Below are 50,548 nucleotides of genomic sequence, written 5' to 3' on the forward strand. Positions count from 1 at the left end.
CCAGTCTTCCTCGGTGAAGTCGACGCTGTCGGCTCTACGGATGATGCCGGCATTGTTGATCAGGATGTCGAGGCCGCCGAGCTTCTCAAGCGTCTCGTCGATGACGCGCTGGACCGGCTCGATGCTGCTGAGGTCGGCGGAGACGATCTCCGCCTTGCGGCCCAGCGCGCGGACCTGATCGACGGTGTCCTGTGCAGGCGTGCGGCCCACCGCGGCGATGTCGGCGCCGGCGGCGGCCAGCGACAGCGCGATCGCCTGGCCGATGCCGGTGTTGGCGCCGGTGACGATGGCAACCTTGCCGGTCAAATCGAAGGGGGTGGTCATGCAATCATCCGTTCGTTTCGAGCCCTGCGACTGCCTGCAAGGCAGTCGCTCAGGACAGACTGAAGTCGAGAAACCTGTTGAGGTGCCGCTGGCCGTGTCTCGACTTCGCTCGACACGAACGGGATTTGTGCCGAAATTACCGCAGCTGGCAGATGTCCAGCACGTTCATGTCGGTATAATCGAGATTCTCGCCGCCCATCGCCCAGATGAAGGCATAGCTCTTGGTGCCCGACCCCATATGCACCGACCAGGGCGGGGAGATGACCGCTTCCTCATTCTCGATGACGATGTGACGCATCGCGTCCGGCTCACCCATATAGTGGAACACGCGGTCGCCGCCCTGAAGGTCGAAATAGAGATAGATTTCGCTGCGGCGGTCATGAAGATGCGGCGGCATGGTGTTCCACACGCTGCCGGTTTCGAGGACCGTGAGGCCCAGCAGCAGCTGCGCGCTTTCGCACACGCCGGGGATCACCAGCTGGTAGATGGTGCGGTGGTTGGAGTTGGCGAGGTCGCCGCGTTTCAGCGGGTTCGCCTCGGCCAGCGTGACCTTCTTGATCGGGCAGGCTTTGTGCGCGGGCAGCGAGGCGATGTAGAAGCGCGCCTCGGCGCCTTCGAAGATCACGTCCTTCGATCCCATGGGGACGTAAAGGCATTCCTTGTTGCCGATCTCGTAGCGCGTGCCGTCGACGGTGATCGCGCCGGGACCACCGATATTGACGATGCCGGCTTCACGCCGTTCCAGGAAGGGATGGCCCGCCGCCGAGGCCGGCTCACTCTGGTCGGGCAGCTTCAGGGAGCCACCGGCCGGCACCGCGCCGCCGATCACGAACCGCTCATTATGGCTGTAGTTGAGGACGACCTCACCCTCGACGAACATGCCGCCCACCAGATGGCGGTCGCGCAGGCTCTCATTGTCCACGCACTCCATCATATCCGGGTGCGTCGCGTGATAGGTCTTCTCGAACACAGGAATCTCCTTTGGGGATTTTTCCTGCTTATAGCGCCCGGCGAGGCGAAAGTAAGCCTTTATTCCCGTAATGTGGAATGAAGTTCTACCATGCGGTGATTAATCGCGAAGCAGGATAATGTGCAGGAAGCGCGGACCATGCGCGCCGCGGACATAGGTGCCCTCGATATCGGTCGTGCCCGATACGCCGGTGATCCAGTAATGCGCACGCGGCTGGGCGCCCGGCAAGGGGGCATCTTCCAGATAGGGGGCGATATCCTTCACCGCCAGCAGCACGATATGATGCAGGGTCAGGAAATTGGGGAGCATCGGCGCATGCGGCGCGGTTTCGAACACCAGCGAGCCGGTTTCGGCGATCCCCCTGCGCGCGATGGCGAGGGCGGCGGCTTCGTCGGGCGCGGCGGAATCGTGGAGGGTGAAGCCGGTCCAGTCGCATGTCGCAAGGCGCGGGTCGGGCGGCAGGCAGAGGGTGAGGGTTTCGCCCTGTCCCTCCAGATAGCGGGCGATCGCGGCGGGCAGGTCCGCCATGGTGGCGATGGCGTCATGACTGGCGTTGACGCTGGGGAGCGCGAGCCGGGCGAGAAATTCCGCCTCCAGCACGGTTTCGTCCACGGCCGGGCGTTCGGGGGCGATCAGCAGGGCGGCGGCTTCGGCCTCGATCGGGCCGGGTGCGGTGCTTTTGAGGCGGGAGAGGATGGCGTCACGGGCGCTCATTTGCGGCGCTCCTTCTTATATTGGGCCATGAAGGTCTGCGCGGCGGGCTTGGGCATGTCTCGATAGCGGGTCCAGCCGCCCGCTAGCGGGAGTTTGTCGATCCAGCCCTTGCGACCCAGCAGCCGCATCGCGCGCACGGCGATGCCGGTGCCGAAGCGATAGAAAGCGGGACGGCGGGCGACCCAGGCCCAGAGGCCAAGGCCAAAGCGCATCGAGGTCGGCTCCAGCCCCTCGCGCCAGCTTTTCTCGCGCCAGCCCTTGAGCAGGGTGGGGAGCGGGATGCGGACGGGGCAGACTTCCTGGCACTTGCCGTTAAGGGTGCAGGCATGGGCGAGGTCGCGGCTCTGTGGCAGGCCGTCGAACACCGGGGTCAGCACCGATCCCATCGGGCCGGGATAGGTGCCGCCATAGGCATGGCCGCCGATCTGGCGGAAGACGACGCAATGATTCATGCACGCGCCGCAACGGATGCAGCGGAGCATTTCGGCGAGGCCTTCCTCGCGCATCTTCGTGCGGCCATTGTCGACCAGCACGATGTGCATCTCCTCCGGCCCGTCGCGATCGCCGGGGCGTTTGGGGCCGGTGTAGAAGGTCGTATATTGCGTGAGCGCGGCACCGGTGGCGGAGCGCGCCAGCATCCGCAGCATGTGGATGGCGTGCGGCATGCTTGGCACGATCTTCTCGATCCCCGCCGTCACGATATGGACGCGCGGCGGGACGAGCGAGAGTTCGGCATTGCCTTCATTGGTGACGGTGCAGATGGCGCCCGTATCCGCGATCAGGAAGTTCGCGCCCGATATGCCGACATCCGCGCCCAGCATTTCGCCACGCAACTGGCGCCGGGCGCTTTCGGCCATGGCGGCGATCGTCTCTTCCTCATGCGGCGTGCGGTGCTTCGCCTTGAACAGGGCGGACACCTGCTCGCGCGTCTTGTGCATGGCGGGCCAGATGATGTGCGAGGGACGCTCGTCGGCCAGCTGGATGATATGTTCGGCCAGATCGGTTTCGACCCGGCCGATCCCGGCTTCGGCCAGCGCATGGGGCAGGCCGATTTCCTCGCCCAGCATCGATTTGGAGCGGGCGACGGTCTTCGCGTTGGCGGCCTTACAGATATCGATGACGATCTTGCAGGCTTCGTCGGCGGTGCTGGCCCAGTGGACCTTCGCGCCCGCCGCGATGGCGTTTGCCTCGAACATCTCCAGATAGTGGCCAAGATGCGCGACCACATGATCCTTGATCGCGGCGGCGCGGTCGCGCGCGGCGTCGAAGTCGGGGAAGGCGGCGACGGCAAGGCCGCGCTTGGTTTCGGCGGTGCCGGCGGTGCGCTCGACGGCGATCTTGAGGATGCGGTCGGAGAGCGCGGCGTCCGTGCGGTCTTTGAAGGTCGCCGTGCCGGCTTTTGCTGTAAAGGCGTTCACGCTTCTTCCCCGATGGCCGGGCCGTCGCCCATGCCCGCGATCAGTTCGATGGCGTGATAGGCGCGCACCTTGCTGCCTTTGCGGTTGAGCTTGCCCGCCATGTTCATCAGGCAGCCCAGGTCGCCCGCCAGCAGCAGGTCGGCCCCGGTGGCGTCGATGGCGTCGGCCTTTTCGCCGACGATCGCGTTGGAAATGGCGGGATATTTGACGCAGAAGGTACCGCCGAAGCCGCAACATGTCTCCTCGTCCTGCAAGGGCGCGAAGCTGAGGCCGTCGATGCTCTTGAGCAGACGGCGCGGCTGCGCCTTGATGCCGAGTTCGCGAAGTCCTGAGCAGCTGTCATGATAGGTGGCCTTGGCGTCGACCGTGACGCCTTCGGGCTTCCAGCCGCAGACCTGATCGAGATAGGCCATGACTTCCCATGTCTTGCCCGCCACCGCCTGCGCGCGCGGGAGCCATGCCGTGTCGTGTTCGAAGATTTCTGGATAGTGGCAGCGGATCGTGCCCGCGCAGGAGCCAGAGGGGACGACGATCGCCTCATAGGGTTCGAGCGCCTCGATCGTCTGCTTCGCCAGCGCGGCGGCATGGTCGCGGTCGCCGCTGTTGAGCGCGGGCTGGCCGCAGCAGGTCTGGCCCTGCGGCACGACCACGTCGCACCCCGCCGCCTCCAGCGCGCGGATCGCGGCGAAGCCGATGCGCGGGCGCATGACATCGACCAGGCAGGTGACGAAGAGGGCGACGTTTCTGGTCATAGTCCGTGGCGTTTCGCAAAGGAGAGGAAGAGGTCGGGCCAGTGCGCCGGAGCCGCCGGTTCGGGGACGAGGCCGAAGCCATGGCCGCCATTTTCGAACAGATGGCATTCAGCCGGAATAGCCTTCGCCCGCAGCGCCGCCAGCATGGACAGGCTGTTTTCGGGCGGCACCGCCTTGTCGTCCAGCGCATGGGCGAGGAAGACGGGGGGCGTTTGCGCGCTCACATCCTGATCGAGCGAATAGGCGCGCATCCGTTCGGGCGAGGGCGTTGCGCCCAGCAATTGCGTGCGCGATCCGGCATGGGCGAACGGTCCCTCCATCTGGATCACCGGGTAGATATAGGCGGCGAGCGCGGCCTTGATCGGTTCGCGGTCGGCGGCATCGATGGGCTTGTACGTCTCTGCGGCCATGCGGCTGGTGAGCCATGCGGCGAGATGGCCGCCGGCGGAAAAGCCCATCACGCCGATGCGGTTGGCGTCGAACCTTTCCCTGGGCGCGAGCGAGCGGACCAGGCGCAGCGCACGCTGCGCATCCTGCAACGGTGCTTCGGGTCCGGCGGCCCAACCGTCACCGGGCAGGCGGTAGAGCAGGACGAAGCAGACATAGCCCGCCTGTGCGAAGCGGCGGGCGAGGCTATAGCCTTCGTGGCCGATGGCGACGCGCAGATAGCCGCCGCCGGGGATGAACAGCATCGCTGCGCCATTGGGCCTTGCCGGGCGCAGCATGGTGAGGGTGGGAGTGACGATATGGGCGAAGACGCCGTCGTCCGGGCCGCTGTCGGGGCGGCGCAGCGTCTCCACCTCCTGCACATGGACATTCTCGGCGCCCGGCGCCTTGCCGGGCCAGATCGGAAAGCGTTCGAACCCCTGCGGCAACGGGAAACTCTGGGCGAGGGCGGCAGGCGCAAAGGCGCCGGTCAGCAGGGTGCCGGCGCTTGCGACGGCAGTCGTCATCAACTCGCGGCGATCGAGAATCGTCATTGGCAGCTCGTCTTTCCCAGTGGCGTGGTGCGGGCAAGGGCCGGGCGGTCGGCCAGCACCTTCGCGGAGATGGGCAGGTTCAGCGCTTTCAGGCCACCTGCGACCAGATTGGCGACGTTGCGGGCACCCACTTCGCTGAAATGGGTGTTGTCGGCGATGCCCTTGGGGAAGCCGGGGGCATGATCCTCGGGCTTGTAGTGGAGATAATAGGCCTTGGACGCGTCTTGCCCGGCGCGGTCGACCCAGGCGCGCGACAGCGCCTCCAGATCGATCAGCGGCGCGTGCGTGCTTGCGGACAGGTCACGCATTACGGCGGAATAGTCGGCAAAGTCCGCCTTTGCCTTGCCGTCCGCGCCGAAGCTGCGCCGCGCGACCGGCGTGACCAGCACCGGGGTGCCGCCGGCAGTGCGCACGTCCCAGATGAAGCGCAGCAGGTTGTCGCGATAGTCGGTCTGGGCGGGTGCCCAGCGTTCGGGCTTGGCGCGGGTCGCGTCATTATGGCCGAACTGGATCAGCACCGTGTCACCGGGGGTGACTTCGCCGAGCAGCCTCTCCCACCGCCCTTCGCTCAGGAAGGTGCGGGTAGAGCGGCCGCCCATGGCGTGGTTGCTGACCCGCACTTCGGGGGAAAGTCCACAGGACAGCATCTGGCCCCAACCGGTCTGGGGATAGCGATCTCCCTTATAGGTGGAGGCGGTGGAATCGCCCGCGATCAGGATCGTGTCGCCCGGCTGCGTGGCGTGCGCCGGCAGGGTGGCGAACAAAGCGGCGAGGGCGGCGGCGACTTTCGGGACGATCCTCATGGGCGACTTCCTTTTGCACCCCCATCTTCACACCGTTCGGGATGAGCTTGTCGAAGCACTCTTCTTCTTCTTCTTCTGATGAAGAAGGAAATGCCTCCTTCGACTGCCTGCCAGGGCAGGCGCTCAGGACAGGCTTCGACAGGCTCAGGACGAACGGAGGATAGAAGAGCGGCTGAATTACTGCAAATTCACATACATGCCGCCGTCGACCAGCAGCGCGGCGCCGGTGACATAGGCGGCCATGTCGGACGCGAGGAAGACGATCGGGCCGGCCAGATCCTCCGGCGCGCCAAGGCGACCGAGTGGTGTGCGGGCTTCCATATATTGGCGCTTCTCGACATCGGCCAGGTCATCCTTGTTGATCTCGGTCAGGATGGTGCCGGGCAGGACGCTGTTGCAGCGTATGCCATGCTTGCCCAGCGCGATCGACGTCGACTGCATCAGCGAATGTACGCCTGCCTTGGTCGGGGTGTAATGTGTCTGATACTCGCCGCCGACCAGAGCGGAGATGGAGGAGACGGCGACGATCGATCCGCCATGCCCCTGTTTCACCATCTGCTGCGCGGCGGCCTGCACCATGAAATAGGCGCCGTGCAGGTTCACCTTGAAGGTGCGCTCGACCACGTCGACCGGCATGTCGAGGAAGGCGTGGAAGGGGCAGATGCCCGCATTGCTGACCATTACATCGACCTTGCCGAAGGCTTCGACCGCCTTCGCGACAAAGTCCTGCGCGGTCTGCGGGTCGGCGACGTCGCCCTTTACCGCAATGGCGCGCTGGCCGAGCGCCTCGATCTCCGCCACGCAGCTGGCGGCCGGGCCGTCGCTGCTGGCATAGTTGATGACGACGTCGGCGCCATGCTGGGCGGCGCCGATGGCGGCGGCGCGGCCGATGCCGGTCGATGCGCCGGTGACGAGGACGGTCTTGCCTTCAAGCAGCTTCATGGGATCGCTCTTTCCTGTGGAAGTTAGCGCCGCACGGGGCGGCGGGGTGGTTTGACGCCGGGGGTCCAGCCCAGATCGGCGCTGACTTTCTGCGCGGTGGCGCGCACCTCTTCGCTCAGCACCTGCATCCGGTCGTCGTCCATATATTGGGCGGCGCTCGACAGGCTGATGGCGGCGACGATGGCGCCCGAAGCGTCGCGGATCGGCGCGGCGACGCAGCGTATCTGATCTTCATTCTCCTCCAGGTCGAAGGAGCGGCCCGCCGCCGCATAGCCGCGCATCCGCTCCAGCCAAGCTTCATAGGCGATGGGATGAGTGCCGGCGGCCTGATCGGCGTCGAACAGGCGATGCCAGTTGGCTTCGGAATCGTCGAGCAGCAGCGCCTTGCCGAGGCCGGTGGAGGTCAGCGGCTGGCGGTCTCCGATCCGGCTGGAGATTTCGACGCGGCGGCGGCCGGGAATCTTGTCGAGATAGAGCGCCTGGTCGCCGTCGAGCCGGCCCAGATGCACCACATCCTCGCTCGCGGCGGCCAGCGCCTCGATATGCGGGCGGGCGATCTGCACCACGTCGGCCTGGCTCTGCGCCAGGAAGCCGAGCTGGAGCAGCTTGGGCCCCAGTTGATAGCCCTCGCGCGGCAGGAATGTCAGGAAACCGCGCTCCACCAGCGCATTGGCGAGCCGGTGCGTGGTCGACCGGGTCAGCACCATGCGCTCGGACAATTCGGCCAGCTTGATCGGGCCGTCGATCACCTGATCCAGCAGGTCCAGCCCCCGTTGCAGGGTTTGCGACCCCGACGCCTTGGCCGGCCCGGCTTTCTCTGGCGTCATCGACATTTCCTCTCGCTCTCCTGACTTTTGGCCCAATTCAGGGTTTGACGAATTTTGTCTCATCTACTAATACTCTATCCCACAAAATGAGAAAAACAAGGGTGAAGGAGGGGCCGACTTGATTCTTTCCGATCGCGCCAGACCCCTATCTCGCCCGGCATCATGCGAGTTTGACCATATATTGGAAGTAGTTGCCGCTGTTTCCCACGATTTGGACAGCGGACAGGCTCAAGGAGTGAGTGCGATCGTGACCTTGCCGAAGATCAAACATGTCCGTGCCTTCACCGTGCGCGGCGGTGGTGCCGACTATCATGACCAGGGCGAAGGCCACTGGATCGACGATCACATCGCGACGCCGATGTCGAAATATCCCGAATATCGCCAGTCCCGGCAGAGCTTCGGCATCAACGTGCTGGGCACGCTGGTCGTGGAGATCGAGGCGGAGGACGGCACCGTCGGTTTCGCGGTGACGACCGGCGGCGAACCGGCCGCCTATATCGTGGAAAAGCATCTCGCCCGCTTCCTCGAAGGCCGCGCGCCCACGGACTATGAGAAAATCTGGGACCAGATGTATTTTTCGACCCAATATTATGGGCGCAAGGGTCTGGTCATCAACGCGATTTCCGGCGTCGACCTGGCGCTTTGGGATCTGCTCGGCAAGCTGCGGCAGGAACCGGTCTATCATCTGCTGGGCGGAGCGGTGCGCGACGAGCTGCAATTCTACGCCACCGGCGCACGACCGGACAAGGCGAAGGAATTCGGCTTCATCGGCGGCAAGATGGCGCTCCATCATGGCCCGGCCGAAGGCGTCGAGGGTCTGAAGAAGAACATCGCCGAACTGGCCGACATGCGGTCGAAGGTCGGCGACGATTTCTGGCTGATGTGGGACTGCTGGATGGCGCTGGACGTCGACTATGCCACCCGCCTCGCCATCGCGGCGCATGAGCTGGGCCTCAAATGGATCGAGGAAGCGATCAGCCCCGACGATTATTGGGGCTACCAGCAGCTCAAGCGCAACGTGCCCAAGGGCATGCTGGTCACGACCGGCGAGCATGAGGCGACCCGCTGGGGCTTCCGCATGCTGATGGAAATGGATTGCTGCGACATCATCCAGCCCGATGTCGGCTGGTGCGGTGGCGTCACCGAACTGCTGAAGATCAGCGCGCTGGCCGACGCCCATGGCAAGATGGTCGTGCCGCATGGTTCGTCGGTCTACAGCTATCATTTCGTCATCACCCGCCACAATTCGCCCTTCGCCGAATTCCTGATGATGCATCCGGGACCGACGGAGGTGGTACCGATGTTTGCGCCCCAGCTGCTGGGCGAGCCGGTGCCGGAAAATGGCCGCATGAAGGTCAGCGCGCTCGACAAGCCGGGCTTCGGCGTCGAGCTGAACCCCGACATCGCGATGCACCGTCCCTACACCCATTGATTGCCGTAAAGAGAGACTGATCCCATGAAATTCGTTCGTTTCGGCCAGCGTGGCCAGGAAAAGCCCGGTGTCATCGACAGCGAAGGCAAGATTCGCGACCTGTCGGCGGTCGTCCCCGAACTGACCGTCGCGACCCTCGCCAAGGCAAAGGGCGCGGACGTCGATGCGCTTCCCGTCGTCGAGGGCGAGCCGCGCTATGGCGTGCCGGTCAAGGGCATCGGCAAGATCGTCGCCATCGGCCTCAACTATGAGGACCATGCGATCGAATCGAACCTGCCGATCCCGACCGAGCCGATGATGTTCATGAAGGCGCTGTCGTCGCTGAACGGCCCGAACGACGAAGTGATGCTGCCCAAGGGTTCGACCCATGGCGACTGGGAAGTCGAACTGGGCGTGGTGATCGGCGAAACCTGCCGCTTCGTGTCCGAAGAGGAAGCGCTGTCGAAGGTCGCGGGCTACACCCTCGTCAACGACGTGTCGGAACGCTTCAACCAGAAGCAGCGCGGCACCCAGTGGAGCAAGGGCAAGGGCCATGACACATTCTGCCCGGTCGGCCCCTGGCTGGTGACGGCCGACGAGGTCGGCGACCCGCAGAATCTCGACATGTATCTGAACATCAACGGCGATCGGATGCAGACCGGCAATACGAAGACGATGATCTTCAATGTCGCCCAGCTCATCTCCTATGTCAGCGAATATATCACCCTCTATCCGGGTGACCTGATGATCACTGGCACCCCTCCAGGCGTCGGTGAGGGCAAGAAGCCCAATGCCATCTACCTCAAGGCCGGCGACGTCATGGAGCTGGGCATCGAGAAGCTCGGCGTCCAGAAGCAGAATGTGGTGGAATGGCGTCACCTGGGCGACGAGGTGCTGGGATGAGCGTCTTTTCCGGTCGCTATGAGGGACGCTGCGCCATCGTCACCGGCGGCGCGTCGGGCCTTGGCAAGCTGGTCGCCGCGCGCATCGTCGCCGAAGGTGGCAAGGTCGTCCTCTGGGATCTGAACGCGGACGCACTGGCCGCGACGAAAGCGGAGGTCGGCGCGACCCATGTGGTTGCGCTCGACGTCTCCGATCAGGCCGCCGTCGCCGCCGCCGCGAAGGAAAGCGCCGACGCGCTGGGCAAGGTCGATGTGCTGGTCTGCTCGGCGGGCATCACCGGCGCGACCGCCACGGCGTGGGACTATCCGGTCGATAGCTGGCAGCGGGTGATCGACATCAACCTGAATGGCCTCTTCTACTGCAACCGGGAAGTCGTGCCCTTCCTGCTCGCAAACGGCTATGGCCGGATCGTCAACCTCGCCTCGGTCGCGGGCAAGGAAGGCAATCCCAACGCCTCGGCCTATTCCGCGAGCAAGGCGGGGGTGATCGGCTTCACCAAGAGCATCGGCAAGGAACTGGCGGGCAAGGGCGTGATTGCCAATGCCCTCACCCCCGCCACCTTCGAAAGCCCGATCCTGGAGCAGCTGCCCCAGAGCCAGGTCGACTATATGCGATCCAAGATTCCGATGGGCCGGCTTGGCCTGGTCGAGGAATCGGTGGCGATGGTCTGCTTCATGGCCAGCGAGGAGTGCAGCTTCACAACGGCGTCGACCTTCGACACGTCGGGCGGGCGCACGACCTTTTAAAATCCGAAGTTGCGCGGCGCGACCGGCCACCCAAGAGCCGGCGCGTCGCTTTTCACCACGGGAGAGGATTGCATGATCCCCTTTGTCGATGCCCATATCCACCTGTGGGACTTGAACCACATCCGCTACGACTGGTTGACCCCGCCCTTCACGGACGAGGGGCCGAACGGCAGTGTCGAGGCGATCGCCCATGATTATGGCGTGGCCCAATATCGCGCCGACCTTGCGCGCTGGAACGTTGTGGGCGCCGTCCACGTCGATGCCGGGGCCGCCGCCGCGAGCGCGGTGCGGGAAACGCAATGGCTCGATGGCCTTGCCGAAGCGGAGGGCCTGCCCACCGCTTTCGTCGCCTTCGCCGCGCTGAATGATCCCGATCTCGACGCCCTGCTGGCCGCGCAGGCCGCGCATCCCCGCGTCAAGGGCATCCGTCATATCGTCAACTGGCATCCCAGCCCCAAGCGCACCTATGGGCCGGTCGACCTGACCGTCGATCCGATATGGCAGACAGGCTATGCGCTGCTGGCCAAGCATGGCCTGTCCTTCGACCTGCAATGCTATCCGGGGCAGATGCCGGGCCTTGCCGCGCTGATCGAGCGGCATCCAGACATCCCCGTCATCATCAACCATATCGGCATGCCGGTGCTGACCGATCCTGACGGTCTGGAGGATTGGCGGCGCGGCATGAAGGCGCTCGCCGCGCTGCCCCATGTCGCGGTCAAGCTGTCGGGCATGGGGTTCATCCGTCCCGACTGGACCCGCGAAAGCGTGGAGCCGTTCATCCGCGAGGCGATCGATATGTTTGGCATTGCGCGCTGCGCCTTCGCCAGCGACACGCCGACCGACAAACTGTTCGCGCCCGTCGATCGCTCGATGGAAGCCTATCACGCCATCGTCGCGGACTTCCCCGAAGCCGACCGCCGCGCCCTCTTCGCCGGCAATGCCAATCGCCTCTATCGACTGGGCCTTGATCTATGACCCCAAATCCGCTGCTCGGCGTTCTCTTCCACTGGCTGGGCGGCTTCGCCTCGGCCAGCTTCTACGTCCCCTATCGCGGCGTCAAACGCTGGAACTGGGAGATTTTCTGGCTCACCGGCGGCATCTTTTCCTGGGTGATCGCGCCCTGGTTCTTCGCGTCGATCCAGACCAACGACCTGATGGGGGTGATGCGCCAGGTACCATCCTCCGTGATGGGCTGGTGCGTCTTCTTCGGTTTCCTCTGGGGCTTTGGCGGGCTGACCTATGGTCTCACCATGCGCTATCTCGGCCTGTCGCTGGGCATGGCGGTGGTGCTGGGGCTGTGCACCGTGTTCGGCACCCTGATCCCGCCGATCTTCGACGGGACGTTCATGACGCAGATCGCAGGCACCCTGCACGGCCAGATCGTGCTGCTGGGGCTGGCCGTCACGATCGCCGGGATCATCGTCGTCGCCCGCGCCGGCGCGCGCAAGGATGAGGCGCTGTCGGCGGAGCAGAAGGCTGCCGCCGTCGCCGAGTTCGATTTCAGGAAGGGCATCGCCGTCGCCATCTTCTCCGGCATCATGTCGAGCTGCTTTGCCTTCGGCCTCGCGGCGGGTGAGCCGGTCAAAGCGCTTTCCGCCGCCGCCGGCACCGGCCCGCTATGGACAGGCCTGCCGACGCTCTGCCTCGTCATGTTCGGCGGCCTCATCACCAACGCGCTCTGGTGCGGCTGGCTGATCGCGAAGAACAGGTCGGCAGGCCAGTGGACCGGCGCGGCGGATGCGAGCGGCCATCGCCCCAGGCTGCTGCCCAATTTCCTGCTCTGCGCGGTGGCGGGTACGGCCTGGTATTTCCAGTTCTTCTTCTACACGATGGGCGAAAGCCAGATGGGCCGCTTCGGCTTTTCCAGCTGGACGTTGCACATGGCCTCGATCATCATCTTCGGCACCTGCTGGGGCTTCGCCTTCCGCGAGTGGAAGGACGCCGCGCCGGCCGTGCGCCGCATGGTGTGGAGCGGGGTCGGCCTGCTGATCTTCGCCACGCTCATCATCGGCTACGGCAACCGGCTGGCCAGCTGATGCGGATGCTGCTGGCCGCCCTGCTGCTGGGCCTGTCGGTTCCGGTCGGGGCGGCCGACGCGCCGCTGCTGACATCGCATCTGCGCATCCATGATCCGTGGGTGGTCGCAGAGGATGGGAGCAAGACCTACTGGCTCTTCTCGAAGAACGACCCGGCGGTGACGGGCGACAGGCGGGTGGGCATCATGGCCTATGCCAGCGGCGACCTCGCCCACTGGCAGAAACCAAAGCTGGTGTTCGCCCTGCCCGAAAACAGCTGGGCCAATGAGGGCGGCTGGGCGCCCGAAGTCCATATGTGGAAGGGGCGCTGGCATCTGTTCGCGACCTTCCACAATGACAAGGCGGTGATCGCTTCGACGGGCAAGCGCCCCCTCTATCGGCGCGCCACCCTGCTGGCCGTGGCGGACCGGGTTGATGGTCCCTACACACTTATCCACAGGGGCGAACCGCCGACGGCGGCGAGCGACATGACCCTCGACGGCACGCTGCATGTCGATGCGGCGGGCAAGCCGTGGATGGTCTATGCCCATGAATGGTTGCAGATGGGCGTCGGCATGATCGAGGCGCTGCCGCTGAAGGACGAGCTCTCGCCCGCCGGCAAGCCGCGCCTGCTGTTCCGCGCCAGTGACGCCGACTGGGTGGTCGGCCAGAAGCAGCCCGAGGGCGACACCGGCTATGTCACCGACGGGCCGGAGCTGTTCCGCACGAAGACCGGCACCCTGCTGATGCTCTGGTCGAGCTGGGGCAGGGATGGCTATGTCCAGGCGCAGGCGCGGTCGAAGAGTGGGACGATCGCCGGGCCGTGGGAACAGCTTGGCCCGCTGGTCGAGCGCGACAGCGGTCATGGCATGATCTTCCGCGCGTTCGACGGGCGGCTGATGATGGTGCTGCATCGCCCGTTCAAGCGGGCGCTGGCGAAATTCTACGAAATGCGCGACGCGGGCGACCGTGTCGAGGTTGTGCGCGAGGCGGTCGAGCTGGATGGCGAGGCGTATCCGACCCACGGATGCCCGATGGAGACACAAGATGCTGGCTGCTGATCTGGTCTGGCCGCTGCGTGGCGCGGCGAGCGGCGCTTTCACGCTGGAGGATGAAGCGGCTGTGCCAGAAGCGGCAGTCGTCACCGCCGTCGATCGGCCGGTGCTGCTGGGCTATGCGCCCGAAACGCCCAATGGCCGGGCGATGCTGGTGCTGGGCGGGGGCGGCTACACCGCGCTGATGGCGGGGCGGGAGGGCGTGCAGGTGGCGCGCTGGCTGAATGCGCTCGGCTATCATGCCTTCGTCCTGATCCATAGCTTTCCCCATGCCGGCACCGGCCCGTCCGCGCCGCTGGACGATGCGCTGGAGGCGATGCGGATGATCCGCGCCAGAGGTCTTGAAAATGGTGGTTTCGCGGCTGACGGGCTGGGCGTGGTCGGACTGTCGTCGGGCGGACATCTCGCCTCCTGCCTGATCGCGGACTATCCGGCTGAGTGGGGTTTCGTGGAGCCGCAACGGCCGGACGTGCTGGTGGTGGGCTATGCGCCCATCTCCACCAATGCGAAGGGGCGGACGATCGTCGCCGACAAGCCGCCCCTGCCGCCGGTGGAGAAGCAGGCGCTCTATGACGCGCTCCAGCCCGACGCGCAGTTGCTCCCCGATCCGCCGCCGGTGTTCATCGTCTATGCCGGCAATGATCCGGTGGTGCCGGCGGAAAATGCGCGCCGCCTGCACGGCGCGCTGATCGCGGCGGGGGGAAGCGCGGAACTCCATGTCTTCGCCGACGCCCCGCATGGCTTTGCGCTCGATACGGAGGGCTTGCCGGCGTCCGTCTGGCCGCTGCTGTGCGAGGGGTGGTTGCGGCAGGTCGGGTTCTTGTGACGCCTTAGAGCGCGCTGCGTTAAATCAGACGCAGGTCGCGCGCTCCAATTTTTGTTTTCGCATCGTTTTAAGCGCAAACCGGTTCCTACCTTTGCGCACGATGCTCTAGTGCCGCGCCGGGATCGCATCCGACTGACGGCGGATGAGCTGATAGTCGAGCTTCACCCGTCCGAGTGCCTCATCCGCCGCGCCTTCATCCTCGTTACGGAAATGCGCGCCCAGTAATCCGATCGCCTCGCGCGCCATGTCGCGGATCGGCTGGCGGATCGTGGTCAGCGCCGGCCAGATCGCGCTGGCCAGCGGCGTATCGTCGAAGCCGCAGATGGTGACGTCCGCCGGCACGTTGATCCGGCGCTGGTGCGCCACGGTGATGGCGGCGGCCGCCATGTCGTCATTGCAGGCGAAGATGGCGCTGGGCGGGGTGTCGAGGCCGAGCAGCTGCTCCGCCGCGTCGAGGCCCGAGCGATAGGAAAAGTCGCCCGGCACGATCCAGCGCTCGTCCAGGTCGATGCCGCAATCGGCCAGGCAGTCGCGAAAGCCCTGCAAGCGGCGCGCACTCGCACGGTGGCGGGGATTGCCCTCGATGAAGCCGATCCGGCGATGGCCAAGGTCGATCAGATGACGGGTCAGGTCATAGGCGGCGTGGCGGTCGTCGGTCCCGACCGAGAGCATCCCCGCGCCTTCGCGGTCGGGCGCGATGCCGACCACGGCGATGTCGCGCGCCTGCAACAGTTCCACCAGTTCCGCCCAGTCGCAGAGCGGCGGCGGCAGGATTACGCCCGCGACATGCGCCTTGGCGACCTGCTCGACGATTTCCGGGGCGAAGGCGCCGGGCGCGCATTGCTCCACCACCAGATGGAGATGCCGCTGCGGTGCCTCGCCCAGCGCGCCGAGCAGCAGTTCGCCGAGATAGGCCGATGTGGTGCTGTTGCTGTGCAGCAGCGCGACGCGGCGGTCGGCGCTGCCCGCCAGCGCGCGGGCCGAGGCGTTGGGGACGTAGCCCAGATCCGCCACCGCCTGTTCCACCGCCCGCTGCGCCTTGGCGCTGACCAGCGCCTTGCCGTTGATCGCGCGGGATGCGGTCATGACCGACACGCCGGCGCGGGCGGCGACTTCCTTGATCGTCGGCGGCTTCTTCTTGGGGCTTTTCATCCCCTCGGTCCTAGCCGCTTTTGCAGTGCAGGAAAACGGCCTCAGGGTTTTAGGCGGACATGGGTCGGCGCGTCGCGATCGACGCTGATGACGCCGTCCTTTTCCTTGAGTTCAGCGATCTGGAGCACGGTGCGGCGATAATATTCGGGGTCGGCCTTCGCCTCATCCTCGCCCTCCTGATGGACGAAATAGAGGATATAAGCGCGGTCGCCGGCGACGACGATGTCGGGATGCTGACCCTTGGCGCGGTCGGTCGGCTGGGTGCCGGGCGTCGCGAGGATATGGCCGGGCTGCGTCGTCCACTGTTCGCCATCGTCGGAGCGCATGACCAACAGCCCCTTCCACGCGTCGGAGATCAGCCAGTACCGGCCCTTCCAGCGGAACGCCTTCGGTCCTTCGCCCGGCGTTTGCGTCAGCCGATCTTTGACCGTCCAGTGGATCAGGTCCGGGCTGTCGGCGGTGACGATCGCCTTGTTCTGCTTCTCGTCATTGAAGAACAGGCGATAGCCGCCTTTTCGCAAAGCGAGGACGCTGGCGTCGATCACCCGGTCCGAACCCAGTTCCAGCCGCTCGCCGCAGGTCCATTTTTTGAGGTCCGGGCTGGTCAGGTGAACGATGAAGCGCGGCGCATTCCAGTCGCGGAAGACGCCCGGCACCACCGTCAGCCACATATGCCACTCGCCCTTCAGCCACTGCACTTCGGGCGCCCAGAGCGTGTCGCCGGTGCAGGCTTTGGGAATGTCGGCGATGCCGTCATAGCGCCAATGCGCGCCATCCATCGACCGGGCGACGCCGATGGCGGTGCCATGGACCCAGCTGACATCCTTCGCATCCGCCCGCGCAATGTTGGCACGGCGGTTGGTGTAGAACATCACCCATTCGCCTGTCTTTGCGTCGCGCACGGTCGATGCGTCGGCCGCGCCGTCATGCACCGGATCGCGGAACAGCGGCTTGGGCGCGACAGGACCGCTCGCGGCGGTGGCCAGCATCAGCAGCGATGCGATCATCGGAACAGCTTCAGGTCGAAGGCGGCAGCCATGGCGCGGAACCCTTCATCATTGGGGTGGAGCGCGTCGCCCACATCATAGGGCTTGGCCATGCGAGCGGGTTCGGCGGGGTCGGCGATCGCCTTGTCGAGATCGACGAAGCCGTCGGCTTCCCTGTTGTCGCGGATCCATGCGTTGACGGCCATGCGCGCGGCGTCGCCCTCCGCGCTCCAATAGCCCGCGCCCTTGTAGGGCAGGATGGTGGCGAGGATGACCTTCACGCCCCGGTCATGGGCGCGGGCGATCATCTGGCGATAGGCGCCGATCAGCGCTTCGGCCGGCAGCATCGGCTGCTGGCTGCGCGCGGCGTTGCCAAGGTCGTTCACCCCTTCGAGGATCACGACATGGGTGACGCCGGGCACGGCCAGCACGTCGGCGTCGAACCGGGCGAGGGCGTTATAGCCATCGCCTTCGGACAGCAGCCGGTTTGCGCTGATCCCGGCATTGGCGATGCCGACCGAGGTGCGGCCCGCCTTTTGCAGCCGCTCGGCCAGCAGGTCGGGCCAGCGGCGGTTGCTGTCGGGTGTGGCGCGCACGCCATCGGTGATGGAATCGCCCAGCGTGACGATGGTGGTGCCGGGCTTGCGGCTTTCCACCTCGACGCCGGAGATGATGACGCGCGGACCAAGCGTGGTCGAGCCCGACAGGCTGGTCGCTGCCGTCTGGTCGCCTGGTGCGGTCCAGCCGGTGGCGGCCGAATAGCTGTGGACGGTCGCATCGGGCGCGCCCTGCGGCAAATGAATGCTGATGGTGAGCCGGCTCAGCGGCTTCACTGCCATCGCGATCGGATCGCTGAGCAGGGGCGCGCGGGCGGGGATGGTCGCGCCCTGCGCCTCGTTGAAGGTCACGACATGATCGGTGCCGGGCAGCGTCTCGCCATTTTCGCCCGCGAGCGCGACATGGACCGTGCCCAGCAGCAGCGGCTGGGTCGACATTTCGTTGGACAGGCGCAGGCGGATGCGCTGGCCGCCGCTGCTGATGCGGACGACCTGCCGCAGGGTGCGGTTGTTGAGGTCGGGGCGCTTTTCGGGCGGCGCCTTCGACACCAGCGGCGCGGCCATCCAGCTGCGCGACCAGTTGTCCGCCTGCGCCGGCGTCGTGGCGAGCGCGAACAGCAGCGTCGCGCCAAGCATCATCCGTCCCGTCATCCTCATCCCCTTATTTTTGGTCCCTATTTCGCGGCCAATTGCGCCACCGGGTTGTTGCCCCACAGCTGGTCGTAGCGCCAGCCCGACAGATCCTCCACGACCAGCGCCGCGCCGGGCGAGCTGGGCGTGCGCGCGCCGCTGCGCAGATGCTCGATCTCGCGCATCAATATGTCGTGGGTCGCGGGGCTGAGGCGGAAGCGCGTGGACACCCAAATGCCGAAGGACAGGCAGCCGACCGTGCCCACACCCAGCAGCAGAGCCATGGTCAGGATCGCGCCGTGGCTCTGGCTTTGCGCCCCCGACACGAAACCGCCCGCCTGCATGATGAAGCCCACGCCCGCGACGGCGGCGGCCTGCGTCGCCTTGCGCACGAAGGTCATGACGCCCGCGAAGCTGCCCTCGCGCCGCTGGCCGGTGACGATCTCGTCCACGTCGGCCATGTAATTATAGGTCGCCCAGGGGATATAGTTGAGCGCGCCGCGACCGAGGCCGGAAAGGATGATCGGCAGCCAGATCCAGGGCGAAGTGGCGGGGACGCCGAGCAGCCACAGGCCGATGAGCGCGAACACACCCACCGCGAAGTCGGCGGCGGCGACCTGATAGGCGCGGCTGGGCGAGGCGCGCAGCGCAAGGTTGATGGCGATGATCACCGCCACGAACTGGACGATATACATGGTGCCTAGCAGGCCCGACGCGATCGCGGTGGAGCCGGCCAGCGCGAAGATCACGAAGAAGGTGAAGGCCGCGTTGAAGATGTCCTGGCTGATATAGCCGCCCAGATACATGCCAAGGTGCAGGCGGAAGGCGCGGATGCGCATGGTCGAGAAGAGGTTGCGGTAAAGCGCCTTCAAGGCCTGTCCCGCGCCGCCGCCCTGTGTCCGCTCAGGCACGGCGTCCAGCGATCCGGGCATATGCCGTTCCCAGCTGAACAGATAGAGCAGCCCCGCCGTCACCATGAACAAAGCGGCGAAGATGATGCCCATGTAGAAGAAGGTGTCGGCGCTGTCTCGGCCGAGCGCGTTGATCAGCCAGAGCGGCAGGAAGCCGGCGAGAATCGCGGACGCCTGACCGAAGAGGATGCGCGATCCGGCGAACTTCGCCTTGGTGCGATAGTCGGTCGACATTTCGGCGGCCAGCGTCTCGAACGGGATGATCTCCATCGCGTAGACCAGTTCGAACAGCACATAGCTGACGAGATAATACCAGAAGCCCTGCCCTGGCAGCCACATCAGCGCGAAGCTGGGCAGCAGCGGAATGGCGGCGAGGATGAAGAAGCGGCGGCGGCCGAATTTGCGGCCCAGCCAGGTCGATCCGAAATGGTCGGAGATATAGCCGATCATCGGCGAGGCGAAGGCGTCGAGGATGCGCGCCACTGCGAAGATGGTCGCCGCCTGTCCCGCGGTCAGGCCGCAGAACTGGGTGTAGAAGATCAGCACCCAGCCGGAGATGACCGCCATCGAGCCCGCGCCCAGCACGTCGTTCGAGCCATAGGCGAGGTAATTTTGCAGGCGAACCGGACGGCCTCCAGGGCGGCTTGCGGGTGGGGCAGTCTCGGGCAATTCGGATCCTCCGCCTAATCATTCTGGCTCGCCGCGATGGATCGGTTATGCTCTTGCCGCCGCGTCGCCATGGCCAAAAGGAATCTCATTCCTGTGCCACATAGTGAACATCTATAATATTATGTGAGACTATCGCAAGCCCAACATGTTCAGCTTGTCGACTTACATCGGCATGAAAAATGCCGCCAGCGCACGGGGCGCCGACGGCATCCTTCAGCAGAGCCGAATGCTGATCGTCCTTCCAACGCCGATCCTCATCCGACTGTCCTACCGTCAGATATAGGTGCGCAGGAACTCGCCCAGTGCGCAGATGGCCAGGCTCTGGCCATAGGGCATGGAGGTCAGCGCGATATCCTTGTAGAATTGCTGGGTGTCGCCCATCGCGGTGCCGAAGCTGACCTGCTGGAGTTCGCCCGCCTCGTCGATATTGGCGAGCACGCCGCGCACCGCCTTGATGCCGACGTCCTCATAATGGCGGGGCAGATAGCCCTTCCGCACGGCCTTCAGGATGCCATAAGCGAAGCCGGCGGTGGCCGATGCTTCCAGATAGCTGGTCGGATCGACGATCAGCGTGTGCCACAGGCCGGTATCGGCGTCCTGCGTCTCGGCCAGCGTCTTCACTTGTGCCGCAAGGGTATCGATCAGGAAGGTGCGGAAGAAATCGCCGTCCTGCAGGTCGAGAATCTCGATGATCTCGGGAATGGCGATCGTCACCCAGCAATTGCCGCGCGCCCACAGCGCTTGCGCGAAATTGTGGCGGCCGTTGAAGTCCCAGCCGTGGAACCAGAGACCCGTCTTGGTATCGAACAGATATTTGATATGAACCAGGAACTGGCGCTTGGCTTCCTCGATATAGGCGGGGCGGTTCAGCAGCAGGCCGATCTTGGCCAGCGGCAGGACCGACATCATCAGCGTGTCGTCCCACATCTCGCCCGGATTCTCGTCATTATAGACGATATGCTGGAACCCGCCTTCCTCGGTCTTGGGCAGGCCATCGGCCGCCATCAGCCATTCGGCCCAGACGTCCAGATAGGGGATGTAGCGCGGGTCGGGCTCATATTCATACAGATAGGCCAGCGTGATGAACGGGGCCATCGTGTTGATATTCTTGGTCGGCGTGCCTTCGGCAAAGCGATCCTCGAACCACTGCTTGATGATGCCAAGCGCCTTCTGGTCGCCGGTCTGCTCGAAATAGCGCCACATGCCGAACAGGCCGACGCCATGGGTCCATTCCCATCCGGCCCAGCCCTTGGTGTCGATGATGCGGCCATCTTCCAGATGGAGCAGGAATTCGCCTGTCTCGTCCTTGATATTGACGAGATTGTCCATCAGCTGGTCGATGGATTCGACGACCTGCTGGCGCGGTACATCATGGGTGAGAGCGGCCACTTACTTGGTCTCCTTGAGGTCTGAAGGTGCGTTTGGCGCGGTCACCATCTGCACCGGCAGACCGCCTTTCACATTGCGTAGGGTGACGAGGCGCACGGCTTCGAGCGCATCGCCCGGCTGACCGTCGGACGTGACGGCCAGCGCGACATGGTTCTGGCCCCTGTGATTCAGGATGCCTTCGGGAATGGGGAAGGTCCGCTGCGGCCCGACATGGGCGATGAACTGCCCCATGTTCCAGCCATTGACGAAGACCAGCACACGGTAACGGACCTGCGAACGCGGCTTGCTGGCGTCGCCGAAGCTGAGGCCAATGGTCGCGTCCTGCTCCTTGGGGACGTTCAGGGCAAAGCTGGTGCGATACCAGCTCGTCCCGGCCGTCGCCTGGGTCGCGGGCACGCTGGCCTTGGCCCATGCGCTGTCGTTGAAGCCGGGCAGGTGCCAGCCCATCCGTTCGCCATAAAGGCCGCCATTGTTCGCTGGGCCACGGGCGACATCGGGCAGATCCTCGCCGCCCTGCTTGCCCTGGATCTTCCAGTTGATCGGCACCGCGAAGCTGCGTCCGCTCGGGCCGCCCTCCAGCGATGCGGACACCAGGCCGCGCGCTTCCTTGTGGAAATCGTCGCTGTCCAGATCCCAATTATGGCCATTGTTGCGGACCATGACGGAGAGGACATGCTCGCCCGCCGCCTGCGCCTCCGCCGGCAGGGCGAAGCGCGCCGTGCCGGTGGTGATCGGCCGCGGCAGGCCGCTGGGCGTTTCGCCTTCGCCGATAAACTTGCCGTCGACCCAGGCCTGCACCAGTCCCGAACCGCCGGCGCCATAATAAAGCGACAGCGCCTTGGCATCGGGCGACCCGGTGAAGCGGCCGCGATACCAGACATCGCCGTCATGGAAGCCATAGGCGTCCATCAGCATATTGGGCTGGCCGTCGGGCTTGGCGGTGGTGCTGGCATAGGATCGGTTGTCGATCGCCTGCCAGCCGCTGTCGTCGAAACCGGGCTGCGCCTCGGGCGACCCCTGTACCATGCGCCAGTCGGTCAGCGCCGGCAGCGTGACATCGGCGGGGCCGGCGAGCGGCTGGATCGATGCGATGCTGCCGATGGCTGTCGCCTTCGTCGTCACCTTCGCGCCGTTCCAGCTGACCGAGCGGACCGCCCTGGGCGCCCAGATTTCGAGCGGGCTGGCCGCACTCGTATCGCCGGTCAGCGCCAGCGAACCGCCCTTGGCACCAGCGCTGCGCACCAGCGCCGGCCCGCGCACTAGCATGTCCTTCTCGCGCCAGTAACGCGCACCCTCTGCCTCGTCGGCCAGGATCAGGGTCAGCGGCGGACGCCCGCCCCCCTCGATCCGCAGCACGGCGCGGCCCTGATGGCTGTAATCCAGCTTCAGGTCGCCCTTGGCCGCATCGAACGCGCTGCGCGCTTGGCCTTCCAGCACCGTCACCTTGGGCGCGGACGCATAGCGCAGCACCGTCTCGCCCGCCTCACCGGCGCGGCCATAAAGCAGGATCAGGTCGTTGCCGTCGATCTGCTGCGCCGACTGGAGTTCGGAACTGGAATAGACCAGCCGCTGCCCGCCCAGCGTCACGCCCGCGACCAGCCATTTGGCGTCAAAGCCATTAAGCTGCATCGGCACGGTATAGCGGCCATCGGGCAGGTCGGCGGTGAAGCTGAAGCTGTCGCTGGTCTGCCCGTTGGACGGCTTGTGCGTCACCATCAGGAAGCGCGCGTCCGTCTCCGGGCTCTTGTTGTGATAGACCTGGATATTGGGCGAGCTGATCTCCGGCGTGCCGGCGGGGATCATGCCGGCCATGTCGGGGACGGAGGCGATCAGGCCGCCCAGCTGCTTCATTTCCAGTGCCTTCTCGCGAATCTCGCGCGGCTCGGAAATGGCGGAGCCATAATCATAGCTGCTGAACACCACCGGCGCGGGCAGCCAGCCCCAGCTGGTGCCGCCATAGCCCATGTAGAAGCTCTGGATGCCGATGCCGTTGGCCAGGTTGGTGCCGTAAAAGACGCGCTGGAACCGCTTGCCGCGCTGGATCGCGTTGCATTCATAGCCGCCGTTCGAACCCCAATAGTCGAACCAGCCGCCACCGAATTCGGCCAGGAAACCGGGCGTGTCGGGGGAGGCCGATGCGCCGCCCTTGGCGCCGCCCGGACCATAATAGCCCCAGTCGGGCGCGGCCGATCCGCGCGTCGGCTTGCCGTCCACGGTGCAGGTGCCGCCGGGATAGCCATCGAACGCATACATGTCGTTCGGGCCGTGGACGACCTTCTCGACCTTGCTGCTTTCCGGCGCCCAATAACCGTTGCGGCCCTGGTCATTGTGGAACAGCGGCACGGTGATGCCGTCGGCCCGCGCCTTGGCATAGAGATGATCCATGTAGCGCCGCTGCGCCGGCGTGGTCATCGCCAGCTCATTTTCGATCTGGTGCAGGATCACGCCATATTTGCGGCCGGGATCATTGTTGATCTGGTGCTTGGCGATGATCGCGTTGACCTTCGTCAGCCATTCGTCGGCCGCCGCCATATAATCGGGATCGTCGGTACGGGCGCGGGCGCGCTGGTTGACCAGCCAGCCGGGAAAGCCGCCGCGTGACAGTTCCGCATTCACATAGGGACCGGCGCGGGTGATGACGTAGAGGCCTTCCTCCTCCGCCATCGTCAGCAGCCGGTCGATGTCACGGATACCACTAAAGTCGTACACGCCCTTTTTCGGGCTGTGGAAACCCCAGTCGAAATAGACGGCGACGCTGTTGAAGCCGCTCGCCTTCATCTTCTGCAGGATGTCGCGCCACAGATCGGGCGAGGGCAGGCGGAAATGGTGGAATTCCGACGACCAGATCACCATCCGCTTGCCGTCGATCATCAGCGATCGCGCATCATAGGATACGCGGCCGAACGTCTTGACCGGGGCGGAAAGGTTGGCGGTCGGCTTTGCTTCCTGCGCGAGCAGGGGCGGGGCCAGCGAAGAGCCAAGAGCGAGGGCGGCGATGAAGGAGCGCATCAGTCCTGGCTCAGTCCATGTGGAACAGCAGGGGGAGCGGCCATTCCTGCGGCTGGTTGCCGGGCTGCACCTCCATCAGCGGGGCCATATAGTCCCACCAGCGCTTCATCACCGGATGATCGGGCAGCGTGTCGCGGCGATTGTCATCGCGCAGCTTCAGCACCGCGAACAGGCTCAGCGTGTCCTCGTCCAGGAAGATGGAATAGTCGTAGATGCCCGAATCGGTCAGCAGGCTGGACAGCTCCGGCCAGATTTCGTCATGGCGACGCCGATATTCCTCTACCACGCCGGGCTTTAGCTGCATCTTGAAGGCGTGGACGGTCATGGCTTCCCCTCGTTGAACCATATTATGGAACATTGGACCTATATTTGGTAACATCGTCCCACATTCTAGTCAAATGGGATATGGTTGTAGGCAACGGCTCAACTGCCTGCGGGTCGCTGGTCGCTATGGATCAGGCTGGGGACGATCGTCACGGCGCTTGCGGTAGGCGGTTTCGCCGGGACGAAGGCCGGCATCGTCACATGCGGCGCCAGTTCGGGAATCTGCGCCCTGATCCGCTCCGCTACCGCGTTCGCCAGTAGCCATGCGCCATAATTATTATGGTGCGTCTTGTCGGCGCCGCCCTCGTTGAAGGCGGTCGGTGCGATCTCTGGCCCCAGCGCTTCATAGATGGCCCGGCTGTCGGCATTGAGGTCGACCAGCGGCACCCCCTCTTGCGCCGCGACCTTGCGGACCGCTGCGGCATAGCTGCCCAACGTATCCTTGATCTTTCCCTGCGCGTCGAAATTGCGCCGCTCGGGCGACGTCACCAGCACCGGATGCGCGCCGCGCCGCCGCGCCTCGGCGATATAGCTGCGCAGATAAGCCGGATAGGTGACGTCCGCATCGACATAGGTCTGCGGCCATTCCTTCTTCTGGTCATTATGGCCGAACTGGATGAACAGCCAGTCGCCCGCCTTCATCCCCGACAGCAGCTTGTCGAAACGCAGGTCGGTCAGGAAGGATTTGAGCGTCGCGCCGGACTTGGCATGGTTGGCGACCGCGATCCTTTCGTCCAGCAGCGCGGGCAGCATCTGGCCCCAGCTGGCGGCCGGCTCGGCAAACTGGTCGGTCACGGTCGAATCGCCCGCCAGATAGAGCGTCGGCGCCTCGACCGGCGCGATCGTCACCGACGTCACCTGCGGCTTGCCCAGAAATTCCAGCGTCAGCTTGTCGTCCCACGTATATTCCTGTGCATCACGCGGAGTGAGCCGTACCCGCTGCCCGCCTGGCGCGTTGGCGGGCGGCGGCGGCAGGGCGGGGGTGCGAATATTGACCAGGAAGCTGCGCTCGACGAACTGCCCCCTGCGGGTCGCGACGTTGCGCAGCATCAGCCGCCGCGCTTCGGCCTTCACCGTCGTGTCGCCTGCCGCGCGTGTATCGCCCAGCCGAACCGTCACCCGATAATTGCCTTCCGGCAGGGCGACCGAGAACAGATAGTCGGACGGGGTTCCGCCCGGCTCCATGCCATGACCGCCGGGCCGATAGACCTGCTGGCGCAGCGGCGAGGCAGTGCTCAGGTCGAATGTTCGTGTTTCGGGTGCGGCAGCCGCCGCCATTATCAGAAGGAGGCTTGGCAGCATGGCAGGGTGATCCGGTCATCGGGAATGAAAATGGGGGAACGCGCCGGGACGGGCGCATTCCCCCAAGACAGCCGCCCGTGCAGAGGCGGTGATTCGTGCGGCCCGCGCCGAGCAGGAGCAAGCGGGACCAAATAGCGCAAGGGATTCTCCGTCCCATAAATTAGTTTCGCGGACCATATGGCGGGACTTCGTGCCTCGCAAGCCTCTTGTTCCTTAACCATAATATTTTTCACAATGTGGCACATGCGATCATATAATGATTTTTGTAGCAAAGGCGCAAAGAATCCGCTACAATGAATGACAGTTCCACATAGTGGAGCATTCGGCAGAAATAGCCGGATAAAAGGGGAGGATATTATGTTGCGCCACGTTACCCGTGCAGCTTTCGCGCGTCGCAGCTCGACCATTGCCATCGCGTCCACCATGTTCATCGCAGGAACGGCCATCGCGCAGGACCAGTCTGCCGCCGCGCCGCAGCAGGATCAGGAAACCGCCGACATCGTCGTCACCGGCTTCCGCGCCTCGCTCGACAGCGCGTTGGGCATGAAGCGCCAGGAAGCCGCCGCGATCGACTCGATCGTCGCCGAAGACATCGGCAAATTCCCCGACTCCAACCTCGCTGAATCGATGCAGCGCGTGCCGGGCATCGCGCTCCAGCGCGGCGACGGCGGTGAAGGCCGCAACATCTCGGTCCGCGGCCTTGGCCCGGCATTCACCCGCACCCGTATCAACGGCATGGAAGGCACGTCGCAGACCGGCTCGTCCGACATCTATGGCGCGGGCAATAACGGCCGCAGTTTCGACTTCAACGTCTTCCCGACCGAAATCTTCTCGGCCCTGTCGGTACGCAAGACGCCGTCGGCCGATGTGGAGGAAGGCTCGCTCGGCGCGACCGTCGACCTGAGCGCCCCCAAGCCGATGGACCAGAAAGAGGATTTCGTCCTCTCCATGACCGCGCGCGGCGTCTATAACGAACTGTCGAAGGAGGTCGATCCGCGCGCCTCGCTGCTGGTGTCGAAGAAGTTCGGCGATAGCGGCTTCGGCATCCTCGGTTCGGTCGCCTATCAGAAGCGCCACATCCGCGAAGTCGGCTATTCGTCGGTCGATATCCTGTCGGCGAACACCAATGGCGGCTTCTGCTCGCCGATCGGTTTCACCCCGCAAAATCCGGGCGACAGCGCCCTCAAGGGTACCGACGCACTCAACTGCTCGACCGGCAATCCGCGCACCAGCACCAGCGCCGCCTATCAGGCCATCTACGATCTGCGCCGGGACGACCTGCCCAACACGCCGGGCAGCGGCGCCTTCCTGCCGCGCATTCCGCGCTACCTCAATTCAGAACAGAATCAGGAGCGTATCGGCGGATCGCTGACCCTTCAGTTCAACCCCGACGACGACACCGACATTTCGCTCGACATGCTCTATTCGCGCTTCGAGGTGACACGGCGCGACAATTATATCGCGGCCATCTCCTTCGCCCGTTCGGCCGCCAATAATGGCCAGCCGATGACGTCGGTGCGGGATATCGAGTTCGACGAGAATGGCTCGCTGGTGCAGGGCGTGTTCGACGGCGTCGATGTCCGCTCGGAAGGTCTGGTCGATCATTTCGTGTCGACCTTCAAGCAGGCGAACCTGAACTTCCGCCGTCGCCTGAACGACAGTCTCGAAGTCAGCGGCATCGTCGGTTTCAACCGGTCGATCTGGGACGGCAAGAAGCGCCTTCAGACCTTCATGGACGCCATCGACACCGATGGTTTCTCGATCGACTACAGCAAGGGCGGCACCACTCCGACGCTGGGCTTCGGCATCGACGTCAATGATCCGGCCAGCTTCAACTACGCACCCGGCCTTGCCGACGGCACGGTGCTGGGCGGCTTCAGCTTCCAGGGCAAGCCCTCGAAGAACACCACCGACAACATGACTGCCGAAACCAACCTGAAATGGACGGTCAGCGACGCCTTCTCGATCAAGGCGGGCGCGCAATATCGCCGCAGCAACTTCCTCTCCACCTTCCTGCGCCCCTATAATGCCGACACCGTCGTCCGCGCCCTGCCGACGGGCACGACGCTGGCCGACATCACCACCACTATCACCGGCGTCGACAAGCTTTGGGGCAATGGCGCGCCGTCCAGCTGGGTCGCGATCGACCCCGACAAATGGGCCAGCACCTTCAACTTCGACGCGGTCCGCTATTGTGGCGTCGAATGCGGCGGCGGGCGCAGCCGGGTGCGCGAAGAAGTCATGAGCAGCTATCTCATGGCCAATTTCGACCTGCGCGACGCGATCGGCTTCGGCGTTCGCGGCGATGTCGGTGTGCGCTACGTCAAGACCGACATGTTGTCGTCGGGCTACATCACCGTTGCCAATGCCGCTTCGCCCACCGGCTTGGCCGGTCAGTTCGCGGCGGCCAGGAACAGCTATGACGACTGGCTGCCGTCGGCCAACCTCGTGGTCGAGCCGATCGACAATCTGCTCGTCCGTTTCTCCGGGGCTAAGGTGCTGGCGCGGCCCGAACTTGGTCTGCTGACTCCGACCAGCGGCGTCAATCCGGTCACGCGCGTCGGCAACGTCAACAATCCGTTTCTCGACCCGATCCGCGCCAATACCTTCGATGTCGCGGTGGAATGGTATTTCCGCCCCGGTTCGCTGCTCTCGGCCGCCTTCTTCTACAAGGATATCAAGAGCTTCATCCAGAATGTGAACAGCCAGATCCCGTTCAACCAGTTGGGTCTGCCCAATGCGCTGCTGGAAAACAGCAATACCTCGCCGGATGAGCTGTTCACCGTGTCGCAGCCCTTCAACACACCGGGCGGCAAGCTCAAGGGTATCGAGTTGAATGCCCAGATTCCCTTCACCTTCCTCGACGGCTTCTTCAGTAATTTTGGCGTGCTGGCCAACTACACCCATGTCACGTCGAAGATCGATTACATCCTCGCCAGCGTGAACGGCGTTCCGACCGTGACCACCACGGCCGACCTGGTGGGCCTGTCGCCGAACACCGCGTCGGGCACGCTCTATTATGAGGATGACAAGTTCAGCATCCGCACCACGGGCAATTTCCGCAGCTCGTTCATCCGTGGCATTCCGGCTTCGCCCGGCAGCGACCTTCAGGGCAACGCCAAGACCTTCTACATGGACGCGTCGGCCAGCTACAATGTCACCGACCGCCTGAAGATCATTGTCGAGGCGCAGAACCTGACCGACGAGCAGAACCGTCTCTACATCGATAGCCAACGCCAGGACACGCTGTTCGAAACCCGGATCGGCCGCACCTTCACCTTCGGCCTGACCTACCGGATGTAAGCATTTCGTTCCTCCCCAAACTGAAAGGGCGCGGCCACTCCTGTGGTTCGCGCCCTCCTTGTCTCGAAGCCCTGTCCTATCGTCGGGCGGTCAGCTATATTCTGCCGGGACTTGACCGAAAATGTCCCGCGCCTGTTCGAAAATTTCAGAATATGCAGGAAATGTGCGAAGTTAAGCGCGGCTTTTCCTATCGCCGTGGTCCGCTATAGCCCACCGCGCCGCCAATCTGCTCGGCCGATCGCATCACCTGTTCGGCCAGCCCCGGACGCAGGTCGTCGGTCAGATAATGGGCCGCGCTGGCGATCGAGATGGCGATGCAGATCTGGCCTTTGGCGTCGCGGATCGGCACAGCGATCGAACGGACCCCGTCGCCAAGCTCGCTGTCGTGCAGGACTTCGCCCCGCGCCTTGTGCGTGCGCATTTCCTCCAGAAAGGCATCGATCTGGGCACGGCCGGCCTTGCCGCCCTTCGCCTCGACATAGAGCCGTTCCCATGTCGCCTCATCCTCGTCCAGCAGCAGCGCCTTGCCCAGGCCCGTTTCCGCGACCGGGCGGCGGTCCCCCGGCGCGGTCGCGACGCGCAGCCGCTGTGTGCCGGTAACGCGGTCGAGGTGGCGGGAATGGTCGCCTTCGCGCTTGCCGACGAAGACGCAGAAGCCGGTGCGTTCCGACAGCAATTCCATGAAGGGGCGGGCGACGCGCACATAGTCGATCTGCTCGGTCGCCAGCACGCCCAGCTGGAGCAGCTTGGGGCCGAGCGCGAAACCGTCGCGCGTAACCGACAGATAGTTGCGCGACCGCAACGCCTGCACCAGCCGGTGCGCGGTCGTCTTGCTCATGCCGAGCTTGCGGGCGAGGTCGGCGGCGCGGATCGGCCCGTCGATCACCTCGTCCATGATGTCGAGCGCGCGCATCAGCGTCTGCGTGCCCTTGACGCCCTGTTCCTGTTTCTCGTCCGTGTCCTGCATGGTCGTCCCAGTCCTGAAGGGCGTCCCACATATCGGGCGCGTCCCATATATAGGAAGTATATTGACCATAACGGGGCGCTTGTCAGCAGCTTTGTTGCGGCCATGTGAAAAGGCCCGCCGGTCACGGGACCGGCAGGCCTTTCGATGTCCAGCGCTGACGCGTGGATCAATATTGAATAGTGACGGTCACCGCGCGGCGGTTCTGTGCCCAGGCCGCCTCGTCCGATCCCAGCGCGGCCGGGCGTTCCTTGCCATAGCTGACCGTGGTGATGCGGCCCGGATCGATACCGAGCGAGGCGAGATAGTTCTTCGCCGCATTGGCGCGGCGCTCGCCCAGCGCGATATTATAGTCGCGGGTGCCGCGTTCGTCGGCATGGCCCTCGATCGTCACGCGGACAGCGGGGTTCTGCTGGAGCCAGGCCGCCTGGCTCTGGAGCGTCGCCTGATCCTCCGCATCGACATCATATTGGTCGAGGCCGAAGAAGATGCGGTCCGACGCGACCGACGCGATGAAGTCTTCCTGGCTGCCCTTGACCGGGCCGGTCGGCGTCGTGGGGCCGGTCGGCGCGGTGGTTTCGCCGGTGCCGCCGGGGGCGGGGGGCAGTTCGGCCGGCGGCTTCTTGGAGCAGGCGGCGAGCGCGATGATGGCGGTAGCCATCAGCAAGGTGCGGGACAATTTCATCGGTATGTCTCCTTATTGCGCTGTCTGCCGCCCGCGCGGGGCGGCGACAGGGTCTGTGAACTTCGTTACGCTGTCAAGACGATTGGGTTCCGCCCTGGCTGGGGAAATGCCCGGAAATCTCAGGGCAGCAGCGGCCCCCAGGCCGGGTCGGAGCCGCTGAGCGGGGTCGGGATGCGGCGTTCGTTCACGCCGGTCAGGTCGACCTGCCACACCTGGCTGCTGCCATCCCGGCCCGGCGTGGTCCGGAAATATTGCAGCACGCGGCCATTGGGCGACCAGGTCGGCTGTTCGTCCTGCCAGCCATTGGTCAGGATGCGCTCATTGTCCCCCGTTGGGGACATGACCGCGATCTTGAAATCGCCCGACAGCTTGGTGAACGCGATCAGGTCGCCGCGCGGCGACCATTCGGGCGTCGCATAGCGGCCGCCGCCATGGCTGATCCGGCGCTGGCCCGATCCGTCGGCGTTCATGACATAGATTTGCTGCCCGCCCGACCGGTCGCTTTCGAACACGATCTGGCGGCCGTCGGGCGAATAGCTGCCGCCCACGTCGATGCCCGGCGAGTTGGTGAGGCGCACCGGCGACCCGCCGCTCGCCGACACGCGATAGATGTCGGTATTGCCCGCCACCGCCATGGAGAAGAGGATGTTGCGACCATCGGGCGACCAGCGCGGGGCGAAGGTCGCATTGTTGCTTTCCGTCACCAGCTTCTGCTGGCCGGTGCCGATGTCATAGACATAGATGCGCACCCGGCTGCCCAGATAGCTCACATAGACGATCGACTTATAGTCGGGTGAGAAGCGCGGCGTCAGCGCGATCGACTGGCCGTTGGTGATGAACCGGTGATTGGCGCCGTCAGAATCCATGATGGCGAGCCGCTTGACGCGATTATTCTTGGGACCGCTCTCGGCGATATAGGCGATGCGGCTGTCGAAGAAGGGGCTTTCGCCGGACAAACGGGCATAGATGGCGTCGGCGCATTTATGCGCGGCGCGGCGCCAGTCGCGCGGGGCGACGACATAGCCCTGTCGGGTCAGTTCCTGCTTCAGCGCCACGTCATAGAGATAGCAGCCGACGGTGATGTCCGCCTCGCCGCCGGTGGTGCGGACGAAGCCCTGCGCCAGCGCCTGATAGGCGCCCCATTTGTCATATTGGGGGAATGTGACTTCGGGGAAGGTGATGGCGGGCAGGCCGCCCGGTCCCGACGGATCGAACAGGCCGGAGCCCTTGAGGTCCGTCGCGATCACTTCGGCGATCTTGCGGCCCAGTTCGCTGGCGGTGCCGGCAGGCGTGCTGACATCCTGCTGCGCGGGGAGCGGCGGCACGGCGATCTTCAGATTGCTGTCGATCTCGCCGGTGACGTCCACCGAAAGCTGCGCCATGGCGGGCGCTGAAAGAGCGGCAGCCAGCGTTGCCGTGGCCAAAACCAGGCGGCGGAGGAGAGTCGTCTTCATCGGTTCAGCCTCGCGTCAAAGCGGAGTGGCCGCAGCCATTTCCACTGGTCATAATATTCGGGCGGGAGATTGCGGAACGGCGCGGCCAGCTTCACCGCCTGGATCGCGCGTTCTGCGTGTAGCCTGGCCTGCGGCTGGTTGCTGGCGGTGACGCCAAGCTGGTCGATCACCTCTGGCGTGCCGATCAGGCCGCCATTCTTGTCGAGCCGCACTTCCAGCAGCGTGACCAGCTTGTCGGCGTCGGCGCCCGACGGTGCGCGCCAGTGGGGCTTCAGCTGCCGGCGGATTTCGGCGTCGAGCGCAGCCTTCTGCTGCGGCCCCAGAGCGGCGGGGGGCGGCGGCGCTGCCTTGCGCGGCGCGTCGTCGCTGGTGTCGATACCCTTCAGGAAATCCTTGCCCAGCAGCGACCCCTTGGGCTTGTCCGCCTTGCCCGCGCCGGATGCGCGTGCGGGGGCGTCGCTCTTCGCCTTGGCATCGCTCTTGCTCGCCGGTCTGGATGACGCGGCCGCCTTTGGCTTTTCCGGCGCAGGCTTGGCCTTGGGCGCGGGCTTTTCAGGCGCGGGCTTGGGCTTTGCCGGGGTCTTGGCAACGTCCTTCTTCGGCGGTGCCGGTTTGGGCTTGGGCGGTTGCGGCTTCGCCACCGGCTTGGGTGGCGGCGGGGCAGGGGTCGGTTTTGGCTGCGGCTTGGGCGGTGCTGGCGTCGGCTCAGGTGCCGGCTCGGGCAGCGGCGCTGGCTTGGCGTCCTCGGTCGGCCCCTGTTCCGGCGCGACGCTGGGAGGGGGCGGCTGGGTCGAGATTTGCGGCGCGGTCGATTGCAGCGCCACCTCGTCCACCAGGCTCACGTCCATCGGCGGCGACTTCAGCTTCAGCGGGTTGGGCGTGGCCAGGAATCCGGCCGACAGCAGTCCGAACAGCAGGACATGTCCTGCCGTCGCGACGCCAAGGCCGATTTTTTCCGCGCGATCCATATGGCTGACCTATGGTCCCTATTCTGAACCGCCGCTGTCCGAACCGGCATCGGTGCTGACCAGCGACACCTTGTTCAGGCCCGCCCGGTTCAGCTCGCCCATCACCCGCATCACCCGACCATAGTCGAGCGCGGTGTCGGCGCGCAGGAAGATCTGCTGCGGTTCGGGCTTGCCGGCATTGGCGGAGGCGATCTCGGCCAGGCGATCGGACAGGTCGGCGTCGCTGATCTGCGCATCGTCGATGAAGATGCCGCCGTCGCGGTCGATCGAGATGACCGTCGGCTTGGAATCCTGGTCCAGCCCCTTGGCGCGGGTTTCGGGCAGGTTCACCGGCACCCCCGTCACCAGCAGCGGCGCGGTCACCATGAAGATGATCAACAGCACCAGCATGACGTCGACCAGCGGTGTCACGTTGATGTCCGCCATCGGCGCGCGATTGCGCCCGCGACGGCTGGACGGAGGGCCGGACATCGCCATCAGCGTTGGGCCTCGAGTTCACGGCTCAAGGTCGAATAGAAGCCGTCGGCAAAGCGCGTCAGGCCCGATTCCAGCCGGTTGATGCCATGGCTGAAGCGGTTGTAGGCGATGACTGCCGGGATCGCCGCGAACAGGCCGATGGCGGTGGCAAACAAGGCTTCGGCAATGCCCGGCGCGACGACGGCGAGCGAGCTGTTCTGCTCCGCCGCGATCGAGGTGAAGGCGCGCATGATGCCCCAGACCGTGCCGAACAGGCCGACAAAGGGGGCGACCGATCCGATGGTGGCCAGGATATTGAGCCGGTCGGACAGGCGGTCGACCTCGGCCGCGATCGTGCTAGACATCGACGTCGACAGGCGGTCGCGGGTGCCTTCACGGTCGATCACCTTCTGCGCGGTCGATCGGCGCCATTCGGTGACGCCGGCGGACATCACCTTGGCGGCGGGGAAGTCCAGCTTGCCGCGCGACTCATAGAAACGGTCGATATCCTCGGCCTTCCAGAAATCCGCCTCGAACTTGCGGCTTTCCTTGCTCGCCTTGCGCAGGGTGAAGCTGAAGCCGATGATCATGGCCCAGGTCCAGATGCTGGCCAGCAGCAGGCCGATCATCACCCCTTTGACGACGATGTCGGCCTGAAGGAACAGGGCGAGCGGGGAAATGGTCGCGGCGTCGGTCATCGCGCCGGCAGGCAGGTTGAGGGTCATGGGTGGATGTCTTCCCCTTGGCAAAGGCGGGTAAAAATGTCGGTCCAGGCTTTGGGTTGCCGCTGCGGACGGCCTTGCGGCGTCAGCCAGGCGACGGTGATGGTGGCGTTGGTCAACTCTTCTTCGCCCCGCATGACTGACTGCTGAATGGAGCAGCTCGCCGCGCGCACATCGGTGACACGGCTGACCACCATCAGGTCGTCGTCCAGCCCGGCCGGGCGGCGATAGCGGATCTGGAGGTCGGTGACGGCATAGACGCCGCTGCCGCCTTCATGTTCGCCGCGCTGGTCGATGCCGGCGATGCGCAGCATGTCGGAACGGGCGCGCTCCATGTAGCGGAGATAATTGGCGTGGTAGACGAGGCCCGACAGGTCGGTGTCCTCGAAATAGATGCGCAGCGGGAAATGATGCACGGCGGCGACGAAGCGTCCGGTCGCCGGCGCTGGCATCAAGTCGGAAACAGGCATGGCGGGCTTTTAACCATGGCGACGGCCCGGCGCAAAGCCGGAAATGAAGCATCCGCACCAATCTGTAGGTTGCGACCGCACAATTCATCGCCTCCCGGATTCCATAGGCGCCGCACTCTGGCCGTCGGGCGACGGCGCGGTTAAGGGGATGGGGACGATTCAACAAGGAGAGACTGGGCATGACGGACATTCGCACGGTAGGCGTGATCGGCGCTGGACAGATGGGCGCGGGCATCGCGCAGGTCGCCGCGCAGGCGGGCTATGACGTCATCCTGTCCGACATCGACCTTGCCCGCGCTGAAAAGGGCGTGGCCGGCATCACCAAGCTGCTCGCCCGCGCGGTCGAGAAGGAGAAGATCAGCCAGGTCGACGCCGACGCCGCGCTGCTGCGCATCAGGCCGGCAGGTGAGATCGCGCCGCTCGCCGGCGCGCAGCTGGTGATCGAGGCCGCGACCGAACGCGAGGAAGTGAAGCGCGCCATCTTCACCAATGTCGGCCAGATTCTTGCGCCCGACGCCATCCTCGCCACCAACACCTCCTCCATTCCGATCACCCGGCTGGCGCAGGCCGCGCCCGACGCGGGCCGTTTCGTCGGCGTCCATTTCTTCAACCCCGTCCCGGTGATGGTGCTGGTGGAGGTCATTCGCGGCCTCGCCACCACGCCCGAGACGGTCGCGGCGATCGAAGGCTTCGCCGCCAAGATCGGCAAGACGACCGTCCATGCCTTCGACGCGCCGGGCTTCGTGGTGAACCGAATCCTGCTGCCGATGCTCAATGAAGCGGTGTTCGTGCTGGGCGAAGGCGTGGGCAGCGTTACCGACATCGACCAGGGCTGCAAGCTGGGCCTCAACCATCCCATGGGTCCGCTGACCCTGCTGGACTTTGTCGGCCTCGATACGGCGTTGGAAATCCTCAACATTTTCCTCAGCACCACCGGCGATCCCAAATATCGCCCCGCGCCGTTGCTGGTGAAATATGTCGAGGCCGGCTGGTACGGCCGCAAGACCGGCCGTGGTTTCTACGATTATTCGGGACCGGAACCGGTCCCGACCCGCTGATCTTTCGTCCCGATCCGGCCGGCTCGCAAAGCCGTCCGGTCGACGCCCAGCCGCGCCGAAATCGCGCCGGGCGGGAAGCCTGCGACCTATCGATCTCCAACCGCGGCCGTCTAGGGGCACCCTGGGCGGGCAACCGGGCGACATGCGTCGCCCGGCGGGGCTGCCTGGCATGCAATGTTGGACGAAAACATTAACGGGTCGGCAGTAGGACATGCCTGTCGACATCGTTGTGAAAGAAGAGGTCGTACATGGCTAGGCTGGTAGGAACCAACCTCAAGAACAGTATCAAGGGGACTTCACAGAACGACACCATCTCGGGAATGGACGGCGACGACCAGATCTGGGGCGGTTCGGGCGACGATTATATGGAGGGGAATGCCGGCAACGACACCCTCTATGGCGAGGCGGGCAATGACCGGCTCGATGGCGGTCCCGGCAACGACTATCTCTATGCCGGGACCGGCAACAATATCGTGTCGGGTGGCGATGGCGCCGACACGATCGAAACCTATGACGGGCACGACCAGATATTGGGCGATGCCGGCAACGACACCATCCGTTCGGGCGGCGGCCGTGACTATCTCGACGGCGGAGCCGGCGACGATATCATCTATGCCGGCGCAGGCGATGACGGCTTCGTCAACGAAATCAATCCGGCCACTGGAAAGCTGACGACCCAGGCGGTCGGCGGCGGCGCCGGCAATGACCGGATTTATGGCGAGGACGGCAATGACAAGCTCAAGGGCCAGTCGGGCGACGACCATGTCTATGGCGGCGTCGGCAACGACCGGGTCGACGGCGGTGACGGCAATAATTACCTGACCGGTGACGCGGGCGACGACATCATCGTTTCCGAATGGGGCATCGACAAGCTTTATGGCGGCGATGGCCGTGATAATCTCCAGGCCGGGGCGGGGAACGACTTCCTCGACGGTGGCAATCAGGACGACACGATGAGCGCCGAGGATGGCAATGACATCCTCTATGGTGGCGAAGGCAACGACCTTCTTTATGGCGGTCTGGGCGCCGACGAGCTGCATGGCGGCGGCGGGATCGACAAGATCTTCGGCGAGCAGGGCGCGGACAAGATGTGGGGCGATGCCGGCGCCGACTGGTTCATCTTCAAGGGCGCTGGCGCGCTCGACGGTGGCGACAAGATCATGGATTTCCAGGACGGATCCGACCGCATCGTGCTGGAGAAGCTGGGCGTGACCAAATTCTCGTCCAGCGGTGCGGCTGGCACCGTCTTCGCCCATGACGGCGCGTCCGGCCATGTCATCCTCGACGTCGTGACCTCCGCCGGCGCGGAATTCAGCATCGACGTCGCCAGCCTCAACACGACGCTGACCGCCAGCCATATCTCGGCGGCGGACTTTATCTTCGCTTGAAAATGAAGGATGCCGCGCCCTCCGATCGGGCGGGCGCGGCATCTTCCCCTCATCGGGGATAGGCGCTGTCCATATGAGCGAGGCTGCGGACGATCAGCGCCTCCAGCACCGCCATGTCGATCTGGTCGAGCCGTTTGACATAGAGGCAGCCCTTGCCGCGCCGATGCTTGCCGAGCGGTACGAAATCCCCATCCTCCAGCCCGGCGAGATAGAAGACCAGTTCCGCCTTGCGCGGGGAAAAGCCGATCCGGCACATGTCGCCCTCGCGCCCGCTGTCATAGCGATAATGGTAGCGGCCAAAGCCGATGATGCTCGGTCCCCACATGGCTGGCGGCTCGTCCGACAGCCGCGCCATCAGCGCCGTCACCGTCCGGCCGTCCGCCTGTCGCTCGGCCGGTTCGACCTGCGCCAGAAAATCCTCGACCGCCGCGTCGGTCTGCGTCGTCCTGTTCTCCTGCGCCATGGCTTGCCTTCTCCGCCTGCCTCGACTAGAGGCTAGCGCGTCATCTGGGGAGTAGCCAGCCGTTCCGACTGCCGGAACGGGCCATGCGTCAACATATTTGGTCGAGAGGCCATGGCGTATGGGAAGCAGTCGAGCACTGCTTCGGGCGAGACCAATGGCATCGGCGCTTTCCTGTCCGGCCGGGCGGGAAGCGGCGGTGGCATTGTGTCTGTCAACCTTCGCCCGGCCCCGGAATAGATGATGGAAGCTCTCCTTACCTCCTCCGCGCTCGTCGCGCTCGCCGAAATGGGCGACAAGACGCAGTTGCTCGCCATGCTGCTCGCCACCCGCTTCCGCAAGCCGGTACCGATCATCATGGGCATCTTGTTTGCGACGCTCGCCAATCATTTCCTCGCTGCGCTGGTCGGCCATTCGATCGCGGGCGTGCTGACGCAGCCCTGGTTCCGCTATGCCGTCGCCGCCTCCTTCATCGCCATGGCGGCATGGACGCTGATCCCCGACAAGATCGACGAGGATGCACCGCTCAAGGCGCCGTCGAAGGCTGGCGTGTTCGTCACTACGCTGGTCGCCTTCTTCCTGGTCGAAATGGGTGACAAGACCCAGGTGGCGACCGTGGCCCTGGGCGCGCGCTTCGACAATCTGCTGGCGGTCACGGCCGGCACCACGCTGGGCATGATGGTCGCCAACGTCCCGGCCGTACTGTTCGGCGATGTGCTGGCCAAGAAAGTGCCGATGCGCGCCTTGCAGGTCGGCGCGGCATTGCTGTTCCTCGCATTGGGCCTGTGGATGCTCGCTGACTTGCAGGGCTGGATCGGGTAAAAAAGGAACAGCGCCGCACGCCTGCCGGTTGTCAGCGCGCGGCGGCTGTTGCAAGGGGAATGGCAGTCATTCCCTGATGAAAAATATAGGACGCGCGTGATGAAGGACAGTCTGGTTACGATCTTCGGCGGCGGCGGCTTTCTGGGTCGTCAGGTCGCGCAGGCGCTGATGGCGCGGGGTGCGCGCGTCCGGATTGCGCAGCGCGATCTCGCCAATGCGGTCAAGGTCAAGTCGCTCGGCAATCTGGGCCAGACCCAGTTCGTCGCCGCCGACATCCGCAAGCCCGCAACGGTCGCGCGCGCCATCACCGGCAGCGATATCGTTATCAACCTCGTTGGCATCCTGTCGGGCAATTTCGACGCCTTCCATCATGAAGGCGCGGCCAATGTGGCAAAGGCGGCGGCTGCCGCGGGGGTCGATGCGCTGGTCCATATCTCGGCGATCGGCGCGGATGCCGCCAGCCCGTCGGCCTATGGCCGGTCGAAGGCGGCGGGCGAGGAAGCGGTGAAGGCCGCTTTCCCGAACGCGACGATCATTCGCCCCTCGATCATCTTCGGACAGGAGGACCAGTTCCTCAACCGCTTCGCCCAGATCATCAGTTCCGCGCCGGTAATCCCGGTGATCGGCGCGGACACGAAGTTCCAGCCCGTCTATGTCGCCGACGTCGCGCAGGCGATCGCCAACGCGGCCGAGCAGCCCGGTGTCTACGGTGGCAAGACCTTCGAGGTCGCCGGCCCGCAGGTCATGAGCATGAAGCAGATCAACGGCTGGATCGCCAGGACGATCGGCCGCGACCGGCCGATCGTCGAGGTGCCGGGCGGGATCACCTCACTGCTCGCCATGCTGCCCGGCGGTCCGATTACCCGCGACCAGCTCGCCATGCTCGGCCGCGACAATGTCGCCGCGCCGGGTGCGGACGGGCTCGATGCGCTGGGCGTCGCGCCCACGCCGCTGGGATCGGTCGCCGACAAGTGGATGATCCGCTATCGCCGCCATGGCCGCTTCGCCGGCCGGGCCAAGGCCTGATCGATCCGGTCCGCTCGACGGGCCGATCATCGACCGCGACCGGCCGTGACCGGGCGTCCTTGCCTTTTCGCTGCACTGCGGCATGGTGCGGCTCCAATCTCCCGGCGCCTTTCGACCCTCCCCTGACCAGGGGAGGGTTTGGCGCGTCTGGCCTTATCTCCGGCCCCATCGAGGATCACGCACCCCCATGGACATGCATTATCTGACGGTCATCCTGCTCGGTATCGTGGAGGGGTTGACCGAATTCCTGCCGGTGTCGTCCACCGGCCACCTGATCCTGGCGAGCGAGTTGCTCGGCTATGATGCATCGACCTGGGCGATGTTCAACGTCGTGATCCAGCTGGGCGCGATTCTCGCGGTGGTGGTGCTCTACTGGCGCACCTTCTGGGCGGTGGGCATGGGCCTGCTGCGGCGCGAGCCGGTCAGCTGGCGCTTCCTGCGCAACCTCGTCATCGCCTTCATACCTGCCGCCGTCATCGGCTTGGCGCTGCACGACTATGTCGAGATATTGCTCGGCGCGCCGCAGGTGGTGGCGTGGGCGCTGATCGCTGGCGGCATCGGCATCCTGCTGATCGAGCGCGCGATCAAGGAACAGCGCTTCCATGGCATTGCCGACATTCCGGTCGCGCGTGTGCTCGGCATCGGCCTCATCCAGTGCATCGCCATGATTCCCGGCGTCAGCCGCTCAGGCGCGACGATCATGGGTGCGCTGACCCTGGGCGTGGAACGCCGGACTGCGGCCGAGTTCAGCTTCTTCCTCGCCATTCCCACCATGCTGGGCGCAACGACGCTCGAACTGCTCAAGAAGGGCGATCAGATCACCAGCGCCGCCGTGGGTTGGGACAGCATCGCGCTGGGCTTCGTCGTTTCCTTCTTCGTTGCGCTGCTGGTCATCAAATGGTTCGTGGGGCTCGTGTCGAAGCACGGCTTTGCCCCCTTCGCCTGGTACCGAATCATTGCCGGCGCTGCCGCGCTGGTATGGCTGGCGATGAGATAGGTCCGTGTCGGACCAAATATGGTCCGTATATTTGCGATTAGTTCGCAACAAGGGGTAAAAACACTGTATAAATAGTCAGTATTACTGACCTAAATACCAGAATCCGCGTGACTCCGCGGGTTTTCCTGCTATGCGCGGCTTCAGCAACATAGTCAGGGACGATGGTATGGCCGATAATCCGATGCTGAAATTTGTGGGCTTGGGCCAAGCCTATCCGGAAAAGCGCGCGGCGGACGACCGCGCCGAGGATTTCCTGGAAATCAGCAAGTCCTTCATTCTGGACAAGGCCGAAGAGCAGGCGTCGCGCTGTTCGCAGTGCGGCGTGCCCTATTGCTCGACCCACTGCCCGCTCCACAATCATATTCCGGACTGGCTCCGTCTGACCGCAGAAGGCCGTTTGCGCGAAGCCTATGAGCTGTCGAACCTCACCAGCACCATGCCGGAAATCTGCGGCCGCATCTGTCCGCAGGACCGGCTGTGCGAAGGCAATTGCGTCATCGAATTTTCGGGCCATGGCTCCGTCACCATCGGCAGCGTCGAAAAGTACATCACCGATACCGCGTGGAAGGAAGGCTGGGTCGAACCGCTCGTCCCCGGCAGGCCCACCGGCCGGTCGGTCGGCGTGATCGGCGCGGGTCCGGCGGGCCTCACCACGGCCGAATATCTGCGCGTGGCGGGCTATGAGGTGCATGTCTATGACCGGCACGACCGCGCCGGAGGCCTGCTGACCTATGGCATCCCCGGTTTCAAGCTGGAGAAGGACGTCGTCATGCGCCGCATCCAGCGGCTGAAGGACGGCGGCATCGTCTTCCATGAAAGCTTCGAGGTCGGCCGCGACGCGACGATGGAGCAGCTGCGCGAAAAGCATGACGCGATCCTGATCGCGACCGGCGTCTACAAGCCGCGCGATATCAAGGCGCCGGGCGTCGGCGCGGCGGGCGTGGTCAAGGCGCTCGATTATCTGACCGCATCCAACAAGGCCGGTTTCGGCGATGCTGTGCCGGGCCATGAGGATGGCACGCTGCTGGCAACGGGCAAGAATGTCGTCGTGATCGGCGGTGGCGATACCGCGATGGACTGCGTGCGTACCGCCATCCGCCAGGGCGCGGCTTCGGTGAAGTGCCTTTACCGCCGCGACCGGGAGAATATGCCCGGCTCGCAGCGCGAAGTCGCCAATGCCGAGGAGGAAGGCGTCGAGTTCGTCTGGCTGACTGCGCCGATCGCCTTCGAAGGCACCGAGCACGTCACCGGCGTCAAGGTCACGAAGATGCGCTTGGGCCAGCCCGACGCATCGGGCCGTCGCGCGCCCGAACCCGATCCGGGCAGCGAACATACGCTGGAGGCGGACCTCGTCATCAAGGCGCTGGGTTACGACCCGGAGGAACTGCCGAAACTGTTCGGCGCGGACGACCTGTCCGTCACCCGCTGGGGGACGCTGCGCGTCGATCACAAGACGATGATGACCAGCATGGACGGCGTGTTCGCGGCGGGCGACATCGTGCGCGGCGCAAGCCTCGTCGTCTGGGCGATCCGCGACGGCCGCGACGTGACCGAGCATATGCACCGTTATCTGAAGGCCAAGGCCAGGGCGGGTGCGAAGGTGTCGGCGTGATGCGCCTCGCTTTCCTCTCCGTGCCGCTGCTCCTGCTGTCAGCTCCGGTAGCTGCGCAGGTTCAGCTGGCAACCGCACCGGCGGCCGACGTCCAGCCCGTCGATCCGGCGCTGCTGGCCAAAGCGCAGCCGATCGCCTCCGTCATCCTGCCCGATGGCACGATGGAACGGATGATGGGGCCGATGATGCAGAAGATGATGGCTCCCATGATGGACGGCATGACCAAGATGCCGATACGGGAGTTCCTGAAGGTTGGAGGCATGGATCCGGAACGGGCGGACAGCCTTGGCGAAGGCACGATGGAGGAGATGATGGCGATCATCGATCCCAGTTTCCGCAAGCGGATGGATGTGATCGTCAACATCATGATGCCGGCGATGGGCCGCTTCATGGGACGGTATGAACCGGACATGCGCGAAGGCATGGCGGAGGCATTCGCCTATCGCTACAATGCCGGCGAGCTGGACCAGATCGCGGCGTTCCTGAAAACGCCCATCGGGGCCAAGTTCGGCGCGGGCTTCATGGAGCTGGCTACCGATCCGCATTATCTCGGCCGGATGCAGAAGATCATGCCCGACATGCTGCGAGCCATGCCGGAGATTCTGAAATCGTCCGAAGCCGAACTGGCCAAGCTGCCAAAGCCGCGCAGCTATAATGACCTGACCAAAGCCGAGCGCGACCGTCTGACCGCATTGATCGGGGCAGACGCAGGCAAGGCCGACTGAAGATCGACGCCGGCAATGCCGGAACCAATGGAATGACAGAGGCCGTACCCGAAGAAGCGGGCGGCCGCAGGCAAGGGTAGTCATCATGACCGACACCAACTTCATGGCCAGTCCCGAAGAGCGCGCGCGTATCGCTGCGCAGGGCATGTATCATCCCGATCTCGAAGGCGACGCCTGTGGCGTGGGTCTGGTAGCTGCGACCGACGGTCGCCCCAGCCGCCGCGTGGTCGCCAGCGCGATCGATGCGCTCAAGGCCGTGTGGCACCGTGGTGCGGTCGACGCCGATGGCAAGACCGGCGACGGCGCGGGCATCCATGTCGACCTGCCAGTGCGCTTCTTCGACGATTGCATCGCCGACAGCGGGCACAAGCCGCTGCCCAACCGTCTGGCCGTGGGCATGGTCTTCCTGCCGCGCACGGACCTTGGCGCGCAGGAAGCCTGCCGAACGATCGTCGAAAGCGAGATCATCGACGCGGGCTACACCATCTATGGCTGGCGCCAGGTGCCGGTCGACGTGTCGGTCATCGGCCAGAAGGCGCAGGCGACCCGCCCGGAAATCGAGCAGATCATGATCGCCGGCCCGATGCCCGAAGAACGCGACATGGCCGAGTTCGAGAAGGATCTCTACCTGATCCGCCGCCGGATCGAGAAGAAGGCGATCGCCGCGCAGATCAACGATTTCTACATCTGCTCGCTGTCGTGTCGCTCGATCATCTACAAGGGGCTGTTCCTCGCCGAATCGCTGTCGGTCTTTTACCCGGACCTTCAGGACGAGCGGTTTGAGAGCCGCGTCGCGATCTTCCACCAGCGCTATTCGACCAATACCTTCCCGCAATGGTGGCTGGCCCAGCCGTTCCGCACGCTCGCTCATAATGGCGAGATCAACACGATCCGCGGCAACAAGAACTGGATGAAGAGCCACGAGATCAAGATGGCCTCGCTGGCCTTCGGCGAGCAGTCGGAGGACATCAAGCCGGTGATCCCGGCCGGCGCGTCCGACACCGCCGCGCTCGATGCCGTGTTCGAGGCGATCTGCCGTTCGGGCCGGGATGCGCCGACCGCCAAGCTGATGCTGGTGCCGGAGGCATGGCAGGCGGACAGCGCCGAACTGCCCAAGGCCCATGCCGACATGTATGAATATCTCGCCTCCGTGATGGAGCCGTGGGACGGCCCCGCCGCGCTGGCGATGACCGACGGCCGCTGGGTCGTGGCCGGCGTCGACCGCAACGCGCTGCGTCCGCTGCGCTACACGCTGACCGGCGACAATCTGCTGATCGTGGGGTCGGAAACCGGCATGGTCGTCGTGCCCGAAACCACCATCGTCAAGAAGGGCCGCATGGGCCCCGGCCAGATGATCGCCGTCGATCTTCAGGAAGGCGAAATCTATGACGACCGCGCGATCAAGGACCAGATCGCGGGCGAGCGTCCCTATGGCGACCTGATCAAGGACTTCCTGACCGTCGACGATCTGGCCGACGCGCCGAGCGCGCTGCCGTCCTGGGACAAGGCGGAACTGACCCGCCGCCAGGTCGCCGCCAATCTGACGCTGGAGGATATGGAGCTGATCCTCAGCCCCATGGTCGAGGATGCGAAGGAAGCTATCGGATCGATGGGCGACGACACGCCGCTCGCCGTCATTTCCGACAAGCCGCGCACGATCAGCCATTTCTTCCGCCAGAATTTCAGCCAGGTCACAAACCCGCCGATCGACCCGCTGCGCGAACGGCATGTGATGAGCCTGAAGACGCGTTTCTCCAACCTCCACAATATCCTGGAGGAAGGCGCGCAAAACAGCCATGTGCTGGTGCTGGAATCGCCGGTGGTGACAAGCGCCGAATGGGCGCGGCTGAAGGCCTATTTCGGCCCGGCTGTGGCCGAGATCGACTGCACCTTCCCCGCGACCGGCGGGCAGGAGCAGCTGCGCGCCGCCATCGCCCGCATCCGCGAGGAAGCCGAGCAGGCGGTCCGCGAAGGCCGCACCGAAATCTTCCTGACCGATGAAGGCGTCAGCGCAGACCGTGTCGCCATTCAGGGCGTGCTCGCGGCGGCTGCCGTCCACACCCACCTCGTCCGCAAGGGGCTGCGCAGCTACGCCTCGATCAATGTGCGTTCGGCCGAAGCGCTCGACACCCATTATTATGCGGTGCTGATCGGCGTCGGCGCGACCACGGTGAACGCCTATCTGGCCGAAGCCAGCATCGCGGACCGCCATGCCCGTGGCCTGTTCGGCGACTTGAGCTTCGACCAGTGCGTCGAGCGCTATCGCGTCGCGATCAATGAAGGTCTGCTGAAGATCATGTCCAAGATGGGCATCGCGGTCGTCAGCTCCTATCGTGGCGGCTATAATTTCGAAGCGGTCGGCCTGTCGCGCGCGCTGGTCAACGATCTCTTCCCCGGTATGCCGGCGAAAATTTCGGGCGAAGGCTATGCCTCGCTTCATTACAGCGCGATGATGCGTCATGACGCTGCGCATGACAGCGCAGTGGTGCGCCTGCCGATCGGCGGCTTCTATCGCCAGCGCAACGGTGGCGAGGCCCATGCCTATTCGGCGCAGCTGATGCACCTGCTCCAGACCTCTGTCGCGACCGACAGCTATTCGACCTATCTGCAATTCTCGCGCGGCGTGCGTGACCTGCCGTCGGTCTATCTGCGCGATCTGCTGGAGTTCAACTTCGCCCGCGAGGCGGTGCCGATCGACGAGGTCGAGGCGACCACCGAAATCCGCAAGCGCTTCGTGACGCCGGGCATGTCGCTGGGCGCGCTCAGCCCCGAAGCGCATGAGACGCTGGCGATCGCCATGAACCGCATCGGCGCCAAGGCGGTGTCGGGCGAGGGCGGCGAGGATGCCGCGCGCTTCAAGCCCTATGAGAATGGCGACAACGCCAACTCGGTGATCAAGCAGATCGCGTCGGGCCGCTTCGGCGTCCATGCCGAATATCTGGGATCGGCCGAGGAGATCGAGATCAAGGTCGCGCAGGGCGCCAAGCCCGGCGAGGGTGGCCAGTTGCCCGGCTTCAAGGTGACCGAGTTCATCGCCCGCCTGCGTCACTCGACGCCCGGCGTGACGCTGATCTCACCGCCGCCGCACCATGACATCTACTCGATCGAGGATCTGGCGCAGCTCATCTACGACTGCAAGATGATCAACCCGCGCGCCAAGGTGTGCGTGAAGCTGGTCAGCCAGGCCGGCATCGGCACCGTGGCGGCGGGCGTGGCCAAGGCCCATGCAGACGTCATCCTGATCGCCGGCCATGTCGGCGGCACCGGCGCGTCGCCCCAGACCTCGATCAAATATGCCGGCACGCCGTGGGAAATGGGCCTGTCGGAAGCCAATCAGGTGCTGACCCTCAACGGTCTGCGCCACCGGGTGAAGCTGCGCACCGACGGCGGTCTCAAGACCGGTCGCGACATCGTGATCGCGGCGATCCTGGGCGCGGAAGAATTCGGCATCGGCACGCTGTCGCTGGTCGCCATGGGCTGTATCATGGTGCGTCAGTGCCACAGCAACACCTGTCCGGTCGGCGTCTGCGTGCAGGATGAAAAGCTGCGCCAGAAGTTCACCGGCACGCCGGAGAAGGTCATCAACCTGATGACCTTCATCGCCGAGGAAGTACGCGAGATATTGGCGCGCCTGGGCTATCGCAGCCTGGACGAGGTGATCGGGCGGACCGAACTGCTCAAGCAGGTCAATCGCGGCGCCGAGCATCTCGACGATCTCGACCTCAACCCGATCCTGGCCAAGGTCGATGCGCCCGACGATCAGCGCCGCTTCAGCCTGGAGGGCCGCAATCCGGTTCCCGAAAGCCTCGACGCGCAGATGATGAAGGATGCGCGCGCCGTGTTCGAACGGGGCGAAAAGATGCAGCTCACCTATACGGTGCGCAACACGCATCGCGCCGTGGGCACCCGCCTGTCCGCCGCCGTGACCGAGAAGTTCGGCATGTCGACGTTGGCCGACGGCCATCTGACGGTCCGCCTGCGTGGTTCGGCTGGCCAGTCGCTCGGCGCGTTCCTCTGCAAGGGCATCAAGCTGGAAGTGTTCGGCGACGCCAACGACTATGTCGGCAAGGGGCTGTCGGGCGGCATCATCTCGGTGCGTACGACCGTGTCGTCGCCGCTGTCGTCCAAGGACAATACCATCCTCGGCAACACCGTCCTCTACGGCGCCACCAGCGGCAAGCTGTTCGCGGCGGGTCAGGCGGGCGAGCGTTTCGCCGTCCGTAACTCGGGCGCACAGGTGGTGGTCGAAGGCTGCGGCGCGAACGGCTGCGAATATATGACCGGCGGCACGGCGGTGATCCTGGGCCAGACCGGCGCCAACTTCGGTGCGGGCATGACCGGCGGCATGGCCTTCATCCTCGACGAGGATGGCAGCTTCCCGACGCGCGCCAATCCCGAAAGCATCGTCTGGCAGCGGCTGGAAAGCGCCCATTGGGAAGCTGAACTCAAGGCGCTGATCGCCCAGCATGCGGTGGCGACCGACAGCAAATGGTCGAACACCATCCTGGACGACTGGGACCGCTGGCGTCGTTATTTCTGGCAGGTCTGCCCGAAGGAAATGATCAATCGCCTCGCCCATCCGCTGAGCGATGCGCAGGCGGAGGTCGTCGCGGCCGAATAAGCCGCCGGGAAGGCTTTATTGGGGGCTGGTCGGAACGATCGGAGGCGCAGGCTCCGCGTCGGTCTGCCCGGCCCCTGATTGTGTCGGCACCACCGCCACGGGAACCGTGCTTGCAGCCATCGGCGTGCTATGGGCGAATCGGACCACATTGACTGGGGTCGATGGCGGGAGCGGCGCTGGCGCGTCCGCAGCCGGCGCCACATCCTGCGATTCGGACAGATAATCCCGCACCACCGGATCGTCGCTGCCCGAAATCATGCCGTCGCTGTCGAGGCCCGCCATCTGCGCCGCATAATGGCGGTCGGCGAGCGTCGGCCCGCATCCGGTACAATGGATCTCGGTCGGGCCGGGGTCGGCGGGAGCGGGCGCCGCCTCGCTTACCTGCGCGGCGCCATAGGGATCGTCCAACCTTTCCAGCGGCGATCGCTGGGGACTGGTGACATAGCTGCCCAGCGCCAACCCCATGGCCGCCGCTGCGGTCATCGTCGTTGCTGACAGCATCCACAGGCGCATCGCTCGTCCACGCTCCTATGCCGGGGGAGAAACAACTCCTTTTGCGACAATCATAACGCAGATGCAGATCACTTGTTGCATGACCCAAAAGCCTTTGCTAAGGGCCGCCTCCTACCAAGGCACCGGCGCCGCCGGTTTCCTGTTTGATGTGCGGTCATGGCGGAATTGGTAGACGCGCAACGTTGAGGTCGTTGTGGCCGAAAGGCCGTGGAAGTTCGAGTCTTCTTGACCGCACCATCATCCTTTACCGGAAATGATCATCGCCTTCGGGCACCCGCGCTCAACGCGCGATCACCACGTCCGTCACCTGTCGTTTGCCGCCCACGCGGCCGAGCTGGACATAGACGCCGATGCAGCTCTGCACATAGTGGCGCACATCCTCCCGGTTGAGGCGCGACCCGCCCTGTAGCACCAGCAGCACGATCTGCTCGATCGCTCGCGCGGGGCTGTCGGCGTGGACGGTCGTCATCGATCCGGGATGGCCGGTATTGACCGCGCGCAGGAAGGCATAGGCCTCTGGCCCGCGCAATTCGCCCAGGATGATCCGGTCGGGCCGCATCCGCAGCGATGCCGCGACCAGATCGTCGGCGCTGACCTGCGCTTCCCCCAATGCGCTGCGCGACGCCAGCAGCCCGACCGCATTGTCGTGGCGCACCAGCAGCTCGGGCGCATCCTCGATCAGGATCAGCCGTTCTTCGGCCGGGATCTCGCGCATCAGCGCATTAAGGAAGGTGGTCTTGCCGGTAGAGGTGCCGCCGGACACCAGAATCGTCTTGCGCGCCCGCACCGCCGCAGCCAGCGCGCCGCCCACATCGCCCCGGTCCAGCAGCGCGCTGAGCGCCTCATGCCCCGCATGATGATTCGGATCGACATCGGTTCGCACCCCGTCGAACGCGCCACTGGCGACATAGTCGGCGAGTTCGAGGTCGGGCGAGAGATGCTTGCGGATCGCCATGGCGAGCGGCCCGCGCGTCGCGGGCGGCGCGATGATCTGGACGCGCGCGCCGCCCGGCAGCGTCGCGGACAGCAGCGGATGGGCGCGACTGATCCCCTGATTGCTGAACGCCGCGATCTGCGTCGCCAGCCGCGCCAGCAGGCTTTCGTCGATCGCCGGCAGCGTGTGGCGCTCGATCTGGCCGATCGTGGTTTCGGCCCAGACTTCGCCCGGCCGGTTCACATAGATGTCGGTCACGTCCGGCCGCGCGAGAATATCCGCCAGCGGCGCGAGATAGCTGGCGAGATAGATGCCGCCGCCGGCCGGATCGATCGGCTTCATCGCGCGCCTTCGACATCCGTGAAGTCGAGGTCGCGGGCGACGAAGACGCTGATCGATGCGCCGGGCTTCACCTTCAGCGTCGGTGGGATCTGTGGTGTCTGGATCGCCTGGTTGACGCCGTTCACCGATCCCTGGATCGGCACGATGATCTGCGTGCTGCGTCGCGGCGTTGCGAGGCCGACACCGACATCGAGCGCGGATTGCAGGATCGCGCCGGAAAAGCGATCGAGGAAATGGGTATCGACATCGGCCTTCATCCCGGTCCGGCCGACCCGGTCGGCCGATGGCGATGCGATGGTGATGGTTGCGCCGTCCGGCCGGATCAGGCGCGTCCAGTTGATCAGGGCGCGCTTCTGCCCTTGCCCTGTATCGGCGCGATATTCGCCGACCAGCCGGCTGCCGCGCGGGATCAGGATGCGCGTACCGTCAAAGCCATAGACGTTGCGCGACACGATGGCGCGGGCAAAACCCGGCCGCGAGGAATCGAAGCCCGATTCCAGCACCGCCTGAATCAGCGTCCCCTGCACCACGGTCGTGGCGCGATCGGCGAACATGCCTGCCCGCGCGCGATCGCTGTTGGTCGGCGTGAGCGCAGACGGAGAGGCCGGCGCGACGTCCGGCACCGCGTCGGCCGGCTTTTGCCCGGCGACGCTGTTGTCGATCACCAGCGCATTGCCCTCGGCCCGGCGCGGCGGTGCGGAGGGCGGCGCTTCATATTGGGGCGGTGGTGGCGCGGTGTAGGGGATGAAGCTGCCGGGCACCGGCCCGCGCGCCGGCGGCGCCACCGGGAATGGCTGCGCGGGCGGCTCGACATGGGCGATGGCCGGCGGCGGCGCGGGTTCGGGCGGAATGAACAGGGAAGTGACGGAGCTGCCTGCCTGCACCTGATCGGTCGGGCCGGGGGCGACGCTGGGCGCGCTCAGCGCCTGCCGGCGCGCATTGAGGACGGTGAACAGGCCGACCGCGGCGAGTATGGCGATCAGCACCAGTGCGATGGTGGGCAGGCCGCCGCGCGGACGCTGCACCACCGGCAGGATCGACTCCTCCGGTGCTTCCGGGGGCGCTGGCGCGGTCATGGCTGCGCCTCCGCCGGAACGGGCGCCTCGGCCAGGCGCTTCGCCCGCGCGACATGCTTGTCGACGCGGAAGACGAGCTGCTGGGACACCGCATCGATCACCAGTCGGTCGTCGCGCATCATGCCGTTGATCAGCATTTCCCGCCCCTGTCCGTCCACGGCATAGACCGCCGGCAGGCTGACGTCGGTGGCCCACTGGATGAAGGTCCGCTCGCCATCGTCGCCGATATGGGACGGCCAGAGCGTCCGGTCGCCGGTCAGGCGATAGGCATGGGTCAGCCCGACCGGGACCGCGCTGATCGGCGGCGGAGGCGGCGGATAGTTGAAGCGCAGCCGAT

General features: G+C 65.1%; 45 protein-coding genes, 1 tRNA gene and 1 riboswitch. Of the genes, 17 read left to right on the top strand and 29 right to left on the bottom strand.

Annotation, left to right across the window (positions count from 1 at the left end; all coding sequences use genetic code 11):
- The 9 genes from VMR39_RS24715 to VMR39_RS24755 all read right to left on the bottom strand — a co-directional run.
- A partial coding sequence (locus VMR39_RS24715; protein WP_325420204.1) for an SDR family NAD(P)-dependent oxidoreductase occupies nucleotides 1-324 on the bottom strand: 324 nt, incomplete at its 3' end.
- A 136-nt stretch (nucleotides 325-460) separates the two neighbouring features.
- A complete protein-coding gene (gene kduI / locus VMR39_RS24720) occupies nucleotides 461-1,294 on the bottom strand; it encodes a 5-dehydro-4-deoxy-D-glucuronate isomerase (protein ID WP_325420206.1) in 834 nt (277 codons plus the stop codon).
- 99 nt (nucleotides 1,295-1,393) lie between these two features.
- Nucleotides 1,394-2,008 carry a LutC/YkgG family protein gene (locus VMR39_RS24725; protein ID WP_325420208.1) on the bottom strand — a complete coding sequence of 205 codons (615 nt, stop codon included), beginning with the start codon at nucleotides 2,006-2,008 and terminating at the stop codon, nucleotides 1,394-1,396.
- Complete coding sequence (locus tag VMR39_RS24730; RefSeq protein ID WP_325420210.1) at nucleotides 2,005-3,426, bottom strand: lactate utilization protein B; 1,422 nt, start codon at nucleotides 3,424-3,426, stop codon at nucleotides 2,005-2,007. The genes VMR39_RS24725 and VMR39_RS24730 overlap by 4 nt, the downstream gene beginning before the upstream one ends.
- A complete protein-coding gene (locus VMR39_RS24735; RefSeq protein ID WP_325420212.1) occupies nucleotides 3,423-4,178 on the bottom strand; it encodes a (Fe-S)-binding protein in 756 nt (251 codons plus the stop codon). The genes VMR39_RS24730 and VMR39_RS24735 overlap by 4 nt, the downstream gene beginning before the upstream one ends.
- Nucleotides 4,175-5,158, bottom strand: a complete 984-nt coding sequence (locus tag VMR39_RS24740) for an alpha/beta hydrolase (protein ID WP_325420214.1) — start codon at nucleotides 5,156-5,158, stop codon at nucleotides 4,175-4,177. Before VMR39_RS24740 ends, VMR39_RS24735 begins: the two co-directional genes overlap by 4 nt.
- Complete coding sequence (locus VMR39_RS24745; RefSeq protein WP_325420216.1) at nucleotides 5,155-5,961, bottom strand: rhamnogalacturonan acetylesterase; 807 nt, start codon at nucleotides 5,959-5,961, stop codon at nucleotides 5,155-5,157. The genes VMR39_RS24740 and VMR39_RS24745 overlap by 4 nt, the downstream gene beginning before the upstream one ends.
- A 177-nt stretch (nucleotides 5,962-6,138) precedes the next feature.
- Entirely contained in the window at nucleotides 6,139-6,903 is a 765-nt protein-coding gene (locus tag VMR39_RS24750; RefSeq protein WP_325420218.1) for an SDR family NAD(P)-dependent oxidoreductase, read from the bottom strand.
- A gap of 23 nt (nucleotides 6,904-6,926) precedes the next feature.
- A complete protein-coding gene (locus VMR39_RS24755; protein WP_414712593.1) occupies nucleotides 6,927-7,793 on the bottom strand; it encodes an IclR family transcriptional regulator in 867 nt (288 codons plus the stop codon).
- A gap of 184 nt (nucleotides 7,794-7,977) precedes the next feature.
- Between VMR39_RS24755 and rhmD the strand changes: the two genes are divergently transcribed.
- The 7 genes from rhmD to VMR39_RS24790 all read left to right on the top strand — a co-directional run bounded on the left by rhmD (nucleotide 7,978) and on the right by VMR39_RS24790 (nucleotide 14,686).
- A complete protein-coding gene (rhmD, locus tag VMR39_RS24760) occupies nucleotides 7,978-9,162 on the top strand; it encodes an L-rhamnonate dehydratase (RefSeq protein WP_325420222.1) in 1,185 nt (394 codons plus the stop codon).
- A 24-nt stretch (nucleotides 9,163-9,186) separates the two neighbouring features.
- Nucleotides 9,187-10,044 (top strand): fumarylacetoacetate hydrolase family protein, encoded by an 858-nt coding sequence (locus tag VMR39_RS24765; protein WP_325420224.1) that lies wholly within the window; start codon nucleotides 9,187-9,189, stop codon nucleotides 10,042-10,044.
- The gene (locus VMR39_RS24770; RefSeq protein WP_325420226.1) at nucleotides 10,041-10,790 is read left to right on the top strand and encodes an SDR family NAD(P)-dependent oxidoreductase; all 750 of its coding nucleotides are present in this window, start codon (nucleotides 10,041-10,043) and stop codon (nucleotides 10,788-10,790) included. The genes VMR39_RS24765 and VMR39_RS24770 overlap by 4 nt, the downstream gene beginning before the upstream one ends.
- A gap of 72 nt (nucleotides 10,791-10,862) precedes the next feature.
- Nucleotides 10,863-11,765, top strand: a complete 903-nt coding sequence (locus VMR39_RS24775) for an amidohydrolase family protein (protein ID WP_325420228.1) — start codon at nucleotides 10,863-10,865, stop codon at nucleotides 11,763-11,765.
- Nucleotides 11,762-12,826, top strand: a complete 1,065-nt coding sequence (gene rhaT / locus VMR39_RS24780; RefSeq protein ID WP_325420230.1) for an L-rhamnose/proton symporter RhaT — start codon at nucleotides 11,762-11,764, stop codon at nucleotides 12,824-12,826. The genes VMR39_RS24775 and rhaT overlap by 4 nt, the downstream gene beginning before the upstream one ends.
- Nucleotides 12,826-13,866: a glycoside hydrolase family 43 protein gene (locus VMR39_RS24785; protein ID WP_325420232.1), complete on the top strand. Its 1,041-nt coding sequence runs from the start codon at nucleotides 12,826-12,828 to the stop codon at nucleotides 13,864-13,866. The genes rhaT and VMR39_RS24785 overlap by 1 nt, the downstream gene beginning before the upstream one ends.
- A complete protein-coding gene (locus VMR39_RS24790; RefSeq protein ID WP_325420234.1) occupies nucleotides 13,853-14,686 on the top strand; it encodes an alpha/beta hydrolase in 834 nt (277 codons plus the stop codon). The genes VMR39_RS24785 and VMR39_RS24790 overlap by 14 nt, the downstream gene beginning before the upstream one ends.
- Nucleotides 14,687-14,791: 105 nt before the next feature.
- Here VMR39_RS24790 and VMR39_RS24795 read toward each other — a convergent pair whose 3' ends face one another.
- The 8 genes from VMR39_RS24795 to VMR39_RS24830 form a co-directional block, all read right to left on the bottom strand.
- Entirely contained in the window at nucleotides 14,792-15,838 is a 1,047-nt protein-coding gene (locus tag VMR39_RS24795; protein ID WP_325420236.1) for a LacI family DNA-binding transcriptional regulator, read from the bottom strand.
- Between the two features lie 41 nt (nucleotides 15,839-15,879).
- Complete coding sequence (locus VMR39_RS24800) at nucleotides 15,880-16,845, bottom strand: glycoside hydrolase family 43 (RefSeq protein WP_325420238.1); 966 nt, start codon at nucleotides 16,843-16,845, stop codon at nucleotides 15,880-15,882.
- Complete coding sequence (locus tag VMR39_RS24805; protein WP_325420240.1) at nucleotides 16,842-18,032, bottom strand: SGNH/GDSL hydrolase family protein; 1,191 nt, start codon at nucleotides 18,030-18,032, stop codon at nucleotides 16,842-16,844. The genes VMR39_RS24800 and VMR39_RS24805 overlap by 4 nt, the downstream gene beginning before the upstream one ends.
- A 23-nt stretch (nucleotides 18,033-18,055) precedes the next feature.
- Nucleotides 18,056-19,591: an MFS transporter gene (locus tag VMR39_RS24810; RefSeq protein WP_325420242.1), complete on the bottom strand. Its 1,536-nt coding sequence runs from the start codon at nucleotides 19,589-19,591 to the stop codon at nucleotides 18,056-18,058.
- A 273-nt stretch (nucleotides 19,592-19,864) separates the two neighbouring features.
- On the bottom strand, nucleotides 19,865-20,980 hold the full coding sequence (locus VMR39_RS24815) for a glycoside hydrolase family 88/105 protein (RefSeq protein ID WP_325420244.1): 1,116 nt from the start codon (nucleotides 20,978-20,980) through the stop codon (nucleotides 19,865-19,867).
- Complete coding sequence (locus VMR39_RS24820) at nucleotides 20,981-23,989, bottom strand: glycoside hydrolase family 35 protein (RefSeq protein WP_325420246.1); 3,009 nt, start codon at nucleotides 23,987-23,989, stop codon at nucleotides 20,981-20,983.
- 10 nt (nucleotides 23,990-23,999) lie between these two features.
- The gene (locus VMR39_RS24825; RefSeq protein ID WP_325420248.1) at nucleotides 24,000-24,314 is read right to left on the bottom strand and encodes an L-rhamnose mutarotase; all 315 of its coding nucleotides are present in this window, start codon (nucleotides 24,312-24,314) and stop codon (nucleotides 24,000-24,002) included.
- A 98-nt stretch (nucleotides 24,315-24,412) separates the two neighbouring features.
- Nucleotides 24,413-25,615: a rhamnogalacturonan acetylesterase gene (locus VMR39_RS24830; protein ID WP_325420250.1), complete on the bottom strand. Its 1,203-nt coding sequence runs from the start codon at nucleotides 25,613-25,615 to the stop codon at nucleotides 24,413-24,415.
- Nucleotides 25,616-25,972: 357 nt separating this feature from the next.
- Between VMR39_RS24830 and VMR39_RS24835 the strand changes: the two genes are divergently transcribed.
- Nucleotides 25,973-28,918 (top strand): TonB-dependent receptor, encoded by a 2,946-nt coding sequence (locus tag VMR39_RS24835; RefSeq protein ID WP_325420252.1) that lies wholly within the window; start codon nucleotides 25,973-25,975, stop codon nucleotides 28,916-28,918.
- Nucleotides 28,919-29,105: 187 nt separating this feature from the next.
- Here VMR39_RS24835 and VMR39_RS24840 read toward each other — a convergent pair whose 3' ends face one another.
- The 7 genes from VMR39_RS24840 to VMR39_RS24870 form a co-directional block, all read right to left on the bottom strand.
- A complete protein-coding gene (locus VMR39_RS24840) occupies nucleotides 29,106-29,885 on the bottom strand; it encodes an IclR family transcriptional regulator (RefSeq protein WP_325420254.1) in 780 nt (259 codons plus the stop codon).
- Nucleotides 29,886-30,051: 166 nt separating this feature from the next.
- Nucleotides 30,052-30,567 (bottom strand): peptidoglycan-associated lipoprotein Pal, encoded by a 516-nt coding sequence (gene pal / locus VMR39_RS24845; RefSeq protein WP_325420256.1) that lies wholly within the window; start codon nucleotides 30,565-30,567, stop codon nucleotides 30,052-30,054.
- 119 nt (nucleotides 30,568-30,686) lie between these two features.
- A complete protein-coding gene (tolB, locus tag VMR39_RS24850; protein ID WP_325420257.1) occupies nucleotides 30,687-32,021 on the bottom strand; it encodes a Tol-Pal system beta propeller repeat protein TolB in 1,335 nt (444 codons plus the stop codon).
- The gene (locus VMR39_RS24855) at nucleotides 32,018-32,989 is read right to left on the bottom strand and encodes a cell envelope biogenesis protein TolA (protein WP_325420258.1); all 972 of its coding nucleotides are present in this window, start codon (nucleotides 32,987-32,989) and stop codon (nucleotides 32,018-32,020) included. Before VMR39_RS24855 ends, tolB begins: the two co-directional genes overlap by 4 nt.
- A gap of 18 nt (nucleotides 32,990-33,007) precedes the next feature.
- Nucleotides 33,008-33,466: a protein TolR gene (tolR, locus tag VMR39_RS24860; protein WP_325420259.1), complete on the bottom strand. Its 459-nt coding sequence runs from the start codon at nucleotides 33,464-33,466 to the stop codon at nucleotides 33,008-33,010.
- Nucleotides 33,466-34,170 (bottom strand): protein TolQ, encoded by a 705-nt coding sequence (gene tolQ / locus VMR39_RS24865; RefSeq protein ID WP_325420261.1) that lies wholly within the window; start codon nucleotides 34,168-34,170, stop codon nucleotides 33,466-33,468. The genes tolR and tolQ overlap by 1 nt, the downstream gene beginning before the upstream one ends.
- Complete coding sequence (locus VMR39_RS24870; protein ID WP_325420263.1) at nucleotides 34,167-34,637, bottom strand: YbgC/FadM family acyl-CoA thioesterase; 471 nt, start codon at nucleotides 34,635-34,637, stop codon at nucleotides 34,167-34,169. The genes tolQ and VMR39_RS24870 overlap by 4 nt, the downstream gene beginning before the upstream one ends.
- Before the next feature lie 179 nt (nucleotides 34,638-34,816).
- On the opposite strand from VMR39_RS24870, the gene VMR39_RS24875 reads away from it, so the two are divergent.
- Nucleotides 34,817-35,695, top strand: a complete 879-nt coding sequence (locus VMR39_RS24875) for a 3-hydroxyacyl-CoA dehydrogenase NAD-binding domain-containing protein (RefSeq protein WP_325420265.1) — start codon at nucleotides 34,817-34,819, stop codon at nucleotides 35,693-35,695.
- A 248-nt stretch (nucleotides 35,696-35,943) separates the two neighbouring features.
- Nucleotides 35,944-37,083, top strand: a complete 1,140-nt coding sequence (locus VMR39_RS24880; RefSeq protein WP_325420267.1) for a calcium-binding protein — start codon at nucleotides 35,944-35,946, stop codon at nucleotides 37,081-37,083.
- 49 nt (nucleotides 37,084-37,132) lie between these two features.
- Here VMR39_RS24880 and VMR39_RS24885 read toward each other — a convergent pair whose 3' ends face one another.
- Nucleotides 37,133-37,546: a DUF1801 domain-containing protein gene (locus tag VMR39_RS24885; RefSeq protein WP_325420269.1), complete on the bottom strand. Its 414-nt coding sequence runs from the start codon at nucleotides 37,544-37,546 to the stop codon at nucleotides 37,133-37,135.
- A gap of 33 nt (nucleotides 37,547-37,579) precedes the next feature.
- Nucleotides 37,580-37,689: riboswitch (yybP-ykoY riboswitch) on the top strand.
- Nucleotides 37,690-37,786: 97 nt separating this feature from the next.
- Here VMR39_RS24885 and VMR39_RS24890 point away from each other — a divergent pair.
- The 6 genes from VMR39_RS24890 (at nucleotide 37,787) to gltB (ending at nucleotide 47,346) form a co-directional block, all read left to right on the top strand.
- Nucleotides 37,787-38,365, top strand: a complete 579-nt coding sequence (locus VMR39_RS24890) for a TMEM165/GDT1 family protein (protein ID WP_325420271.1) — start codon at nucleotides 37,787-37,789, stop codon at nucleotides 38,363-38,365.
- 99 nt (nucleotides 38,366-38,464) lie between these two features.
- Nucleotides 38,465-39,391, top strand: a complete 927-nt coding sequence (locus tag VMR39_RS24895; protein WP_325420273.1) for a complex I NDUFA9 subunit family protein — start codon at nucleotides 38,465-38,467, stop codon at nucleotides 39,389-39,391.
- A gap of 187 nt (nucleotides 39,392-39,578) precedes the next feature.
- The gene (locus tag VMR39_RS24900; protein WP_325420275.1) at nucleotides 39,579-40,388 is read left to right on the top strand and encodes an undecaprenyl-diphosphate phosphatase; all 810 of its coding nucleotides are present in this window, start codon (nucleotides 39,579-39,581) and stop codon (nucleotides 40,386-40,388) included.
- A gap of 166 nt (nucleotides 40,389-40,554) precedes the next feature.
- Nucleotides 40,555-42,000 carry an NAD(P)-dependent oxidoreductase gene (locus VMR39_RS24905; protein WP_325420277.1) on the top strand — a complete coding sequence of 482 codons (1,446 nt, stop codon included), beginning with the start codon at nucleotides 40,555-40,557 and terminating at the stop codon, nucleotides 41,998-42,000.
- Entirely contained in the window at nucleotides 42,000-42,725 is a 726-nt protein-coding gene (locus tag VMR39_RS24910) for a DUF2059 domain-containing protein (protein WP_325420289.1), read from the top strand. Before VMR39_RS24905 ends, VMR39_RS24910 begins: the two co-directional genes overlap by 1 nt.
- Nucleotides 42,726-42,810: 85 nt before the next feature.
- Entirely contained in the window at nucleotides 42,811-47,346 is a 4,536-nt protein-coding gene (gene gltB, locus VMR39_RS24915) for a glutamate synthase large subunit (protein ID WP_325420279.1), read from the top strand.
- A 15-nt stretch (nucleotides 47,347-47,361) separates the two neighbouring features.
- Here gltB and VMR39_RS24920 read toward each other — a convergent pair whose 3' ends face one another.
- Nucleotides 47,362-47,859: a hypothetical protein gene (locus VMR39_RS24920; RefSeq protein ID WP_325420281.1), complete on the bottom strand. Its 498-nt coding sequence runs from the start codon at nucleotides 47,857-47,859 to the stop codon at nucleotides 47,362-47,364.
- A 150-nt stretch (nucleotides 47,860-48,009) separates the two neighbouring features.
- Here VMR39_RS24920 and VMR39_RS24925 point away from each other — a divergent pair.
- Nucleotides 48,010-48,096, top strand: a tRNA-Leu gene (locus VMR39_RS24925).
- 43 nt (nucleotides 48,097-48,139) lie between these two features.
- Here VMR39_RS24925 and virB11 read toward each other — a convergent pair.
- From virB11 to VMR39_RS24940, 3 genes are all read right to left on the bottom strand, one after another.
- On the bottom strand, nucleotides 48,140-49,135 hold the full coding sequence (gene virB11 / locus VMR39_RS24930) for a P-type DNA transfer ATPase VirB11 (protein WP_325420283.1): 996 nt from the start codon (nucleotides 49,133-49,135) through the stop codon (nucleotides 48,140-48,142).
- On the bottom strand, nucleotides 49,132-50,211 hold the full coding sequence (locus VMR39_RS24935; RefSeq protein WP_325420285.1) for a TrbI/VirB10 family protein: 1,080 nt from the start codon (nucleotides 50,209-50,211) through the stop codon (nucleotides 49,132-49,134). The genes virB11 and VMR39_RS24935 overlap by 4 nt, the downstream gene beginning before the upstream one ends.
- Nucleotides 50,208-50,548, bottom strand: a 341-nt coding sequence (locus VMR39_RS24940) for a TrbG/VirB9 family P-type conjugative transfer protein (protein ID WP_325420287.1), incomplete at its 5' end; no start/stop codon positions are given. The genes VMR39_RS24940 and VMR39_RS24935, both read right to left, overlap by 4 nt.

This window comes from Sphingobium sp., assembly GCF_035511395.1.
Taxonomy (GTDB): Bacteria; Pseudomonadota; Alphaproteobacteria; order Sphingomonadales; family Sphingomonadaceae; genus Sphingobium.

Bases quoted from the DNA above. Each gene is read 5' to 3' on its own strand.
- VMR39_RS24725 (WP_325420208.1), bottom strand. From the start codon at position 2,008: ATGAGCGCCCGTGACGCCATCCTCTCCCGCCTCAAAAGCACCGCACCC.
- VMR39_RS24735 (WP_325420212.1), bottom strand. From the start codon at position 4,178: ATGACCAGAAACGTCGCCCTCTTCGTCACCTGCCTGGTCGATGTCATG.
- VMR39_RS24740 (WP_325420214.1), bottom strand. From the start codon at position 5,158: ATGACGATTCTCGATCGCCGCGAGTTGATGACGACTGCCGTCGCAAGC.
- VMR39_RS24745 (WP_325420216.1), bottom strand. From the start codon at position 5,961: ATGAGGATCGTCCCGAAAGTCGCCGCCGCCCTCGCCGCTTTGTTCGCC.
- VMR39_RS24750 (WP_325420218.1), bottom strand. From the start codon at position 6,903: ATGAAGCTGCTTGAAGGCAAGACCGTCCTCGTCACCGGCGCATCGACC.
- VMR39_RS24755 (WP_414712593.1), bottom strand. From the start codon at position 7,793: ATGAGACAAAATTCGTCAAACCCTGAATTGGGCCAAAAGTCAGGAGAG.
- VMR39_RS24765 (WP_325420224.1), top strand. From the start codon at position 9,187: ATGAAATTCGTTCGTTTCGGCCAGCGTGGCCAGGAAAAGCCCGGTGTC.
- VMR39_RS24770 (WP_325420226.1), top strand. From the start codon at position 10,041: ATGAGCGTCTTTTCCGGTCGCTATGAGGGACGCTGCGCCATCGTCACC.
- VMR39_RS24775 (WP_325420228.1), top strand. From the start codon at position 10,863: ATGATCCCCTTTGTCGATGCCCATATCCACCTGTGGGACTTGAACCAC.
- rhaT (WP_325420230.1), top strand. From the start codon at position 11,762: ATGACCCCAAATCCGCTGCTCGGCGTTCTCTTCCACTGGCTGGGCGGC.
- VMR39_RS24785 (WP_325420232.1), top strand. From the start codon at position 12,826: ATGCGGATGCTGCTGGCCGCCCTGCTGCTGGGCCTGTCGGTTCCGGTC.
- VMR39_RS24790 (WP_325420234.1), top strand. From the start codon at position 13,853: ATGCTGGCTGCTGATCTGGTCTGGCCGCTGCGTGGCGCGGCGAGCGGC.
- VMR39_RS24795 (WP_325420236.1), bottom strand. From the start codon at position 15,838: ATGAAAAGCCCCAAGAAGAAGCCGCCGACGATCAAGGAAGTCGCCGCC.
- VMR39_RS24800 (WP_325420238.1), bottom strand. From the start codon at position 16,845: ATGATCGCATCGCTGCTGATGCTGGCCACCGCCGCGAGCGGTCCTGTC.
- VMR39_RS24805 (WP_325420240.1), bottom strand. From the start codon at position 18,032: ATGACGGGACGGATGATGCTTGGCGCGACGCTGCTGTTCGCGCTCGCC.
- VMR39_RS24820 (WP_325420246.1), bottom strand. From the start codon at position 23,989: ATGCGCTCCTTCATCGCCGCCCTCGCTCTTGGCTCTTCGCTGGCCCCG.
- VMR39_RS24825 (WP_325420248.1), bottom strand. From the start codon at position 24,314: ATGACCGTCCACGCCTTCAAGATGCAGCTAAAGCCCGGCGTGGTAGAG.
- VMR39_RS24830 (WP_325420250.1), bottom strand. From the start codon at position 25,615: ATGCTGCCAAGCCTCCTTCTGATAATGGCGGCGGCTGCCGCACCCGAA.
- VMR39_RS24835 (WP_325420252.1), top strand. From the start codon at position 25,973: ATGTTGCGCCACGTTACCCGTGCAGCTTTCGCGCGTCGCAGCTCGACC.
- VMR39_RS24840 (WP_325420254.1), bottom strand. From the start codon at position 29,885: ATGCAGGACACGGACGAGAAACAGGAACAGGGCGTCAAGGGCACGCAG.
- pal (WP_325420256.1), bottom strand. From the start codon at position 30,567: ATGAAATTGTCCCGCACCTTGCTGATGGCTACCGCCATCATCGCGCTC.
- tolB (WP_325420257.1), bottom strand. From the start codon at position 32,021: ATGAAGACGACTCTCCTCCGCCGCCTGGTTTTGGCCACGGCAACGCTG.
- VMR39_RS24855 (WP_325420258.1), bottom strand. From the start codon at position 32,989: ATGGATCGCGCGGAAAAAATCGGCCTTGGCGTCGCGACGGCAGGACAT.
- tolR (WP_325420259.1), bottom strand. From the start codon at position 33,466: ATGGCGATGTCCGGCCCTCCGTCCAGCCGTCGCGGGCGCAATCGCGCG.
- tolQ (WP_325420261.1), bottom strand. From the start codon at position 34,170: ATGACCCTCAACCTGCCTGCCGGCGCGATGACCGACGCCGCGACCATT.
- VMR39_RS24870 (WP_325420263.1), bottom strand. From the start codon at position 34,637: ATGCCTGTTTCCGACTTGATGCCAGCGCCGGCGACCGGACGCTTCGTC.
- VMR39_RS24875 (WP_325420265.1), top strand. From the start codon at position 34,817: ATGACGGACATTCGCACGGTAGGCGTGATCGGCGCTGGACAGATGGGC.
- VMR39_RS24880 (WP_325420267.1), top strand. From the start codon at position 35,944: ATGGCTAGGCTGGTAGGAACCAACCTCAAGAACAGTATCAAGGGGACT.
- VMR39_RS24885 (WP_325420269.1), bottom strand. From the start codon at position 37,546: ATGGCGCAGGAGAACAGGACGACGCAGACCGACGCGGCGGTCGAGGAT.
- VMR39_RS24890 (WP_325420271.1), top strand. From the start codon at position 37,787: ATGGAAGCTCTCCTTACCTCCTCCGCGCTCGTCGCGCTCGCCGAAATG.
- VMR39_RS24895 (WP_325420273.1), top strand. From the start codon at position 38,465: ATGAAGGACAGTCTGGTTACGATCTTCGGCGGCGGCGGCTTTCTGGGT.
- VMR39_RS24900 (WP_325420275.1), top strand. From the start codon at position 39,579: ATGGACATGCATTATCTGACGGTCATCCTGCTCGGTATCGTGGAGGGG.
- VMR39_RS24905 (WP_325420277.1), top strand. From the start codon at position 40,555: ATGGCCGATAATCCGATGCTGAAATTTGTGGGCTTGGGCCAAGCCTAT.
- VMR39_RS24910 (WP_325420289.1), top strand. From the start codon at position 42,000: ATGCGCCTCGCTTTCCTCTCCGTGCCGCTGCTCCTGCTGTCAGCTCCG.
- gltB (WP_325420279.1), top strand. From the start codon at position 42,811: ATGACCGACACCAACTTCATGGCCAGTCCCGAAGAGCGCGCGCGTATC.
- VMR39_RS24920 (WP_325420281.1), bottom strand. From the start codon at position 47,859: ATGCGCCTGTGGATGCTGTCAGCAACGACGATGACCGCAGCGGCGGCC.
- virB11 (WP_325420283.1), bottom strand. From the start codon at position 49,135: ATGAAGCCGATCGATCCGGCCGGCGGCGGCATCTATCTCGCCAGCTAT.
- VMR39_RS24935 (WP_325420285.1), bottom strand. From the start codon at position 50,211: ATGACCGCGCCAGCGCCCCCGGAAGCACCGGAGGAGTCGATCCTGCCG.